General features: G+C 41.3%; 38 protein-coding genes and 2 pseudogenes (1 of these 40 cut by a window edge). 18 read left to right on the plus strand and 22 right to left on the minus strand.

Features of this window, described 5'->3' with window-relative positions; all coding sequences use genetic code 11:
* The 3 genes in view from FHG67_RS16685 to trpS are tightly spaced (at most 6 nt apart) and all read left to right on the plus strand, a layout consistent with a single transcriptional unit that may run on beyond the window.
* A protein-coding gene (locus FHG67_RS16685; protein WP_004496933.1) for a LolA family protein crosses the window boundary here: on the plus strand, positions 1 to 324 show its 3' portion. 270 nt of this gene lie to the left of the window's left edge; only the last 324 of its 594 coding nucleotides appear in the window; the start codon falls outside the window, past its left edge; its stop codon occupies positions 322 to 324.
* Between the two features lie 6 nt (positions 325 to 330).
* Positions 331 to 2,151: a hypothetical protein gene (locus tag FHG67_RS16690; protein WP_004496825.1), complete on the plus strand. Its 1,821-nt coding sequence runs from the start codon at positions 331 to 333 to the stop codon at positions 2,149 to 2,151.
* Entirely contained in the window at positions 2,148 to 3,116 is a 969-nt protein-coding gene (gene trpS, locus FHG67_RS16695; protein WP_002618845.1) for a tryptophan--tRNA ligase, read from the plus strand. Before FHG67_RS16690 ends, trpS begins: the two co-directional genes overlap by 4 nt.
* Here trpS and FHG67_RS22750 read toward each other — a convergent pair.
* The 3 genes and pseudogenes from FHG67_RS22750 to FHG67_RS16715 all read right to left on the minus strand — a co-directional run.
* A pseudogene (locus tag FHG67_RS22750) lies at positions 3,117 to 3,460 on the minus strand (PIN domain-containing protein); the annotation flags it as partial.
* Positions 3,450 to 3,711 (minus strand): annotated as a pseudogene (locus tag FHG67_RS22460) (hypothetical protein). The pseudogenes FHG67_RS22750 and FHG67_RS22460, both read right to left, overlap by 11 nt.
* 245 nt (positions 3,712 to 3,956) lie before the next feature.
* Positions 3,957 to 4,511 (minus strand): hypothetical protein, encoded by a 555-nt coding sequence (locus FHG67_RS16715; RefSeq protein ID WP_004500085.1) that lies wholly within the window; start codon positions 4,509 to 4,511, stop codon positions 3,957 to 3,959.
* Positions 4,512 to 5,017: 506 nt separating this feature from the next.
* Here FHG67_RS16715 and FHG67_RS16720 point away from each other — a divergent pair.
* A complete protein-coding gene (locus FHG67_RS16720; protein ID WP_002618873.1) occupies positions 5,018 to 6,169 on the plus strand; it encodes a hypothetical protein in 1,152 nt (383 codons plus the stop codon).
* 330 nt (positions 6,170 to 6,499) lie between these two features.
* On the opposite strand, the gene FHG67_RS16725 is transcribed toward FHG67_RS16720, so the two are convergent.
* Positions 6,500 to 7,996 carry an ABC-F family ATP-binding cassette domain-containing protein gene (locus FHG67_RS16725; RefSeq protein WP_004503386.1) on the minus strand — a complete coding sequence of 499 codons (1,497 nt, stop codon included), beginning with the start codon at positions 7,994 to 7,996 and terminating at the stop codon, positions 6,500 to 6,502.
* Positions 7,997 to 8,221: 225 nt separating this feature from the next.
* Here FHG67_RS16725 and FHG67_RS16730 point away from each other — a divergent pair, with 225 nt between their 5' ends.
* Positions 8,222 to 8,509 (plus strand): hypothetical protein, encoded by a 288-nt coding sequence (locus FHG67_RS16730; protein WP_004500108.1) that lies wholly within the window; start codon positions 8,222 to 8,224, stop codon positions 8,507 to 8,509.
* 111 nt (positions 8,510 to 8,620) lie between these two features.
* Positions 8,621 to 9,724, plus strand: a complete 1,104-nt coding sequence (gene trhO, locus FHG67_RS16735) for an oxygen-dependent tRNA uridine(34) hydroxylase TrhO (RefSeq protein WP_004500044.1) — start codon at positions 8,621 to 8,623, stop codon at positions 9,722 to 9,724.
* 5 nt (positions 9,725 to 9,729) lie between these two features.
* Here trhO and FHG67_RS16740 read toward each other — a convergent pair whose 3' ends face one another.
* From FHG67_RS16740 to FHG67_RS16795, 10 genes are all read right to left on the minus strand, one after another.
* Positions 9,730 to 10,632: a bile acid:sodium symporter family protein gene (locus FHG67_RS16740; protein ID WP_004496923.1), complete on the minus strand. Its 903-nt coding sequence runs from the start codon at positions 10,630 to 10,632 to the stop codon at positions 9,730 to 9,732.
* Between the two features lie 4 nt (positions 10,633 to 10,636).
* Positions 10,637 to 11,785, minus strand: coding sequence for a TauD/TfdA family dioxygenase (locus FHG67_RS16745; RefSeq protein ID WP_020781864.1), 1,149 nt, complete (start codon positions 11,783 to 11,785; stop codon positions 10,637 to 10,639).
* 763 nt (positions 11,786 to 12,548) lie between these two features.
* A complete protein-coding gene (locus tag FHG67_RS16755; protein ID WP_002618844.1) occupies positions 12,549 to 12,872 on the minus strand; it encodes a metal-sulfur cluster assembly factor in 324 nt (107 codons plus the stop codon).
* A 208-nt stretch (positions 12,873 to 13,080) separates the two neighbouring features.
* Complete coding sequence (locus FHG67_RS16760) at positions 13,081 to 14,076, minus strand: Rpn family recombination-promoting nuclease/putative transposase (protein ID WP_312845851.1); 996 nt, start codon at positions 14,074 to 14,076, stop codon at positions 13,081 to 13,083.
* A 26-nt stretch (positions 14,077 to 14,102) separates the two neighbouring features.
* Positions 14,103 to 14,537, minus strand: a complete 435-nt coding sequence (gene sufU / locus FHG67_RS16765) for a Fe-S cluster assembly sulfur transfer protein SufU (protein ID WP_002618792.1) — start codon at positions 14,535 to 14,537, stop codon at positions 14,103 to 14,105.
* Positions 14,521 to 15,762: a cysteine desulfurase gene (locus FHG67_RS16770; protein ID WP_004496932.1), complete on the minus strand. Its 1,242-nt coding sequence runs from the start codon at positions 15,760 to 15,762 to the stop codon at positions 14,521 to 14,523. Before FHG67_RS16770 ends, sufU begins: the two co-directional genes overlap by 17 nt.
* A 5-nt stretch (positions 15,763 to 15,767) precedes the next feature.
* A complete protein-coding gene (locus FHG67_RS16775) occupies positions 15,768 to 16,079 on the minus strand; it encodes a non-heme iron oxygenase ferredoxin subunit (RefSeq protein WP_002618854.1) in 312 nt (103 codons plus the stop codon).
* Positions 16,076 to 17,272, minus strand: a complete 1,197-nt coding sequence (gene sufD, locus FHG67_RS16780; RefSeq protein ID WP_004501122.1) for a Fe-S cluster assembly protein SufD — start codon at positions 17,270 to 17,272, stop codon at positions 16,076 to 16,078. The genes FHG67_RS16775 and sufD overlap by 4 nt, the downstream gene beginning before the upstream one ends.
* Positions 17,273 to 17,279: 7 nt before the next feature.
* Positions 17,280 to 18,047, minus strand: coding sequence for a Fe-S cluster assembly ATPase SufC (gene sufC / locus FHG67_RS16785; RefSeq protein WP_004496855.1), 768 nt, complete (start codon positions 18,045 to 18,047; stop codon positions 17,280 to 17,282).
* A 542-nt stretch (positions 18,048 to 18,589) separates the two neighbouring features.
* A complete protein-coding gene (locus FHG67_RS16795; protein WP_016758557.1) occupies positions 18,590 to 19,972 on the minus strand; it encodes a DUF389 domain-containing protein in 1,383 nt (460 codons plus the stop codon).
* A gap of 2,516 nt (positions 19,973 to 22,488) precedes the next feature.
* Here FHG67_RS16795 and cas3 point away from each other — a divergent pair.
* The 8 genes from cas3 (at position 22,489) to cas2e (ending at position 32,041) form a co-directional block, all read left to right on the plus strand.
* Positions 22,489 to 25,284, plus strand: coding sequence for a CRISPR-associated helicase Cas3' (gene cas3 / locus FHG67_RS16805; protein WP_142499856.1), 2,796 nt, complete (start codon positions 22,489 to 22,491; stop codon positions 25,282 to 25,284).
* A gap of 11 nt (positions 25,285 to 25,295) precedes the next feature.
* Complete coding sequence (gene casA / locus FHG67_RS16810) at positions 25,296 to 26,897, plus strand: type I-E CRISPR-associated protein Cse1/CasA (RefSeq protein WP_142499857.1); 1,602 nt, start codon at positions 25,296 to 25,298, stop codon at positions 26,895 to 26,897.
* Between the two features lie 5 nt (positions 26,898 to 26,902).
* Entirely contained in the window at positions 26,903 to 27,439 is a 537-nt protein-coding gene (casB, locus tag FHG67_RS16815) for a type I-E CRISPR-associated protein Cse2/CasB (protein ID WP_076621711.1), read from the plus strand.
* On the plus strand, positions 27,436 to 28,509 hold the full coding sequence (gene cas7e, locus FHG67_RS16820) for a type I-E CRISPR-associated protein Cas7/Cse4/CasC (protein WP_142499858.1): 1,074 nt from the start codon (positions 27,436 to 27,438) through the stop codon (positions 28,507 to 28,509). The genes casB and cas7e overlap by 4 nt, the downstream gene beginning before the upstream one ends.
* On the plus strand, positions 28,510 to 29,253 hold the full coding sequence (gene cas5e, locus FHG67_RS16825; protein ID WP_061235006.1) for a type I-E CRISPR-associated protein Cas5/CasD: 744 nt from the start codon (positions 28,510 to 28,512) through the stop codon (positions 29,251 to 29,253).
* 158 nt (positions 29,254 to 29,411) lie between these two features.
* Complete coding sequence (gene cas6e, locus FHG67_RS16830; RefSeq protein WP_002631661.1) at positions 29,412 to 30,212, plus strand: type I-E CRISPR-associated protein Cas6/Cse3/CasE; 801 nt, start codon at positions 29,412 to 29,414, stop codon at positions 30,210 to 30,212.
* Positions 30,213 to 30,807: 595 nt separating this feature from the next.
* Positions 30,808 to 31,692, plus strand: a complete 885-nt coding sequence (gene cas1e / locus FHG67_RS16835) for a type I-E CRISPR-associated endonuclease Cas1e (RefSeq protein WP_004496872.1) — start codon at positions 30,808 to 30,810, stop codon at positions 31,690 to 31,692.
* A complete protein-coding gene (gene cas2e, locus FHG67_RS16840) occupies positions 31,673 to 32,041 on the plus strand; it encodes a type I-E CRISPR-associated endoribonuclease Cas2e (RefSeq protein WP_004501074.1) in 369 nt (122 codons plus the stop codon). The genes cas1e and cas2e overlap by 20 nt, the downstream gene beginning before the upstream one ends.
* 355 nt (positions 32,042 to 32,396) lie before the next feature.
* On the opposite strand, the gene FHG67_RS16845 is transcribed toward cas2e, so the two are convergent.
* Complete coding sequence (locus FHG67_RS16845; protein WP_004497017.1) at positions 32,397 to 33,548, minus strand: acyltransferase family protein; 1,152 nt, start codon at positions 33,546 to 33,548, stop codon at positions 32,397 to 32,399.
* Between the two features lie 448 nt (positions 33,549 to 33,996).
* Positions 33,997 to 34,317 (minus strand): DMT family transporter, encoded by a 321-nt coding sequence (locus FHG67_RS16855; protein ID WP_002631702.1) that lies wholly within the window; start codon positions 34,315 to 34,317, stop codon positions 33,997 to 33,999.
* A gap of 619 nt (positions 34,318 to 34,936) precedes the next feature.
* Between FHG67_RS16855 and FHG67_RS16865 the strand changes: the two genes are divergently transcribed.
* Positions 34,937 to 35,593 carry a glutathione S-transferase family protein gene (locus FHG67_RS16865; RefSeq protein WP_002631676.1) on the plus strand — a complete coding sequence of 219 codons (657 nt, stop codon included), beginning with the start codon at positions 34,937 to 34,939 and terminating at the stop codon, positions 35,591 to 35,593.
* 1 nt (position 35,594) lies between these two features.
* Here the strand turns inward: FHG67_RS16865 and FHG67_RS16870 are convergent, their stop codons facing one another.
* The 6 genes from FHG67_RS16870 to FHG67_RS21860 form a co-directional block, all read right to left on the minus strand.
* Complete coding sequence (locus FHG67_RS16870; RefSeq protein WP_004501126.1) at positions 35,595 to 37,727, minus strand: sensor histidine kinase; 2,133 nt, start codon at positions 37,725 to 37,727, stop codon at positions 35,595 to 35,597.
* Positions 37,728 to 37,907: 180 nt separating this feature from the next.
* Positions 37,908 to 38,642, minus strand: coding sequence for a histidine phosphatase family protein (locus FHG67_RS16875; RefSeq protein ID WP_002631656.1), 735 nt, complete (start codon positions 38,640 to 38,642; stop codon positions 37,908 to 37,910).
* 6 nt (positions 38,643 to 38,648) lie between these two features.
* Complete coding sequence (locus FHG67_RS16880; RefSeq protein WP_004501054.1) at positions 38,649 to 39,044, minus strand: DUF6285 domain-containing protein; 396 nt, start codon at positions 39,042 to 39,044, stop codon at positions 38,649 to 38,651.
* A complete protein-coding gene (locus tag FHG67_RS16885) occupies positions 39,034 to 40,074 on the minus strand; it encodes a phosphotransferase family protein (RefSeq protein WP_002631687.1) in 1,041 nt (346 codons plus the stop codon). The genes FHG67_RS16880 and FHG67_RS16885 overlap by 11 nt, the downstream gene beginning before the upstream one ends.
* 20 nt (positions 40,075 to 40,094) lie before the next feature.
* On the minus strand, positions 40,095 to 41,270 hold the full coding sequence (locus FHG67_RS16890; protein ID WP_004497024.1) for an acyl-CoA dehydrogenase family protein: 1,176 nt from the start codon (positions 41,268 to 41,270) through the stop codon (positions 40,095 to 40,097).
* Between the two features lie 78 nt (positions 41,271 to 41,348).
* Positions 41,349 to 41,495 (minus strand): hypothetical protein, encoded by a 147-nt coding sequence (locus FHG67_RS21860; RefSeq protein WP_004496931.1) that lies wholly within the window; start codon positions 41,493 to 41,495, stop codon positions 41,349 to 41,351.
* A 324-nt stretch (positions 41,496 to 41,819) separates the two neighbouring features.
* Here FHG67_RS21860 and FHG67_RS16900 point away from each other — a divergent pair, with 324 nt between their 5' ends.
* From FHG67_RS16900 to FHG67_RS16910, 3 genes are read left to right on the plus strand one after another with little or no spacing between them, the layout of a single operon-like run.
* Complete coding sequence (locus FHG67_RS16900) at positions 41,820 to 42,434, plus strand: Crp/Fnr family transcriptional regulator (protein ID WP_002724079.1); 615 nt, start codon at positions 41,820 to 41,822, stop codon at positions 42,432 to 42,434.
* Positions 42,431 to 43,603, plus strand: a complete 1,173-nt coding sequence (locus FHG67_RS16905) for an acyltransferase family protein (protein ID WP_004501049.1) — start codon at positions 42,431 to 42,433, stop codon at positions 43,601 to 43,603. Before FHG67_RS16900 ends, FHG67_RS16905 begins: the two co-directional genes overlap by 4 nt.
* Positions 43,604 to 43,618: 15 nt before the next feature.
* A complete protein-coding gene (locus tag FHG67_RS16910) occupies positions 43,619 to 44,962 on the plus strand; it encodes a YncE family protein (RefSeq protein WP_004500112.1) in 1,344 nt (447 codons plus the stop codon).
* Positions 44,963 to 45,000: the final 38 nt, after the last annotated feature.

Raw genomic sequence — 45,000 nt, forward strand, 5'->3', positions numbered from 1 at the left:
GCAAGAGGCATCGTCGGAAAACAAGATCTTCGCGGAACTTCCGGAGGAGTTTTCGGTTTACTCAGCGGTTACGAAGAAGTCGCTCAAGTCGGAGGGTCGATTCGACTCAAATCTCCTACAAAATCGTATGAAGAAATCGTAGTGACTATGAACCCCGACAATACTCCCAAATCACTCCGAATGAAACGCAGAGGATCCGCAGAATACACTTCGATCAGTTTTTCCGGCGTGCAAACGAACGTAGGGCTTTCCGCTTCTCTGTTCAATTTCAGCGCCCCTTCCAGCGCACAAATTGTCGAGAATCCACTGAACGAAAAGGAATAAACTCTCTTGTCTGTAAACTCAAGGACTGACGCCCATAAGACATTCGCGGATCTCTATAGAAAACAGAGAAGCCCCGAACATCAGGAGCAGATCGACGAAGTCATTCAAAAGTCGAATGATATTTTTATTCGAATCGATTTGATGAAGAAGGTCGATGAAGAATTCGAGAAAAAAAGACAGGAAGAAAACAAAAAGTCGGAAGAGGATAAACCTAAAAAAAGTTCCGAAAAATCCCCAACCTCCACAAAAACCATCCCTAAAACCTCTCGAAGAACGGAATCCAATTCTTCCGGAGGGGTCGGATTCTTGGCGAACCTTTTCGGTGGAAATCCCGCGATCAACAAATTCGCAAGAGAATCCGGAACGATAGACGTAGGTTTCTTAGGAAGAAAATTGCAGGTTTCCGGCGGTGTTCACAACTTATTCAAATTCCTAAAGGAAGACCAAATCATCGCTACGATCCAAGCGCTTCGATTCTGCGAACAACAGGGCTGGAGGTATTGGAAGCCTCTCATATACAACGTGGTATTAAATTTTAATAAACTTCTCAACAGCATCATTTCCTTAGATAGCTTATTTATAGATCAGATCTCTCCGGAAATTTTTTTAAACCGCGCGACTAAATTAGAACTTTATTATGCAAGGCATTTAAGTAGGGAAGACTGCAAAGATATCATCATGACGGAAGTTCCCGAACTGGTGCGTAAGGACGAAAAGTTGGTTCCGAAAATGCCCCAGATTATGGCGGGACTTTCCTACGGACTGAACCTCGAAGGCGGAAGACCTAAAATGTCCGACGCAATTCGGGCATTCCATATCGTCGCGACAAAACGAATGATCACCTGGAACGAAATCGTTCAACAACTCAACATTCCACCGATCAACGAAACTAAATTTCAGGGTTCTCCCGACATCATCAAAGAAGTGGAAACAACTCTGTTGCGCCTTGCGGACGATATCCAAACCAGACTAAACCGCAAGCATGAACTACAAAGCTTAAGAGAAAGATATTTCCGAATCGACGACAAAGGAAGAATGAACTTCGATTTTTTAAATCTGATCGTGGACGACTATTTTGAAAATCACGTTCCCGAAAATATGCAGTCCGCGTCTATGAAATCTTCCTTTAAGGGAACTCCTCATAAATTGATGTATTTATTGCTTAGGGATTTCCAAGCTTCCTACGCTCCGATTTTGGAGGGGACCGTTAAGATAGGTTCGAAAAACCAAAGTAAAGACGTGATTATTATGCATCCCGGTCTTTTTAAAAGCGATATCGAACAAATCAATAATTTGCTTCGTCTTTTGGACGCGTTTAATAAAAAATATCCGAGCTTTCAATACAGCTTTGCGACTTACAACGAACATACGACTTCAACGGTGGGAGTGGAAGACCAGATTACTCAGAACCTTTTGAAGTTACTCGGAGACGCTGCCGCGTTTATGGGAAAATTTGCGGAGAAAATCAACATCATCGTCGAAAATCACTTACTCGCAAAACAATACGAAACTTCCGGCAAACTGAACGAAAGAGTTTTGGTTTCCAAAGAAAAAGTAATCGAAGAAATCAAAATTCTTCACAGGTTTATCCCTTACTGTGATTCAACCATCGTTTCGGGAAATCGATTGAACGGAAAAACGTTAGAATTTGCCTTTTTGGAAATGACAAAACTTTTTTATAACTACGCGGTGATTTATAAGGATAAATTCACGATTACCAAATTGACCTTACATAAAAAACTAGACGCAGAACTCGGATCTTTGACGACAGAATACGAGAGACTTTCCGGTAAACCTTACGAAACAAAGCGAACGGAGGAAACATGAGGATTCTCACAGGAGTCCAACCCTCCGGTAAACTTCATTTAGGAAATTTTTTCTCCGTCATTCGAAAGCTCAAAGAATATCAGAATTCGGCGGACTTATTTTGTTTCATTGCAGACCTGCATTCTTTAACTACGTTCTCTTCGAAAGAAAAACAAAAAGAAAATACATTCAACGCGGTCTGCGATTTTTTAGCGCTGGGAATCGATCCAGATCGATGTACGTTTTGGCTGCAATCTGGAGTTCCAGAGGTCACCGAACTAACTTGGTATTTAAGTCATTCGATCACAGTCAATCAGTTGAACTTGGCACATTCTTACAAAGACAAGGTTGCAAAAGGTTTTAGTCCCGGCGGAGGACTTTTTTTCTATCCGGTTTTGATGGCGGCGGATATTCTCGGTTTCGACAGCGATCGGGTCCCTGTCGGTAAAGACCAAAAACAGCATTTGGAATTTGCAAGAGATATCGCTTCGAATTTCAATCGGGAAATCGGTCCCGTTTTTAAAATCCCCGAACCGGAAATCGACGAAACAACGGCTTTGGTTCCCGGTACGGACGGACAGAAAATGTCTAAGTCTTACGGAAACACGATTAACTTTTTCGATTCCGAAAAGGAACTTAAGAAATCCATAATGTCTATCACAACCGACTCCGCGGGAATCGACGAGGTCAAAGATCCTTTCAAAAGTAATATTTATGCGATTCATTCTTTGTTTTTAGACGAAAAAGGAAAAGAAGCCCTCAAACAGAAGTTCTTAATTCCCGGAACCGGATACGGAGATCTTAAAAAACAACTTTTACAGGATACCTTGGATTACTTTGCTCCTTTTCGCAAAGAACGGGAAAAAATCGGGGAAGATAAATCTTTCGTGGAAACGGCTCTCAAAAAAGGACAAGAAAAAGCTCGAAATACGATCGCAAACGTCCTTGATCGAGCCCGCAAAGAATTGGGAATTTATCGGTTTTAAGATCCAGAATATTCCGTTTTTGAATTTGTTACTCTTTAAAACTGATAGAACGTTCTCAATTTCTTTTCCCCTAACCATAATACTTCAAAGAGAGAAATAAATTTTTCTAACCTCTGAAGCTACTGCAACCTTCAACCAACTCAAAGTAAGAATAACCTGATATGAAAATCGGCTCACTACTCATCTCTACATAATAGAGTCTCTAAAATTCCGCGTCTAAACGTGGGATTTGTGTTCAAATTAACGGTACCTTACTTTTATAGGGATCAGTAATAGAATGTAACCAGGTAATTGCTTTCTCATAATTACGCAAATAATCGATCAATATCCGAATCAATCAGCATCTCGACTCGTTAACTTCTTTCTTAACTCTCTCGAATACGAAAGTCCGTCCGTTATTCCACGATCCGACCAAATTTCAGCCAAATTCAATTTCTCTAATTCTTTACCCGTGTGCTTTCGCGCTTTAAATGGTTCTGTTTCCTTTTCTTCGATGAAGGCGCAAGCACCTTTCCGTCCTGCACCTGAAACTTCCGTCTAATAACTTTTTAATTGCACCTCTTACAGTTAACGTATCCTTTATTTCTACCTTCATTTTCATGCTACCCAACCATTTTTCTCACTCTCATAGCTGCTAATTTTTTTCTTCATACTTTAATACGAAAACCCTTTTTCTTTCGAAAACTGTATTCAAAAAATTTCAGGTCATTTTTAGGAGTGGGAAATCGAGGAAATTGGTGCATAAATTCGAGTTTCTAAATAAAAAGTAAGTTCAAGATCATAAATCCATTTCTTTCAGAACAAACTGTCAGGTAAATACTGTTACTGTACACCATTCATTTACATTAAAACTTCGCCACTAAGAGAAAACTTATATCGCCGATCATCCCAACTTCTTGCGTATATAATATCATTTTCTATTTTAAAAATATCGCCTCCTTTAGCAGTAGTAAATATATCGGTACCTGAATGTTGCCAAATAATATTACCTTTGGTGTTGATTCTAGTAATTTCAAGTTCTCCGTGAATTATAAACCCATCCGAAATCTTATAAATCCCAAAACAACATGCTGAGTCAACTTGAGAGATCCATAACAATTCAAGCGATGGAATACCTAAACAAAAAATAGAATCACCTACACATAAAAGCAATGTAATATCATCAATTACATAACAATGCTCATGTAAACCCGAAGCGCCTCCGTTATTTAATAAAATTGCCTGGGCATCCGATGTAAAAATTCCGAATTGTGTGGAAGCATAGTAATTTTCATTATTTGCTTTGTAAATATAATCATATAAATGCAAATTATCTGCGGAGCCAACTTGAAAGCTACGATCGTCTATTATTTTTATTTTTCCATACTTAGTTTGCAATTCAAGTATCTCAATCATAATTAACCTGGCTGTATTGTTACAGTATTCATCTAACAGTCACTTCGGCAATAAATGCTTCCATAACCGGGGACTCTTCGAAAACTTTTTCTCCAAACGTTTCAATGTGAAATCGAATCGCTGACCTTGCAAGGATTTAAAAGAGTATTTTTATAAAATAAATTCAAAAATCATGACTCTTGCTCATCTCTACAATAAGGCTCACACGTTCTGTCTTTAAACCGGATTTATGTTAAATAGAATACCGTTAATTGAACACAAATCCCGCATATAGATGTAGAATTTTAGTTAGGCACTCTATTATGCAGAGAGGAGTAAACAAACATACTTGATGGATTCTTTATAAAAGAATCCGTCGTTTTTATATATACGAAGTATCGCCGTTTATGCGAATTTAACATTCGGTCTGTAAATACGGAAGCGTATCGTTTGAACTTATTAAAAGTTTACAAGAAAGCCAATTTAATGATTGTCATTTATATAACATTTCCGACTCTTGCCACTCTATGAATCATCTTTGCAAATTGCATTTCACCCGTCTTTTAACTTCTGTCGCGATTTTTTGTATGATTGTTTTGAACTGTAAGAAAGAGAAGGACGACTCTTCAATTCTTTTGGCTGTGGCAGCCATACTAGCCGGCTCTTCTACCCACAACTCCAACATTTCTTATGGCGGTACAAAAAGCCCGGGCGATGTTATGACAGGGGATATGGTAAAAGCCAATTATGGGAATTTCTCATTTACAAACCTCACCACCAACGAAAAAATCTCCGGACAAGTAGCCACATACTCAGCAAGTCCTTTCATCGCTCTTTTATCCGCACCGTCCTACACCCAAGGCGGGTTTGCCATTCCCATCGAAGGAGTGGGACTCCTAGCCACGCCAATTTCAGGTTACTCAAACGCAGGTGGTGCGCCCGTAACGGCGATGCGTGCAGAAGTGTACACAGAAAAAAGTTCGAATTGCTCCGACGTAACTGGAACCTTTAACATGGTTCAAGCAATGTTCGGAGATGCGGGCGGTTCGTTTCAAGGCGGATACGGTACCTTAACGATCACCGGAACAAACCAGAAATTCGCTGCGGGAACATTCACAACTTTGGGTGGCGTAGGTGCCGCAGTAAACCTCAATCTCAATAACGGCATCTGTGTCGATGGTAAAGTCACATGGGCTACAGGTGAAACTGCATTCGTTTCTTCAACAGGCGTGCTTATTTTGGATATGGGTACGGACAAGGGAGGTTTTTTCGGCTTAGCCAAAGACGTTACGCTAAACGGCGCAGGAATTCTAAACGGCAAAACACTTCTCGGTTTTGATAATCTACGTGGAGGCAATGCGGCAATCGTTGATTCTTTCGTAAGTGGCAAGTTCACGTGTTTGAACGGAGTTTGCACAGGAGTGAATATAGATGCGCGAACCTTGATCGCCCAAAGTAACGGAAACTCTTCCACTAACGTCCCCGTATTCACAAATGGTATTTCGGCTTCTACGACGTTTGGAAATGGAGGAGGAGGAATGCCAATATCCGCAAACGACAATTTAGTGCTGATTGCACGCGCCGTAAATGGAAAAATCACGGTAGCTATGATCGCCTGCTCGACGGGCGGATGTACAGCCGCTTCTTCCAGACACTTCGGACTGTACACTGAAAAATAAGAGTTAACCCAACCCGCCGCTTATTTCTTTTACGGCGGGTATCTTTCCATTCGAAATAGTCCGCCCACTTAGACAAATTACGACAATAAAAAGCAAGATAGGAAACAAATCCATGAAATTTGTTCCCTATTTTTTGATATATAAGTTACAAATTTTAGAATGGTAACGATCTTAAAATATTCCCCTAAAAAACAAAATCTCTCCCGTTCAAATGAGTAAAATTATCCGAAAAATTTTTTACCAAAGCACAAGAGAAACTCTGGATACCCAAACCCGAACATTTCATCCTTCGGAAATCAAATTTGGAAAAATATAAAATATTCAAATTTATTAATAATCTTCGTCCGACCAACCCACTTCGTTTAGAAAGTCATCATAGGAACCGTCGAAAATTCGAATCGTATCGTTATCGAATACAATCAACTTTGTCGCAACGGCACGCAAATGAAGTTCGTCGTGAGTAACCATGATGACTGAACCCTCAAATTCATCAATCGCTTCGATAAGAGAATCGCAAGACTGCATATCCAAGTGATTTGTCGGCTCGTCGAGATACAAAAGATGACAAGGGGTCACAAGAATTTTCCCGAGAAGTACTCTACTTTTTTCACCGCCGGAAAGGACTTTGATTTTTTTAAGAGCTTGATCTTCGGAAAACATCAGACCGCCCGCAATCGTTCTCGCCTGCCATTCCGTACAAGACTGATCGGAAATCATGATCTCTTCGACCACGGTCGAATTTTCATTGAGATTGAGCTTGTTTGTCTGACCGAAATAACCTTCTTTTAAAACCGGATGTTTTTTGATCGTTCCTCGGGAAGGTTCGAGCTCCCCCGCGAGAATTTTAAGAAGAGTGGATTTCCCTTTTCCGTTCTTACCGATAATACAAATTCTTTCTTTATTTCCCACACCGATGGAAAAGTTTTCGATGAGATACGGTCCCTTTCCATCGTATGAAAAACAAAGGTTCTCCGCGGACAACATCTGACTGGCAGCAAAAGGAGCGCTATTAAAATACAACTCCAAATCCTGAATTTTTTCCAAAGCTTTCATTTCGCCTTGTTTTTCTAATTTTTTGACTCTGGATTGAGTTCGACTAGCAAAACTCGCTTTCGCTTTAAACTTTGCGATAAATATCTCCTCTTGTTTACGTTTTTTCGCCTCGTTCAAGCGAGTCTTCTCGTAGATCTCTTCGGATTGATTGATCTGATTGTAAAGTTTATCCGTATCGCCTTGGACCTTGATCGCTTTAGTTCTATGGATCGCAATCGTATGCGTGACTACGGCGTCCATAAATCCTCTATCATGAGTTACTAATATGATTTCACCTTCCCATTCTCGCAAAAATTCCTCGAGCCAACGAATCGTGACAATATCGAGATAGTTGTTCGGCTCGTCGAGCATCAACATATCGGGAGCGGAAACGAGAAGTTTCGCGAGATTCATCCGGATCTGATAGCCTCCGGAAAATTCGTTCGGATTTCTTTCCATGTCCCGTTCGGAAAAACCTAAACCGGAAAGAATTTTTTCAACCCGCCAAGTTTCGTATTCTTCCCCTTCGGGAAGACCAAGAGCACATTCTTCCAAAACCGTAAGTTTGGTAAAATGAAGATGTTGTTGGAGATAGCCGATTTTATAACCCTTAGGAATCGAAATTATACCTGAATCAGGTTCGACGTTTCCAAGAATCATCTGAAAGAGTGTGGATTTTCCGTGACCATTTCGACCAACCAGACCGATCTTTTCTCCTCGATTGATGCTCAAATTTAAATCGTCAAAAAGGACTTTGGTTGTAAAGGCCTTGTTTAGGCCGGATATTTTAATCATAATTGATGCACTCTAAGTTTCTAAAACCAGATTTTCAAAAAAGGTTTATATTTCACTTAAAAATTAATAGGATCGCCGCCTGACGCTCAAGATCGTCTTTATTTTGAATTTAGAAAAAATGTAAATATGACTCTAAAAAAATCAGGTTCCCCTTTCAAATGTTAAGAATATAATGCTTTTTTAAATCACCTTTCAACCCCACGACCCGATAAACACCAACCTGTTATGTCGAACTCTTTCTTTGTATTTGCGTTGGCAGATCGAATCGGATTAGAAATCTTAAGCGGTTACGTTACGGCGTGTCTTGCATCGGACCAGCCCGCTAACGTTAGTAATTCTTGGAATGATCGTAAGTATAACGCGAGCCGTTGTGATTTGGAATACGGGAGTATTCCCTTGGAATCATTGCGATCGTATCACCTATATATTCAATATTTCGCAAATATATTTGCGGCAGACGAGAGCTCCGAACACGTATTTCTCAAAATCGAGCCTATGTTACCAAACGAATAACAATGTTTAAGACATCGAGTCAAAAAAGAGATTCCAACATCCGCGCTCCGAGGGACGAATCCTGTAAGAAAGGCTTGTCAAGAAAAGTCTCCATTTCAAAGTTAAGAATGTATGGCAAATCGGGACGATTTTCAAAAAAATGCCCAAACTAAAAAACGTCCTCTCCACAATATCTACGGAAAAGAGATTCTGAAAAAACGTCTCGAGGCCGAAAACTTTCCGAGAACAACTCTCTCCTTTTACCGCTATGTCATTTTAGAAAATGTACAAGAACTCAGGAATCAACTTTATGTGGAATGGGAAGCTCTCGGAGTTCTGGGAAGAATCTACGTAGCAAGAGAAGGAATCAACGCCCAACTTTCAATTCCTTCTCACAATCTGAATTCTTTTAAGGAGAATTTGAATTCCAGAATTCAATTCAAAGATATGCCTTTTAAAATCGCCGTGAAGGATGATCACAGGTCCTTTTTAAAACTCGATTTAAAAGTGCGGAATAAAATTGTCGCGGATGGATTGAATGACGACGCATTCGATGTGACTAATGTTGGAAAACATCTTTCCGCAGAAGAGTTCAATCATCATATGGAGGATAAAAATTCCATCGTAATCGACGTAAGAAATCATTACGAGAGTGAAATCGGTCATTTTGAAAACGCCATTCTTCCGCAATCCGACACCTTCCGGGAAGAGCTTCAAATCTTATTGGAACTACTAAACGGAAAAGAAGATCAGAAAATTCTAATGTATTGCACGGGGGGAATCCGTTGTGAAAAAGCAAGCGCTTGGCTCAAACATCACGGATTCAAGGACGTCAATCAACTTCACGGCGGAATCATCTCTTACGCGCATGAAATTTCTCAAAAAGGATTGGAATCCAAATTCAGAGGAAAAAATTTCGTATTCGACGGACGTCTTCAAGAAACGATCGGAAACGAAATAATTTCCACTTGTCATCAGTGCGGAAAGAAAAGCGATCGCCACGTAAACTGCGCAAATCCCGGATGCCATGTCCTTTTTATCCAGTGCGAAGGCTGTTTGGAAAAATTCGAAGGATGCTGCACGGAAGAATGCAAAACCGTTTTACATCTCCCGAAAGAAAAACAAAAGGAAATCCGAAAAGGAAAATCGAACGAAAATCGTTTCTTTACGAAGTCAAAAATCCGTCCGAAAATTTCGGAACTCTATCAGAATCGAAAGCCTTTCGAAACCGTCTAAACTTTTTAAAGAGGAATTTCCCTTCTAGACCAAAACCAAGCGAGGCTTACGCCAGCAAGCCCGTGCCAAATTCCCCAAACCGCCGCAATGATCGCCATACTTCCCTGACCTCCGAAAAACGCGAAGATCAAAACAAGTCCCAATCCCGAATTTTGAATTCCGGTCTCTATGGAAATACAACGGGCATCCCTTTCGTCCAAACGAATCAGTTTCGCAAAGTAATACCCCAATAAGAAACCGGTAGTATTCATTAGAAAAACGTAAAGAAATACCCTGTGAATCACCTTCAAAAATATCTGATAATTGGCAAGGAGCGCGATCAATAAAAACGCGATAAAGATAAAACCAGAAAGAACTTTGAGAGGTTTCGCCAGTTTTGTCGCGCTTTTCGGTAAATATCTCTTCGTCAAAATACCTAGAAAAATTGGAATCACCAGAATGATTAAGATCGCTTTAAAGACATCCCAAGGATTGAGTGTTATTTCTTTCAGAGCCGCTTGAACAGGAGGATATAAATTTCCCCAGAAAAAAAAGTTGAACGGAGTTGCAAAAATCGCGAGGACCGAAGAAAAGGCGGTAAGCGAAATCGAAAGAGCCGTATTCCCTTTTGCAAGAAGAGTGATAAAATTCGAAATATTTCCGCCGGGACAAGCTGCAACGAGAAGCATCCCAAGCGCGACTCCCGAAGGTGGATTTAAAATCCAAAGAAGAAGATAAGTCGCAAACGGGAAAAGAATAAATTGCGACAAGATACCGGTAATGGACGCTCTGGGTTTATCGAAGAGTAATTTAAAATCCTCTAATTTAAGTTCCAAGGCGATCCCATACATAATCAACCCTAAAAGCAAATTTAAAAAAACTAAACCGCTTTCGTTGAAATTAATTCGAACTGCATCTAATTCTGACATCATCTTAATCCGCCCAAGCCACAAAAATCTCCCTCGGACCGGTAAACGGATGCCGTCCGTGAGAAACCGAATAATTATCGATTATGAGCACATCTCCCTCTCGCCAAGAAAAAAGAGAGATATTGTTCCAAAACGCGTCTTGGATTCGTTTCAGTTCCGGTCCTGAAATTTCTTGACCGTCGCCGTAAGTGCAGTGCGTGTCTAAGTACTCTTTTTTAGTCGTGATTTTCTTGATAAAAGTAAGAATTTCAAGTGTGATTCCTACTAAAAAGCTACGAATCGTTTTTTGGCGAGCGAAGATTCTCCAATATTCCTTACGAGCCGCGTCGATGTGAAACACTTGAGAGTGATTATGCCAAGCTAACGATTTGAATTCCGGATGTTTACGAATCGCTAATGTAGTGTTGATCAATCTTAAACTATCCTTGCCGAACCATTCCACCTTAAAGTTTTGTTTTTTAGAAATCTCTTCCACCTTTTCTCTATCTTTCGTTTGAAACATCTCGTCCCAACGTTTTGTTCTCCAAAATTGAAAACGGGATCGATTCGAAGGACCGTCATAAACTCTGGAATAACGAACTTTTTTTTTCTCGAATTTTTCACGAATAAAGTCCGGAACTTCATTCAAAACCTTTCTGAGGTCGGTGATGGGAGTTTCTCCGAACGTTTCCGGAGCTTTTTTACAATAAAAGAAAAGTTTTTTAGGAGGAGAATCCAGAAAGCTCATCTCCGCGTGTTGCATGATCGGATATGCGGGCGGAAGTTCCGTTGCGGTAAACGCATACTGAGTCACCTGATTTCTTGGAGACGTTCCGAGATAATTGTTCTTTAGATTGGAATCCACATTAATAATCACATCTTCAAAATCCTGAGGAGAAGACACATCAAATCCTCTAAAAAGAACGGCTCCGTATTCTTTGAGATCATCGGTTAACGCACGTTTGTTACTTTTGATCCATTGGATCAGATTTTGTTTACCTTTTTGTTCCTCAGAATCCGGCTGATAAACTACGGGAAGAGGATTTTTAAAATCGATGAATCCCTTTGATAAGGCAAAAGCAACTTTCGGTTTTGCCTTTTTTACGGAAACGGCTTTTGTCTTTGCTTTAGAATGTGTTTTGCTTTTTACCTTAGAAAAAGTTTTAGCTGCCATAAGAAATCCCCAAAAAGATTTCCAGACGCGCTTTTCAAGGATCGATCTGGAAAAAGCCTTTTGGGATAGATGGAAAATGTTCTTATTTTTGATGCAAGAAATATTTGATATAGCGAACAAAAAATTCAATAAATTGAAAAAATAATTAATTTTAACGCGAGTTCGATATAACAAATGCGAAAGCGATTCTATGTTTCGGACCTGAATGCCGATCCATAGAGAGGCATTCGCTGAGTTAAGCCGATCCATAGAGAGGCATTCGCTGAGTTAAGCCGATCCATAGAGAGGCATTCACTGAGTTAACGGCGATCCATAGAGAGGCATTCGCTGAGTTAACGGCGCCTCTTACTCATCTCTACATAATAGAGTGTCTAAAATTTTGCGTCTAAACATTGGATTTGCGCTCAAATTAACGGTACTCTATTTTATAGGGATCAGTAGGAAACCGTTTCGCTGAGTTTAGGGAGGCGTTACACTTTAGTTTCTTATTCGCCTAGATTTTCAACCGCCAAACTCACGTTAATTTTACCAAAATTCGTTAGGCTTCCGCTTTGTTATCTTTTAGCATGAGTTCGCATAGATAAACGTTCCAATTTTTTTACAAATCAAATGGGGACTTCTTACTTCAAGGTCCAAAACAACATTATAGCTGGGTATATTCTATCGCTCGAAAGCTGTGGAGTATTGGCTTTGAAACAGATTTAAACAAAAATTCATGTTTCTTTCTGAACTCAAAAACTACCAAACAAATCTCGAAATCGAATCAGTCAAAAATCCCCAGATCCATTTTGGCTTCTTCCGTGGCCATTTCTCTCGGGTCCCACTTAGGGACCCAAACAACTTCCACTTCAGCATCGGAGATTCCTTCCACTCGAAGAGCATGATCCTTGATCTGTTGTTTCATTTGAGGACCGGCAGGGCATGCCATCGAAGTATAAGTCATATCGATCTTCGCTTTGGAACCTTCTACCTTAATCCTATAAATGAGTCCAAGCTCGGCGACGGAAATTCCGATTTCGGGATCTTCCACTTTTCTCACTTCTTCGTAGATCTGTTCTTCCAACGTGTTCGTAGGAGCTTCTAACATTTCCGTGTTTCTCCTTTGATCTTTTCTTGATTATAAAACTCTTACGGGCTTACGCAAGAACCTTTACGGTTCACTATTTCCGTAAAAGAAACTTCCGTTTAGGGCATGTTGTAAAGTCCTAAAATTAGGTTCACAGAAATCAAACTGTTTGATGAACGAAATGAGGAGTAAAAAGGGCTAAATACTGATGAAACCAACCGAACATAGACTAAATCAATCCGTGGTTTTTTAAATCTTGTTCGGAAAGGCCAGTGATACGAAGAACTACATTTAGCTGAATATCCTCAGAAAGCATATTTCGAGCCGTTTCAATCTTGCCTTCAATCTTGCCCTGCTGTACCCCTTTCTCGATACCTTGTTGTATTCCTTCTGAAATCAATCTCTCTGCCGTAGTCACTGTTAATTCCTCGTATTGTTCCAATTTAGATCTTTGAAGGACTCCCTTCAATTCCGATGGCTTCAAATCTCGAACCCAGTAAATATACAATAACAGTTTCCGTAAGATTGCAACTCTTTTCGATTCTTCCTCTATTCCAAGTAATAGGGAAAATAACCCCGGTAAATGAGAAATGAATTCCAAATCTCCTTCACGGATTTTTTGAACCACTCCCAGAGTCACTTGAAAAGTGATACTTTCCAATTTCTCCTTCAATTCTATTCCTTTCAAATCGAACAAGTCGATCCTAAAATCGGGGATGAAGTCCTTGAGAATTTCCGCTTCTTGGCTTGTTAATACGAACTGATCTAAAAATCGATCTCCCAATTTCCATTCCTTTTCCCCGTGATAGAACACAAACGGAATGACTACGGAAAGAGACTCCTCGTTTCTTTGTTGGTTGCGATAGATTTCTGTGAGATATCCAAGTAGTTGAATATATATGGCGTTCTCTAAATAACTTTTGTGCTCGAAAAGTAAATAGACGTTCAACTTGTTTCCGGACTTGAGCGGAATTTGAAACAGTAAATCCGTTTGTTCTTGTTTTAGTTCTTCGGATATAAAACTCGATTCGGACAATTCCAAGTTTTCCAAGTCGAGTAATTTGACCACTTCCGGCGGTAACGTGTTTTTGAAAAAAATAGCCGCTTCTTTTTTGTCCTGAAAGGTTTCTCGGACAATCGATCGTGAGGATTGTGTACTTCGGTCATCCGTTATTTTTGGGCCATCGTTTTCTCGGTCAATTCCATTTGGAATCCTGCATAGTATTGTAAAGTCCTAATCCATTCATCCCGCTACTTTTCGATTTGAGAGAGCGCTCTTTCCAGAGTATTCCAGGGAAGAACCGCACATTTGATTCTCGCGGGAATTTTTTTCACGGACTCCATCGATTCCAGGTCTTCCAATTCTTCCTCAAACTTAGGATCTTTGTCTTCCAAAAACATATTCTTAAAACGGGAAAGAATATTTTCCGCTTCGGAAATCGTCTTTCCCCGAATCGATTCGGCCATCATGGAACCGGAGGCTTGAGAAATCGAACATCCCTTTCCAGTCACACGAACGTCCGCGATTTTATCTCCGTCAAGATTGATCGTAAGTTCGAGTTCGTCCCCGCAGAGAGGATTGATCCCATGCTCCGATAGATCCGCAGGTTCGAGTTTGCCTCGAAATCTCGGATTTTGATAGTGATCGAGTATAACTTCTTTATAAAGACTATCGCTTAAGGACACGGGAGAATATCTCCTTTACCTTAATTAGACCCTCAATCAATCGATCAATGTCGCCTTTTGTATTGTAAAGATAGAGACTCGCACGACAAGTTCCCGGTATGTTCTTAAACGCCATAAACGGCTGCGCGCAGTGATGTCCGACTCGGATCGCGATTCCCTCTTCGTCCAAAATAGTTCCGACGTCGTGCGGGTGCACTCCCGGAAAGTTGAAGGAAATCACTCCTCCTCTTTTGGATAAATCTCTCGTTCCGTAAAGCTCCAACCCGCCGAAATCGTCCAATCGATCGAGCGCGTAAGTCAACAACTCTACTTCGTGATTTCTCACTTCCTGCATTCCGATCGTTTCGAGGTATTCGATCGCAGACTCGAAACCGATCACTCCCGCGATGTTAGGAGTTCCCGCTTCGAGTTTGGAAGGAAGCTCCGCATACGTGGATCTTTCCTTATAAACGTGAGCGATCATATCCCCTCCGCCCATCCAAGGAGGCATCTCTTCTAAAATTTCTTCTTTTGCGTAAAGAACTCCGACTCCGGTCGGACCGAGCATCTTATGCGCGGAGAATACGTAGAAATCATAATCCATTTCCTTCATATTGACCGGGAGATGACAAACCCCCTGAGCACCGTCCACAAGAACCTTGGCCCCTACTTCTTTCGCCCTTTTCTGAATCGGAGCGAGATCGTGAATCGTTCCGGTCACGTTCGACATCTGAGCAACGGCGACTAACTTTGTCTTAGTCGTAATAATCTCGTTCAAATTACTCAGATCCAAAGTACTGTCTTCGTTCAAAGGAATGAATTTCAATACCGCTTTTTTTTCCTGAGCGAGCATTTGCCAAGGTACAATGTTGGAATGGTGTTCGAGTTCGTTGATTACGATCTCGTCCCCTTCTTTGACTTGAACCCTTCCCCAAGTCTGAGCGACTAAGTTGATCGACTCGGTTGCGTTTCTCGTAAAGATGCAAACCTTGGCGCATTGGGCTCCGATAAATCGGGAAATACGAATTCTACCGAGCTCGTATTTTTCCGTGGCTTTTTGAGAAAGATAATAAATCCCGCGATGTATGTTTGCGTTTTCTTCTCTATAATATTTTTCGATTCTATCGATGACCGTAAAGGGTTTTTGAGAGCTAGCCGCGCTGTCCAAAAAAACGAGCGGTTTCCCGTTCATCATTGTTCCCAAAATCGGGAAATCGGTCCTGATTCTTTCGGCTGAGAAATTCATTTATTTCAATCCTCCAAATCCACTTCGACGGAGTCACCTACGATTCTCACGGGATAAACGGGAAGATCCTCCACCGCGGGCATACAAAGGGCCTTTCCGGTTTTGACGGAAAACCGCGCCTCATGCCTCGGGCAGGTGATTACGTCTCCACACAATTTCCCTTCGGATATAGCCTCTCCGTCGTGTGTACAGACGTCTTCAAATGCGTAAAGGTTACCGTCCAAACTCGTGATCCCGATCCTATTATATCTGGTTTCAACCACTTTGACTTTCCCGTTTTCGACTTCGGACAGATTTGCGAGTTTACGAAAGCTCATACCGGACCCTCCACCTTACGGGCGATGAGTTCGAACAGTTCTTCTCGGATGGAATCCGATTCGATTTCACCGATCACTTGGCCCAAAAACCCGTCCACGATCATACGTCTGGCTTCGTCTTCGTCGATTCCCCGAGAGGCTAGATAAAACAACTGTTCTTCGTCGATCTCTCCCACCGTGGCCCCATGTTCACACTTTACGTTTTCCGCATATACTTCGAGCTTCGGAATCGACTCGGCTCTTGCAAAGCGGCCCAAAAGAAGGTTGTTGTTGACCTGAATCGCATTCACATCCCTGCAGGAATTTGGAATGTGAAGATTTCCGGTAAAAATATGATGAGCCCTATCCTTAAAGGCGCCTCTGTAAAGAATCGAGCTTTCCGTATGACTTTCCTTGTGAACGATCTTCACTTCGGAATCCTGGAATTCTCTCGCCGCCATCGGGGCCAAACCGATCACTCTCGCTCTCGCACCCTTTCCGGAAAGTTCGACGCCTATAAGATTTTTGCCCTTATATCCGCCGGGCGTCACCTTTGCGATCCTAACGTCCGAGTCCTCTTTTTGATCGGAGAACAAATTCTGAAAATGGAATACGGAAGAACCGAAGGATTCGATTCCGACATAGGAAACTCTAGATCCGGCTCCCGCGTAAATCACGGTAAGACCTTGGAGGAGTTTGAAGTCTTTCTCTTCCGGACATTCGTACCGTTCGGCGATAAACGCCTTGCTGTGATTTCCGATTTTTACAACAAGGATAGGGAGAATTTTATTTTCCTTTTCAAGTCGAAACTTGATTTCGACTTCTTCCTTGAGAATGAGGTCGTTTTCCACTTCGAGGTAAATTCCGTGGGTAAAATTGGAAAGGCTGTAAAGCGTAAACCATTCTTCATTCCGTTTTTGGAATATACTTTCAAGGTTGTTTAAAAAAAATTCGAGTTCTTTTCCGGAAAGAGAATCCGTTCTTCGAAGTTTGACGCCATCGGGAACCTTCCAAGAAACCGCGTTTATGTCGGGAGTTTCGGTAAATTCTTCCGGATGAAAATTAGAAAGCGGAATTTTTCTCCAGGATTCGTTTTCCGATCCCGGAATTTTCAGAGTTCGGAATTTCTCAAAGACCTTAGCGCGAAAATCTTTCAAAGCCTGAGGTTCTCCGCTACGGGAAAGCAGATTTTCAAACTGAGTTGCTAAAGACATTTTCGGTTCAGTCTTCGGATTCTGCAAGGACCCAGTCATATCCCTTCTCTTCCAATTCCAGTGCAAGTTCTCTCGTTCCGGTTTTCAGGATTTTTCCCTTTGCAAACACGTGAACGAAATCGGGTGCTATGTAGTTTAGCATTCTTTGATAGTGCGTGATGAGTAAAATGGATTTTTCCGGAGCTTTGTTCCTGTTGATTCCCTCGCTTACGATTCGAAGCGCGTCTATGTCCAGTCCCGAATCAGTTTCGTCCAATACGGAAAGTTTCGGTTTGAGCAAACTCATTTGGAGAATTTCGTTCCTCTTTTTCTCCCCTCCGGAAAACCCGTCGTTCACATAACGCGCGATAAACGATTCCGGAATATCGAGCGCAGCCATGGCTTCTTTGAGTTCTTTTCTAAATTCCCTGACCGGTAGTTCCTTTCCTCTTACGGACTTTACAATGGTTTTTAGGAAGTTTCCGATCGTAACTCCGGGTATACTCGTAGGATATTGAAAGCAGAGGAAGATTCCGAGGCGCGCACGTTCGTTTGTCGGAAGATCCAAAATAGATTTTCCTTCGAATAAAATATCACCCGACAACACTCGGTATTTCGGATGACCCATGATGACGTTGGAAAGCGTACTTTTTCCGGAACCGTTCGGTCCCATAATAGCATGAATCTCTCCGGATCGAATCGTGAGATTGACGCCCTTTACGATCTCTTTGATTTCTCCAGAATCGCCGGTCTGAATTCCTGCCCTGAGGTTCTGGATTTTTAAAATCTCGGTCACAAAAGCACCCTTATCAGAAGAAAGTTATGGGATGTAAAAGGATCGGAGCGATTACGGTCGATTTGAATTTGTCGATCCATAACTCTCTGTGAGAAAATCGCTTTGGGCTCTTTTCCCCGACCCTTATTCTACCAGTGTTTTTTTTTGTAGAAAGAGATCAAATAGGAAAGAAATCCGAACAACCCAAACTCAATGAACACTTCCTAGTTCTTAAAGACGCCTCATTCCAAAGAACTGTCTGTATTGAATTGAAACAAGGGAGTATTCCCCAAACGAGCCACTCAAAAACCGATTTCATATTCATCCGAAAAAGAATCGAACCATCCTAAAAGTTGAAATATTTAATTTCATTACTAAGATGCCCGTAATGCCAGAGTTCGCAGATCAGCGATCGTTTCCTATAATCTATCGAAATCGCGTTATTCCAAATACGATCTTAAGGCAGATGTTCAGATCGAAAATTCGAACGGATCGCAAAGTCGGAAACGACAAATGCTCGAAATCTCTCTGTTCAAGACGTCGGTTCTTTTCCCAATTCAAATTCAGAGATCCAAGACCTTTAAACTTTCCACTCCTATTCTTAATTTCAAAAAAAGTTCCAGTCGTTTTTTTTCCACGTCACTGATCGGACGTTTCCATTTTACAAGTATCGTAGCTTCCTTCGAGGAGGTAAAATCCTGAACATTCTGAACCAGAAAGTCTCCGAAAGAAAACGATTCCACGTAAGGAAACAATACGTTGATTTCTTTCGCCACGGATTGAACCAAATGATCCTTATCTTTCAAAGTGCGAAGTTCGTTTTCCAAAAGTTGAATCTTTTCTTCCTGGTTTTTCGAACCGACTCCGGTTTCGAGAGAAAGATTTCCAGGCCTCTTGTGCTCCTCCGCACCCCCAGACTGGATGATCTTCAACTCGGTTCCTTCCAAACCGTATTTAGGAAGAAGAGATTTCAACTGAGTAAGAACATCTTCGGACAAAGTTTCACCGATTATAGTGACTTCGATTTTTTTTTCGCCGCTCTTTCTTACGACGTTTGCGGAGAGGATCTTACTCCTTTCAAACGAGAAATGATTCTCAAGATAACTCTTTGCGTTCCGTTTAAACGAAGAATCGACCACGATATCGTAGGCGAAATAAAGACTAGGAAGAATCAAACAGATGGACACCAAATACACATAACGGTAAATCTTTTTATCGACCGCCGGGTCCGTATAAACAGTGCGAGTGAATTTCAAATAACGCACGAAAATTAGGGTGCTGATTCCGATAAAAACACTGTTGATCAGATACAGATAAAAAGCGCCAAAGAAAAATTTTAAATTCCAATTCGCAAGTCCGTAACCCGCGGTACAAAGCGGAGGCATCAGAGCGGTGGCGATTGCCACTCCGGGAATCGCGTTCGAAATCTTGTCTTTTCGAGAACCCGCCACAATACCGGTTGCACCTCCGATAAATGCGATTAACACGTCGTATATGGTGGGAGACGTTCTCGCCAAAAGTTCGGATTGAGCGTCGGAAAGCGGGGAAATCAAAAAGTATATTGCGGAAGTAAAGAGGCTTAAAAATGTCATTACCGCAAGATTGCGTAGGGATTTTTTCAAAAGTTCGAAGTCGTAAATTCCGAGCGCCAACCCCGCACCCATGATTGGTCCCATCAAAGGAGAAATAAGCATGGCTCCAATGATCACCGCAGTAGAATTGATATTCAGACCGATCGACGCTATGAAGATCGCGAAAATCAAAATCCATAAAGCGGACCCCGAAAAATTGACTCCCCGTTTGATCGATTCGATAGTCCCATTCTCATCGGTGTCATTTCTGATATGAAACAAGGAATTGACGAACTCAAACAATGGGCTCAATAAATCCCAAAAATTGGGCTCTTGATCGTTGGTTTTCTGTTCACGAGATGTTTTTTTTTGCATGGTATTTTTCTCCTATTAAAAACAGACTCTAAGTAAATCGGATCGCCTTCGATGTTAGGGCTTATTTCTATTCAGCTCAAGATTTTTCCGAATGTAATTTATTAGCCGAAACTCAAAACTTTTTGTCAGTAATATTCGGGCCCTAACAGTTTAGCTTTTTTAGAGTTCCTAGTCCACTAAAAAGGTTTGAATATTGACTTTTATTAATTTAAAAAAATAGCACTCAAGCTCATATCAAAGATCGAATATTCGTTCCGGTCTGGAATTTTATCGGATGCGAATTTTCGACTTTCCATTTTGATAGAATGAAGAACTTGTCAAGATTTGTTTTAAAACTTCCAGATTCTTCCGTCTTTGAATTTGTACTCCTTATAAAACTTCTAGTTCGGCATAAGAAAAGCGGGAGTTTTCGAAGGATTTTTTTTACAGTAAAACCGAGTTCCCACAATTTCTGAATTCAGAAGTTTCTATTCGAAAACGAAAAGTCCCTATTTTTGAACAATCCTATCGCTTCTCCTCTTGAAAGGTAAATGATAGGAAGATGCTATTCTGCTGATTCCTACATAATAGAGTGTTCAAAATTCTGCGTCTAAAAGCGAGATTTACATTCAAATGAACGGTATTCTATTTTATAGGATGAGTAAAACTTTAGAATGTGAGAATTCCCGCGAGAATCGAACAATAAAATCTGTTCGAAGCCCATAAATCCACATAAGGAGACGTAATCCGGAGGAACTACAGTGTTTTAATTGCGAATTTATGGAATGATCGTAACTGATTTCTCTTAAAATTTTGAGACAGGTTGTTATCATGCGGGGAAATAAAACTCCAAGACAAAGTAATGAGCCTTTGAGGCAGTCTTCAATCAGCAAAAAATCATAACCAACCCACAATTAAGAAGGCTTTTGGGATCATAAGGATCAAAAACTGATATTTTTCAAGTGTTCCGACAAGAATGATACTTTTTACTTGCAAAAAGTATCATTTTCTGATAGAGAAAAACCTCCCGAGTCTTTCCACCTCCAGGCTCAATGATTTGCTCCCTACGGGTCCCTCCACCCAAAAATCAGGAAACTCAGGCGCAGAGCTTTCCTAAACTCAAATCTCGCTCCCGAAGGGTCACGAGATAGGTCGCTCTGCGGGGCGTAAGTTTTACAGAGATTTGTCGGAATTCCGACAGATTTATCTTCGGGTCCAAGTATTTGTGGGGTTGGTTATGACAAAAAATACCCTATACCGAATTCGTGTTGCTCTTTAGAAACGTGAGGACAAAGCCAAATCAATTGCGATTTTACAAAAGTATCAAAACGCATCATCATTCTAGAATTCAACCCCGAAAACATAGCGAATGCATTCAAATGCTTTTATAAATTATATTTGAATATATCAATGTTCTATTTTTGAAAAATATTTTCCATTCCAAACCTTCTCAAGACTCAAAGCCCGGACCAAAGCCTCGAGATGTGGGAACTCCAGCGTTTTATTACAAACTTATGGAATATCACAACCAATTCCTTTTAAGGTTTGGGGACAAACTTTAAATAATCCTCCATTACCAAATTCATATTTGTATTTTTAAGATCGAAAACAAATCTTAAATAGTTTTCCCTGTCAACTTTTCAAATAAGTCGAACAAAAAATATTTCTATTTATAAACTGAATTCATAATTTCCAAAATCTCTGTAAATTGTTTCCGATACATTAAAACAAAATAAATTCATATATCTATTTATTATTATATACTAAATAAATCCAAACGGATGAGTGATGCAAAAATAAATTCAATTTCAAGAAAAATACAAAAAAATTCCACGCTCATTTTTCGGGAAACGATTCCGGCTAAATTGCAAATGAGCTTCGAGAAAAGTAAAAATTATATTCTAAAAACAAACGGTAGGAATGTTACGAATGAATCAAAATAAGAACTGTGTTAAACCCCACAAATGTGGGGAAAATAATCTCAAAACTGAATTTTTTGTACAACTTTACACGGTTCAACCTCCTTTTACAGGAGGAATGTTACTGTTTACTTTTTTAAAGAGAACTTTTTTGGCATTAAAAAAACTATTTTTAAGGCGAGATTGTCTCTATTTTGCACAACTTTACATTTATTGATTGATATTTTACATCTTTACCTATTTTTTGAAAAATAAGGAGTCATTATGATCAAAAAAATAATAAAAAGACATATGTACGAGACCACAGAATTCCAAAGAACACAAATAATAGAAGATTCGGATCCGCAATATTACATGGAATATAACCAAAGCAGCTTATTGCGTGTGACCCGCCATTCCTATGAGGAGGAAAATTATCATTCGAACTGGTTTCCCAAAAATGATACCGAATCTCTACCAAAATTACGGCTGTTGAAATCAAATTCTTAGATGAGATATCTTGAATTCGAAATCTTTCAAAAATGTGAACAATCCCCTACGGCGGCATAATTACCGCCGTAGGATTGGGTCCGCGAGCGCAAAAGAAAAATCAATCTGTCATTCAAAACCTAGAAATCGATGAAATCCGAAGAAAAATCATATTACAAATATTGGGGGAAAGCGAATAAAGAAGGCAACTACCATCTTCTGGTCTATCATTGTTTCGACGTTGCGGCAGTCGGAGAAGTTTATTTATCTCAAAATGAAACCCTATGCGTCCATTTTTCTCAGAAATTGGGAATCGATCCCCTAACTTTTAAAAATCTTTTCGTTTTTTTTCTGATATTACACGATCTGGGAAAATTCTCGGATTGTTTTCAATCTCTTATTCCGGATATCAAAAGCGCATTCGGTAATTCTAATTCTCCAATCGGACCCTATTCCATACGACACGATAGTTTGGGTTATATTTTTTGGGGAAAATGGATCCTGAAAGACGAAAGATTCGGAAACTACAACGGACTTTTAACAGAACAGAATTGGCTGGGTTGGAACAGATTACAATCTTCCAAGGACAAAAGTTATTTTACAGAATTTACGGACGTTTTGATCCGTTGTGTGACGGGGCATCACGGACGTCCTCCCTCTAAAAACGGATATTCGGGACAAACAGCGGTCAGTTTGGATTCTCACTTTACTGAAACCGACCGGTTGGCCGCTTTGGATTTTTCCAAAGAGGTAAATCGTATCTTATCTCCAAACCTGTATTTCAAAGGGAATTTTAAAACATTATACGATTCTACGCTCCAAATTTCCTTTTGGCTTGCCGGACTTTCCGTTTTGTGCGATTGGATCGGTTCCAACGCCGAAATTTTCAAATACCACACAACGCCAATCGATTTAGAAGAATATTATACAACAATTTCATTAAATAACGCGTCGAAGGCGGTCAAAAAATCCGGGATTTTACCTTCCAAAATCGCTCTTAACGGAAATCACTTCGGTATTTTTGAATATTTGCAGGAGCCGACCCCTTTGCAGAAATTTTGCTCGGAAGTCGTTTTACCGGATTCTCCTTCCCTTTTTATTTTAGAGGACGTTACCGGTTCCGGGAAAACCGAAGCGGCTCTGATCTTAACTCATCGTCTTATGCAAAAAAACACTTACTCCGGTTTTTACGTGGGCCTTCCTACCATGGCTACCGCAAACGGCATGTACCGAAGAATGAGTAGCGTCTACCGGAATTTATATACGAAAGAATCCCTGCCCTCTTTGGTCCTCGCACACGGCGCTCGAAATTTATCCGATTCGTTTCAAAGTTCCGTGATTTCGGATAACGCAATTCTTTCGGATCGGAATTATTCCTTCCAATCCGAAAAGAACCAGGAGGAAAGCGCCAGCGCCATTTGCAACATTTGGCTTTCGGACAATCAGAAAAAAAGTCTACTCGCGGACGCAGGAGTCGGCACGATCGATCAAGCTCTTCTTTCCGTGCTCTCTGCTAAGTTTCAATCTCTTCGGATGTTCGGTCTTTCTCGAAAGGTTCTCATATTGGACGAAGTTCATTCTTACGATCCCTACATGGTCGAACTCATCTGTTGTCTTTTAAAGGCTCAGGCTAAAATAGGGGCTTCGGTGATTCTTCTCTCCGCCACCTTACCGAAAATCCTTCGTAAAACATTCTCCGAATCCTTTGCCTTAGGATTGGATACGGAACTTCAAGATATAAAAAGCGAGGAATACCCGCTTGTTTCTTTAATCTCCGATCGACCCGTTGTGGAAGAAACTCCGATTTCCACTCGAAAAGAAGTCAGTAGAAAATTGAACGTGAAGTTCTTTTTCAATCAGGAACAAGTATTGCAAAAAATATTAGAAATTTCTAATCAAGGACGTTGTGTCTGTTGGATTAGAAATACGGTTTCGGACGCCTCGCAGGCATTCTCTTTTCTTCATTCCAAGTTAGGCGATCGGGTTACACTTTTCCACTCTAGGTTTGCAATGGGCGATCGACTGAACATTGAATCCCAAATTTTGGAAAACTTCGGTATTCAAAGCGATCAGATATCGAGAAAAGGAAAAGTAGTCGTTGCAACCCAAGTTGTGGAGCAGTCCTTGGATTTGGATTTCGACTGTATCATCACGGATCTCGCTCCGATCGACTTAATTCTACAAAGAGCCGGTAGACTTTACAGACATAGTAGGGACATATCCGGAAACATCAAACAGGGATTAGACGAAAGAGGCGTGCCGATCCTATGGATCTTTTCTCCCGAGCCGATCGACGATCCGAAATCGGATTGGTTCAGTCGTTTCAGTCGAGGCGGGAGCATGGTTTACTCGGATCACGGTAAACTTTGGCTCACTGCAAGGCTTCTCCAAGAACGAAAAGGTTGGAGAATGCCGGAAGATGCAAGAAATCTAATAGAGTCCGTGTATGGGACCAATGTAATGGTTCCGCAATCCTTTCAAGAAAATCAATCCAAAGTGGAAAACGACAAGAAAAAACGGGAAAGCGCCGCCGCTTTGAGTACGATTCGTTTGGAACTAGGATACGATTCCACCTTAAACGAAACTTCTTGGGACGATTCCAAGTTTTCCACAAGATACGGTATAGACAATTCTACAAAAGTGGTTCTGGCCAAGTTCGTTTCCGATCGTTTGGTTCCTTGGATTTCCGACACAAATCGAGATTGGCAAAATAGCGAACTCCCCGTTCCGAATTATCTTGTGGAAAAAGAATTTATATTCGAAAATTCGAATCTTTCCGAAGTTATCTCTCACTGTAAAAAAAATCTACCGGATAAAGGCAAACATTGCGTTTTACTTCCCTTGTTTTACGCAAACAATTCTTGGAGAGGCAAAGCCCTTAACAAAAAGAACGAAGTCGTATCCCTTACTTACGACGAAAGATTCGGTTTTAGAAAAGAGAAATAAAGAGGAACCTTATGAATTTAATCAAGGACGTTTGGATTCCGGCCCAAAGGTTTTCCGGAAAATTTGAAGAGATCTCCCCATTTGAGATCACTTCCCAAATCGAGAACGATTCGGATCCGGTCGTGTCTTTAAACGCTCCCAGACCGGACTTTAACGGCGCGTTGCTTCAATTTTTGATCGGACTTTTACAGGCCGTTTTTCCCCCCGAAAACGAAACCGAATGGGAAGACCTTTTCGTAAATCCTCCCTCCCCCGAGGTTCTAAAAGAAGCGATGGAAAAAGTGGAATCCGCCTTTGAGCTGTTTGGTGACGGCCCTAGATTTATGCAGGATAAAAACCTCAACGAAGAGGATACGATCTTTGATATTTCCGCGCTGTTTATCGAATCTCCCGGCGAGAATACGATCAAACTGAAAAAGGATTTTTTCATCAAAAGAGATTCCATTTCCCAGATCTGCGAAAAATGCGCTGGGATCGGTCTTTTTTCCTTTCAGACCAATTCTCCTTCCGGAGGTCAAGGACACTTAACGTCTATTCGCGGAGGCGGGCCTCTGACTACATTCGTAACTTCCAAATTAAAAGATCCTAAAAAAAATTCCCTCTGGTCGAAACTCTGGCTCAACGTTCTTCCGAAATCGTATTTTCAAGTTAACGGCCAAAAAAAGATTCCCTTCCAATCCGTTTTTCCTTGGACCAACCCGAAAATAGAAGATCTACAAACCAAAGGAAAAACGACCACTCCCCAAGACTTGCATCCGTTAAGCGTCTATTGGTCCTATCCGAGAAGAATCCTTCTGCGTAAGGAAGAGGAAAACGGCGTTTGCGATGTCTGCAATCGTTCTTCCTCCGTTTTGGTCCGTTCGTATCATACAAAAACCTACGGCCTGAGTTATTCGGAGGGAGGCTGGATTCATCCTTTCAGTCCTTACTATAAATCCAAGGAAAGTTGGCTTCCGTATCATCCTCAACCGGGAGGTATTCTCTATCACTATTGGCAGACGATCGCTCTGGGTAAGGGCCAAGAGGATCAAGCCGCCTTGGTCGTTCGTCGTTCTTTGAATCGGAAAATTCCGGGGGAACAGACTTCGATTCTAACCTTCGGCTACGATATGGACAACATGAAAGCCAGATGCTGGTACGAATCCGAGATTCCGTTTTTTAATATTCCTTCCGATAAAATCGAAAAATTCGAGGAACAGGTTTCGCAAATCCTAAACACAAGTACAGAGATTAAAAAAAATCTTCGTCAAGCGGTTTGTGACTTTTGGCTCAACAAAAAGAAAGATATCAAAGGGGATTTGGCGCCTTTAGGCGTTTCTTTTTTGAAAGATACAGAAAGTTCTTTCTACGATCTGATCCGAAACGTTAAAGAAAATCTGATCTCGGGGGCAACGGACTTTGTGACCCTGAAAAAAACCTGGCTGAAACTTTTAAACGAATCCGCTTGCAAACTTTTCGATCAGTATGTGGACTACTATAAACTCGGAGTCGAAGACCCTAAAAGAATCATAGAGGCAAGCAACAATTTGAAAACCTCCAATCTCGGTTCGAAAACTCGAAATATACTCGGACTGACCACACCGGAAAAACCCTCTAAAAGGAGAAAAAAATAAAGACAATGAGATTTTACGAAAACAAAGAAAAATTTAAGGAAATTATAATAAACTGGTGGACCGATCTGAGATCCCAGACGGGGGACAGAGCCGCCCTGAGAAGATGTTCCAACGGATTGGACACTTTGTCGATCTCTTATACCCATAAACTGATCTCCAAACTCTTCCAGGAAGGGTTTCAATTTTTTCCGGATAAAATCGGTCCGATCGCAGGTATTCTTTCTCATATCGAAGAAGACAATCCTTCCGTCTCATTTGCACGCAGCATGGCGCGAAAAGAGGGAGAAAGGCCGGTCATAAACGAGATCCGCTTCAGAAAAATATTACAATATTCGGATATACTTTCGGAAGAACTATTCTACCAAAATATGATCCGGATCGTCAAGAACCTGAAGAAAAAAGCGAATCTTTCAGACCTTTCCCTTTCCATTTACTCTTGGAATCAAAAAACCAAAAAAGACTGGGCCTACGATTATTACGGAACCCCAACAAGCGAAAACGACCTCGACAATTTAGAAAATCCTCAAGGAGAAAACCAGTGAACCGTTTCATCCAAATCCATTTCCTTACCTCTTATCCTCCCTCCAACTTGAATCGGGACGATTTGGGAAGACCCAAAACCGCGTTTCTGGGAGGGACAAACAGACTTAGAATTTCCTCCCAAAGTTTAAAAAGGGCCTGGAGAACTTCGGACCTTTTTCGGGAAACATTATCCGGTCATATCGGAATCAGAACCAAAGAAAAGGGGAAAGAAATTTATCAGAAATTATTGGATGGAAAAATCCCCGAAAAAAACGCAAGAACTTGGAGTAAGTCGATTGCGGGCATATTCGGAAAACTTAAAAATCCTTCTGAAAAAGAATTGGAAAAAAATCCTCTTTTGGATCTGGAAATAGAACAACTTGCCCATTTTAACAAAGAAGAGAACGAGGCGATTTCCTCCTTAATCCAAAAATTGATCGATACCAAAAAAGAACCTTTCAACGAGGATCTGAATCTTTTAAAAAAAGAAAATTCCTCTTCGGATATTGCTATGTTCGGTAGAATGCTCGCTTCCAAACCCGCGTTTAACGTTGAAGCGGCCGTTCAAGTCGCTCACGCGATTACGGTTCATAAGGTTGCGATCGAAGACGATTTTTTTACGGCGGTAGACGACTTAAACAGCGGAATCGAGGATGTGGGAGCCGGTCATTTAGGTGACGTGGAATTCGGTTCCGGTCTTTTTTATCTTTATATCTGCATCAACCGGGATCAGCTTCTTAACAATCTGAACGGCAACAAAGATCTGGCCAAACGAACCGTAAGAGCATTAGTCGAAACATCATCTACGATTTCTCCCACGGGAAAACAAAACAGTTTCGCTTCCAGAGCGAGAGCTTTGTATTGTATGATAGAAAAGGGAAACGAACAACCCAGATCCCTACATACAGCGTTTCTGAACTCCGTGGAGGACAAAGGAATTTTGAACGCGGCGATTTCGAAATTGGAATCCGTCAGACAAAACTTCGAAAAAGTATACGGGTCCTGCGCGTCCGGCGGTTTTAAAATTTTCAACGTGGATTCCGGAAGCGGCTCCTTAAAAGAAATATTAGATTTTACTCAAGAGGATTAGATGAAAGATTACCTGGTATTCCGCCTCTACGGTCCTCTTGTTTCCTGGGGAAACATCGCTGTGGGCGAATATCGTCCCAGCGATTCTTTTCCGACCAAATCCGCCTTGATCGGTTTGCTCTCCGCTTCTTTCGGATTCGATCGCTCGGAGGACGAAAAAATTTCGGAACTCGTTGAAGGCGTTTTTTTTGCGACCAAAGTGTTTACTCCCGGAAGTCTATTACGGGATTATCATACGATCCAAAGTCCCGGCAACGTCAAACGAACTTTACTCACCAGAAAGGACGAACTTTTGGATTCTGAATACGTTGAGACCATTCTTTCGAGCAGAGATTATCGAGTGGACGCAGTTTACGACGTCGCTCTCTCGGAAAAAAAACGAACCTCCTATTCTTTGAAGAAAATTAGAAACGCCCTTTTGAATCCGATTTATACTCCCTATTTAGGCAGAAAATCCTGTTCGATCGCCCTTCCTATGTGCCCCGAGATTTTGAGTTCGGATTCGTTTCCGAACGCATTCGAGGAATATAATAAAATTCTTATTAAGAAATACGAATCTTCAAATTACAAGGACCCTTTGCCGGATTTGTTTTCGAAATCATCCTCGATTTTGTATCTTTGGGAAGATTCGACGGAGCTCTCGGAAAAAGATCATACCCATTCTCGGAGAGACGAAGTATTAAACCGAAACAGATGGCAGTTTCAAGATAGAAAGGAGTTTTTCAAGAGTGTGTCCAAAGCCTGATTCCAAACATGATTGTCCTTATATACGGGATTTCTTTCATGTTTCGGTTTATCGAAAGCGATTATTATATTGCAATCGAAGAAACTCGGGCGGATGCCTCAACACACGTTTTTCGAGATACATTTAAACCGACGTCAGATATCGTATGGAGAACCGATATGTTTTTATCACAACTTAAATTAGATACTCATAATATTCACAATAAAATTGTTTTTAATTGGATTCAAAATCCTTATAATATCCACCAAAGATTGTGGATGGCTTTTTCCGAGAATTCGCCGAATAACAAACTTCAAAATTCTCCATTCCTTTTCCAATTGGAGTATAATTCCGATCCCGGTAAAATTTCTCGGAGAATCCTCGTGTTTTCCGAAAAGCTGCCGAACTGGGAACGAGCCTTTCAGGAATTTAAAGTTTTAACGGAAATCCCGGTTGGAAATCAAATCAAACAAATTTCTCCGACTTTTATTCAGGCCGGTGCGGTTCTGCGCTTTTCCCTTACCGCAAACCCCACGAAAAAACTTAAGGACTATCGTAGTTTGTTCAAGGAAGAACTCAAAGATTTCCCCGACAAATTCGAGCCTTCCGATCGTGTTTCCTTTTTGGAAGGAAAATCAAAATTGGAAAGTCTGAAAAAAACTCTTACTAAGGACCAAGTTAACAAGTTAAAGTCGAAAAGAGTCGGAATTTATCACGAGAAGGAATTATTGGATTGGTTGAGTAGAAAGGGAAACGACAACGGCTTTTCTCTCGTAAACGCTGCCGTAGAATATCAATCCGATTTTTCCGCAAATAAGATCAAAGGCTCTTCGTTTCCATCCATTCCTAAAATTCATACCGTTACCTTTTCCGGTATTCTTAAAATCACGGATCCGACTCAATTCAAATTTGCTTATACGAAAGGTATCGGCTCCGGTAAAGCTTTCGGTTGCGGTATGTTGTTGTTAGCCAAAACATAAATATCGTGAGTTCGCCGTAAGAAATTCACGATTTATTTTTTTTGTAGGAAGTTGAAATTTGAACTTTGTAAATCTATTCTTAAAATATGGGAATCTGAACAAATCGCGATTTTTACTCATCTCCACATAATAGAGTGTCTAAAATTCTGCGTCTAAACGTGGAATTTGTGCTCAAATTAATGGTATTCTATTTTATAGGGATCAGTAGAAACAAATTCTAAAAGTAGGGACTCCTACTTTTAGAAAATCCTTTCTCATTTTCTTACGCCTAACTCACGTTAATTTATTAAAAATACTTTATCCCACAAATTGAATTCCAAGATCAACTAACGAGAAAAAACCGGCAAGAATCGCCGACAAAGCCCACTCGAAACTCATAGCCATAGAAGAGACATAACGTTCTAAGATCGCTACATTTTATTACGAGCTTACCGAACAGCTTCAGCCGATCTTTCTTAATTTTCCGGAAGACAAACCATTACCGACACAATATTCATTTATTATATTCTTAATTTATAATAGACTAATTTATTTTTTAGAATTCCATCCGGCCGCGCTTATCCCTTCAATTGAGAAGTCCGACAATCAATTCGTTATGACAAACAGAAACCTTCAAGAACTTCCAAAATTCGAAGACAATTGGTCGCATTTATATTTTGAAAAGGGTAGAATCGACCAATTTCAAAAATCCATCGGTTTTCATTATCTGGATAAAGTCGTTCCGATTCCGATCGAAACGATCGGCCTTCTTTTATTGGGTCCGGGAACCTCGATTACTCACGAAGCCATCAAAAGGATTTCGGACAGCAGATGTCTTCTTGCTTGGACGGGCGAAGGTGGAGTCCGTTTTTATTCGGCCGGCTATACGGGTACTTATTCCGCAAGAAATTTACTTCGCCAAGTGGAAGCTTACGGCAATCCGAAGGAAAGAGATTTAGTGATCCGTAGAATGTATCAATTCCGTTTTTCGGATGAGATTCCTGCAGACGCCACCATCGAACAAATTCGCGGCTTAGAGGGGGCGAGGGTTCGAAAAATTTACAGGGAATGGTCCCAAAAATCCGGAGTTCCTTGGAAGAGCAGATCTTACGACCAAAATAGCTGGGACTGGAGCGATCCGATCAACCGCGCTCTTTCTTCCGCAAACGCCTGTCTTTACGGAGTGGTTCACGCGGCGATCCTTCAATCCGGTTTTTCCCCCGCTATCGGTTTTGTTCATACGGGCAAACAGTTGTCCTTCGTTTACGACATTGCGGACCTTTACAAAGCGGAAATTACGATTCCTTTGGCTTTCGAAATTACAGCTGAAGATGCGACTAACGTAGAAAGAAGGATCCGTTTCGCATGCAGAGATAAATTCAAACTTAGTAAATTACTTAAAAGGATTATTCCGGATATCAAGGAGCTGATTTATGGTGGTTTTGATTTTGGAGAGAGTGAAGACTTCTCAGAGGGGAGAGATGTCGCGGTTAGCCATTGAACTGAAGCCCGGGGTCTTTGTCGCCTCCATTAACGCGAGAGTTCGAGATCGGATCTGGAAAAAAATTTCCGAAGAATGGAAGTCGGATGCGATCATGTTGTATTCGAGCAACACGGAACAAGGTTACGCTATCCGTTCTCACGGCGATCCTTCTCGCGAGATTATAGACTTCGACGGTTTGCTTCTAATGTCCAAACCCGATTCTAAACGCGATCAGAAAGTAGTCACGAGTATTTCCGACTTTTCGATGGCCACCGAAGATTCTCCTTTTTCAGATCTCAAAGGCTTTTTCAACGAAAAGGCTAATTCCCTTCTTTTAGAAACAGGTGAATCAAAAGAACAGACATAATTCTTAAGATTCCTATACAAACTTTTTGCCTATTCCCCACATGCGTGGGGTTGAACCGCGGCGAGTTCTTTCGCAACATCCGGAGACAAACGATTCCCCACATGCGTGGGGTTGAAAGCTGGACTTTCCAATCCGAGACCGGTGTTGTATTTTTATTTTCTATGGTGAATCTTTTTCACACGTTAAATTACGAACTTTAACGATTGTGCAAGTAACTTAACCTCGCAAAATCCACTAAAAGATAAGCTGGAAAAATCATAACGAAGCGTATCGCAGAAGAATAAACTCATAAGACATACAAGGAATCTGAATCCAATTCTAAAAATCATTTCCTTTCAAGCTTTCTTGAATCGTTTTAAACTTTGATATAAATCTTCCTTTTATCTAAAAAACTTAAAATTCCCCACCAAACCGACAAATGAAGAACCGCATATAACAAAGATGCGAGATACGGATCTGTAATAAAAACAAGTTTAGAAAAAAACCAGGCTTTGACGCCGACCTGTTTTCCATTCTCCGTCATAATTGTCCAAAGGTTAAGCGTTCTCGCAAGTATTCCGGAACCTACAAAAACTAAAATCGCGTTCTTACCGAATACGAGTAACGGTTGAAAAAAGATTTTCAAGTTCAATCCGTTCCGCTCTTTCGAAGAAACCAACCAATTTAAATATTCAAAAAATCCTATGCAAAAAAAAGCGAGTCCCGCCGTATATGCCGCGTAACTTCCGGTCCAAAGACTTTTATTCATCGGTAAACTTTGATCCCATAACAAGCCGACAAATGTGAATAAAAATCCCAACCCAAATGTACTGAGAACCCTACTCCTTCCCCCACCTTCTCTCAAAAAAAGGATAAAACCACAAAGTACCCCGAACAAAGAAGTGGCAATCGATGCGACTCCACTTAACAATCCTTCCGGGTCCCAGGTTTTGGAAAATTTCCAAAGATGTTTTTCTCCGATAATCACTCGATCGATCCAGGCTCCGATGTCCTTCCCCTGCTCCAAAGATACCATCGCTTCCCCAGGAGGAGCGATATGAGTTAAGATCCAAGTATGAACGAGTAAAACCGGAATTAAGAAAATCAACACTTTCTTTCCCGGAAATATAAGATACAAACTCGCAACGACCCAATACACGAATCCGATTCTCTGCAGTACTCCTGGAATTCTAAGCTCCGCAAAAGACCATTCTCCGAAAAAATTCAATAACAGTCCGAGCAATATCAGATTAACGCTTCTTTTACAAATCCCGACCCAGATCCTACTACGATCAATTCCATTTTTAGAATATAATGAAATTGGAATTGAACCTCCCACCGCAAATAAAAAAAAGGGAAACACCAAATCCGTCGGTGTACAACCGTTCCATTTCGCATGTTTCAAGGGAGAATAGATGTAAGACCAAGAACCGGGATTGTTTACGAGTATCATCCCGATTACGGTCATTCCTCGGAACAGATCCAAAGATAAAATCCGATCCTTATTTTGAGTCGATTTCTTTTCCAAATGACGACCTTTGAACGTTTCGTTTTTTCATTCGTGAAAACTCCGTTTCCCTACCGCACGTAATTCAATCTTTGATTTCTTGAGACCATTTTTCGTCGAATTCAATTTTTGAATTCCAAAAAATTTATATATCTGATCTCGAATATACTTCGATTCGAACTCCGTTTCGAATTTTTTTCCGAAGCTACAACATCGGTTTTGATTCAGAGATACTCTTTTTGCAAACATCTACGGGGCAGTTTTAGTCTTTTCACGAACTTAAAAGCCCGCTTCAAAACCTTAGAATGTAAAAACTACTACAGAAATTGAACCGCGAAAAAAATCTGCTCGAAGCCCATAAAGGCGCAATCTGCGGGAACTGCTGCATTTCGTTGCGAACGATCGTATACAACTGAGCTATTTTAAGATTTTGGAATAGTCTTTGAATAAAGACGGCTTTTAAATTCCTCTATTCCGAAACTAAAAATTTAAGGCCTAAGACCGAAAGAATCAGCGTAGACAAAAAGAATCCTCTCCAAAAATCGATAGGTTCTCCATGAATTATAATACCAATCAGTATGGTTCCCGCCGCGCCCAAACCGGTCCAAATTGCGTAAGCAGTTCCCATCGGAATCGTCTGAACCGCCTTGTTCAAAAAGGCCAAACTAAAAACCGAAGAAACTACAAAACCCCCGATCCATGTCGGTTTAGTAAAATTATCGGATAGCTTGAGGCAAGTCGTAAATCCGATCTCGAATGTGGAAGCGATGATAAGATAAATCCAAGCCATAACCCACACTCCTTTACTCTAAATAGATATCAACTCATTATCTACAAATCCCGATCGTTGTTTTTATACGATCTCGAAAGAAATATGATAAACTCAGACTTTTATCCAATCGTTCCACTTTTCGATAAGCGAAAACGAGTTTTACGATTCAAGATCGAACCGTTTCTATGTCCTCATTAGACAAACACCGAGTAGTTGCACAAAAAACCGTTTTCGAATTTAGAAATACATTAAAGTTTTATAATGATTAATTGGAACCACAAAAAAACGATCCGAAACATACTCGCAACTTCGGGAATCGTCCAAAAAGAAAATTGCAAGCACGAATTCGGTTTTATCGGGTGCGCCGTATTATGATTTTTCTTGGATGGAATACTATAGATTGAAACTTTCCGAAAAGAAAAATATTCTTTCCTGGCTCCGGTTGTATTTGCCACTCTCTATTTCCTCTTACATGCGTAGTTGTAACGTTTAATCGTTGTCATTTCACCCGCCTTTCTCTGACAACTTTTTTTAGGACGCTACACCGAGGAATTTTAGCTTTTTTATTTACATTTTAAAAAGGAAAAAAGTCTAATCTCCGAAATTAAGTAATTTAAAAAACTTTAGGAGAAAACCTTTGATCGAGTTATATTCTGCTTCCACACCCAACGGAAGAAAAGTTTCCATCATGCTGGAAGAATTAGGAATTCCTTATACGATTCATCCGATTGATCTAGACAAACTGGAACAAAAACAAGAGTGGTTTCTGAAAATTAATCCGAACGGTAGAATTCCTGCGATTATCGACAAAGACAATGAAAACTTTGCCGTGTTCGAATCGGGAGCAATTCTGATCTATCTCGCGGAGAAAAACGGTAAATTTTTACCGAAAGATCCGAAGGAAAAAAGTATCGTACTACAATGGCTTATGTTTCAGATGGGCGGAGTCGGTCCAATGCAAGGACAAGCCGGAGTATTTTTAAAATACGCTCCCGAAAAGATTCCTTTCGCGATTTCCAGGTACCAAAACGAAACAAAACGTCTGTATTCGGTTTTAGATAGAAGGCTCGGCGAAAGTAAATTTTTAGCCGGAAAAGAACTATCGATCGCCGATATCGCAACCTGGCCTTGGGTCAACATACACGACTGGGTGGAAATTTCTCTGGATGAATTTCCGAATTTAAAACGTTGGAACGAAGAACTCGCAAAACGCCCGGCTTTCATCAAAGGGAAGGACATTCCGAACAAAAAAGATCATAAAAACAACGCGGAAGAAGCCAAAAAGAAAGTTTAGATTACATTAACAAAGTAGAATTTTCTAATTTTTCCGGAGACGGTTCGGCAGCGGGAAGAATCACGAAAAACGTGGTCCCCTGTTCCGAAGTTTCAAAGAAGATTTTTCCGTTATGATCTTCTATGATTCTCCTGCATATATCCAGTCCCAGACCTGTTCCCGCGCCGGAAGGCTTCGTAGTGAAAAACGGTTCGAAGATGCGGTCCCGTATCGTATCTTCGATTCCGTTTCCGCTATCCTTGATTGCAACTTCCCAACCGGCCGGTACTCTCTTACAGGAAATTGCCATTTTCCCCTTATAATTCATCGCATAAAGCGCATTCCCTATCAGATTAATCCATACCTGAGTCAGCGATTCCGCATTTCCCCAAACACAGGAAGTTTCAGGCATATCACGAACGATCTCCACTTGAGTCTTATATTTCGAATAATAAAGTGTAAACACGGTTTCCAATTGTTTACGCACGTCCACAGACCCCATCGTCGTTTCAGCGGGATCTTTATACGCATATTCCTTTAAGGCTTGTATCACAAGAGAGGCCTTTTCCGCCGCCTTCTCAATCGTAAAACTCGCCCGGGCAAGACCGGAAAGTGAAAAGGCATTCTGTGCAATCATGATCAGTTTTTCTTTTTGAGGCAGATCCTTAAAATTCTCCGAAACATATTCGGGACTAATTCCCAAATCGGTGAGCATGTCCGCGAGACGCACAACCTCGGAAAAACCGAAGTCGTTTAACAAAACTGCGATTTTTTTCCTTTTGACTCTTTCTTCTCTAGTATCGTAAAATTCCCTCAGAGTAATTCCTTTGGAAAAAAGTTTTTCCCAAATCGATTTTTCCTCTTCCGTAAATCTCGAATAATTTCTCAGAAGACCTTCCCAAGAATTGGACAATATGGACCGAATCCCTTCGTTCGAAGAAACGATGGCGCCTAACGGAGTGTTGAGTTCGTGCGCAATTCCGGCAACCAACTGTCCGAGGACGGCCATCTTCTCGGAGCGAATCAGTTGTTTTTGTGTGTTTTTTAAATTTTCGATCGCCCGAATCACTTGTTCATTTTTGGAAGTGAGGTATTGATTTACGGTCCTTAATTCTTCCGTTCTTTTGGCGACGATCCCTTCGAGTCCTTCGTTGATCAAACGGATTTCCTGTTCCGCATTCGTCATTTCCTTTACGAGAAAGGTTTGTCTCGCGCTCGCAATCACAACCACGATCGTGGTTCCGGTCCACGCTATAATTCGAACTCCTTCGGGCAATCCGCTGAGAGTTCCCGCAAGTACGATCGTAATCGAACTCGCAACTACTTCAAATAACGGTAATAAACGAAGTGCCGCTTCAAACCTTCTTCCCCAAATCGGATTGTCGTTGAATTTTGGTTCCCAGGTCAAGGCCCCGTACCCCAAAATCAAAGCGGAAACGGAAAAACCCGCATTGAGCACGGTTCCATCCGGAGGAATCTGCACGATAAAAAACGCGTTCCACAACAACCAACAAAGTCCCGTTCCTCCCATACCGAGTATGAAAAAAAACCAGGATTTATCCGGCTGTAATCTTAAAAGAGGAATGAGTAAAACTCCTAGAGCCGCCGCCGTTAAAAAAGAAACCGGATGATTGATCAAAGGAAGAAGCTGAGGAATTCCAACTCCCTCCCTTTGAGGAAGATATAACGCAAGAGAAAAAGTAAGAATCGCAGTGATGAGCCCCAGTGCGTCCAACACAGCCGTTCGGATTCTACTTCGATCACATTCAATAACTATAATAGAGTATCCAATGACAAAACAGGGAGCCACCCAGGGGAAAAGATAATCGCTCGGAGTAGGAATTATGTAATAATCAAGATAAACTTGAATCGCCCAGGAAAGTTGCCCGAGCGCGTTTGCCGTGAGACCGAGCGCGAACCAAAGTCTAAAACGATGAATCCCGCTTTCGGCGGAAAAATACCCAAACCAGGCGAGAGCGGCCGCACATAAATAGGAAACGGTCCAGTGAATATTGTCTATAAGCCTGTCTAGATTTCTTTCTTCGTAATAATAATTTCCGAAAAAAGACGCGATTACCAAAATCGCACTGATCCAAAATACCAAAAACCCCAAATTAGAAATCGGAAATCGAGAATGATTTTTTAAATTTGTCATCAGCCGTGCACAGACGAACCAGTCTAGACGTTAGCCATCCATTTCGTCGACCTTTTTCTCTCTCTTAAAATTCTCAAAGCGGGGATTCCACTTAACACCTTTCCAAAATCTCTAAAGGAGTCGATCCGACTCGGATCGTCAAAATTCAGACCTATGGATCGAACGCATTGTACGATTCGCTTAGAGTAGAGTTCGATTTAAATTGTCGGGGAGATGAGGAACTCCATTGATCGATACCGGCAAATACTTTCCTCTCACCCATCGAAACGTATTTAAAGAAGTATTCCAAATCCAAGGCATCCAAGCAAAACAGTCCTCATCCTGACGCAGAAAACGATTTAACACCAACGATATCGGAGTCCCCGAGGTAAAAATGAAAGTCCTTTCCTGATTTCCAGAAGAAAACAAAACATTAGAAGAATGGAATATTCTATTCTCAAAACTTTCGTACGTTTCGATTCCTTCCGGAGTTTCTTTTCCCTCTCTCCAGAATATCAGGATTTCCTCCGTCAATCTCAGGAATAAGGCCACGGACCTGATCCCGCCTCTGACTCGAATCTTGCCGTATTGAGAAAGTGTCTTTGCAAACTCCGGTCTTTTGGAAGCGAGCAATTTGGAATAAGCGTTCCAGAGCTCCATCGAAAATTCGTCCCAGCCCGCATCTCGACGAACGAAAAAACCGTCTTTGTATTTCTCACGCTCGCCGCTAACCGAAATCACGCCTTGCATAAAAGATTCCGCGGTTTCTATGTGTCTTCTAAGAGTTCCGGTTACGATCCGGTCGGGAAGTTCCCCGTTTTGCGCCATAAATTTTCCAAGCGCGAAAGATTGATTTTTTCCGTGTTGTGTTAAGAGATCGTAGTTTTTACCCCGAGAATTTGCCTGACCGTGACGAACTAGATGAACGAAAGACATGAGCAGCTAACGTTCCGAGGTAAATCTCGGATTTATAACCTCGACTTTTTCTTTTACGGTTTCCTTCACGTGATTCCAATATTGCAAATTTTCCGAGGAAAGTTTTTCCTTACGGATCTTATCCCGTAGTTCTATATTCCAGGCATGAGCCAGGGCTTTTTTTTCGTTCAGCGTGGAAGGATTTGCTAAATTCTTATTAAGTATCCCAACAAGACGACTTAACTCTTTATCTAGCAGCTCTTCTCCCGAACGGATCTCCCGGGAAACAACCCCTAACATATTCCAACTCACTAATGTTTTATACGAAAGAAACTCCTTATCCTTAAATTGCGGCAGTATTTCCTTCATTAGAAAATCCTGAATCGCTTCGAGCAAGTCCGCGGACGTCGGCTTATCCTGCATTTTCTATGATCCTCATCGCTTCGTATTCCATCTCGCAGGCTCGTCTTCCGATCGCCGCGAGCTCTATTCCCTTATCCTTTCCGGAAAGATGTCGTTCGGCCTGACCGATACATCCGATGGCCCACCTGAGATTTCCCATCACTTCCCAATACGTAACCATTTCCGGATCAAGTTTGACACCCGAGACCTTTTCATACTCCTCGTAGAATTCCCCACGATCCGCAAACCCTCCCGCTTCCTTATTCAACTTACCGAATCTCCAATCCCTCATACAAAGCCACGTGAGATCCTCATGACGATCTCCCCAATGAGCGAACTCCCAGTCTACGATTCCTTGCAACCCTTCCGGAGTTACCATAAAATTTCCGGTTCTGAAATCCCCATGTATTAATACGACATCATCCGAAGGTTTCGCTTTCTTCTCCAACCAATTGAGAATCATCTCCATTGCAGGATAGGCTTCTTCCATTCTTTCCAACTCCGATCGCAAAGAGCGAATCGATCCGTTCGCGACTGTCTTATCGTTCGAATCCTGTCCCATCCAAAGTGTTTTTCTCAACGCTTCGTTTTTACAATCGGAAGGTTTTATAGAATGAAGTCTGGCAAGATTTTTAGCGAGATCGATAGCGAGCTGTTTTCTTACTTTATTAAGCGAAGGATCTTTGACGACATATCTTCCGATTGCTTTTCCGGAAATTTTCTGCATAAAGTAAAAAGGGCTTCCGGTGATCCCGCGGTCCGTCTCCAACCAGAAAGGTTTCGGCGTATTGACTCCCGCATTATAGGCAAGATCACAGACTCCGAACTCGTCCTCCCGACTCAAAGACTCAAGAAGCGCCGCTCCCTTATCGGTTCTAAATACCGTATCGTAAGAACCCTTTTCCGGTCCGTCCAACACCTGAACTAGCGCGGCGAAGTTTTCCTGGCAGGCTCCTCCGCTGAGAGACGTCATGGAATGTATCTCAGTTTTTCCCTTTAATCTTTCGGAAAGATATCCTTCCAGAACATTCTTTAATTCCGTATCGTTCATAACATTCTCTAATTCTAATATTAAAAATCGCTTTTGCCGCTGATCAGATTTCTTCCGATCACCATCTTATGGACCTCGGTCGGTCCGTCCGCGATTCTGGCCGCCCTCGCGTCTCTGTAGAACAATTCGAGTTTCATGTCTCTTCCATATCCGTGCGAACCGCAAATCTGAATCGCGCGATCGACCGTTTTACAAAGAGTTTCGGAGACTTGCCACTTGGCCATCGATATGATCTGTCTCGCATCCTCTCCCGCTCTCAAAGTATGCGCGGCTTTCAAAGTAAGCATATATCCAGATTCGATTTCAAGCGCGGACTCTGCGAACATCCATTGAATTCCCTGATGGTCCGCAAGTTTTTGTCCGAACACTTCCCGTTTGAGCGCGTATTCTCTTGCAATCTCCATGGATCTTCTCGCAAGTCCGATCCATCTCATACAATGCGTAAGTCTTGCGGGACCGAGACGCTCTTGAGACCATTTGAACCCTTCGCCCACTCTTCCCAATATCGCAGACTCGGGAACCCGAACGTTTTCGAATTTTAATTCGCAATGCCCTCCGGGACCATGAGAACCCATCACTCCGATTTCCCTCACCATCGTATAGCCGGGCGTATCCGTCGGCACGAGAAACATCGTAGTTCTTCGAAAAGAATCAGCGACCTTAGACATCACGATCAAAAAGCTCGCTCCGTTTGCACCCGTACAATACCATTTGTGTCCATTGATTACGTATTCGTTTCCGTCTTTTACCGCATTGGTAGTAAGAGTTTGAGGATCCGCCCCCGCTCCCGGGGGAGGTTCTGTCATCGCAAAAGCGGAACGAATTTTCCCTTGAATCAGAGGATGATAGTATTTTTCTTTTTGTTCTTTATTTGCCGCAATATGAAGGAGGTGCATATTCCCTTCGTCAGGCGCATCGCAGTTACAAAGATAAGGAGCAATCGGAGAGCGCCCGAGTTCAGAAAAGATGATCGCGGTTCCAACCATATCGAGCCCGAGACCGCCTTCGGATTTAGGAAGATGCGGGGTCCAAAGTCCTAGTTCTTTCACTCTTTTTCTGAGTTCCTCGGTGATTTTCTCGGGCATTCTACCGCGGTCGTAGTCGTAATGAACTTCCGCCGGAATCGCATCATTCTCGACGAAGTCTCGGATTCTTTTCTTAATTTCTTCGACTTCCTTAGGTATCGTAAAATCCATATTCTTTTCCTTCCCCGAAAGTATCGAACTTTACGGGATAACTTTTTTTCTTCGCGTATTTTTCGATTATCTCAGGGATCAGTTTGTATTTCCCAATCCGATCACCTCCCCTCCGTTCTTACACTTTACGAAAGTAATCGCTTTCTGTATCGATAGGAGAATATAAAAAACAATCCCAAACAAACTCAGACCGCAAGAACCCGCCCGATTCGACCTCCGTTCCATTTTTTAAGACCTCGAAAAATTATTTTAGATAAGATATGAGTCAACAGCAATTTCCGAAGCTGTTTGAGTATAGAAATCCGGAAAACTCCGCGCTCTTTTTCGTTCCCTCTCGAAAAAAAGTAAAAACTCCTTTTCCTTTGTAAGCTTAGAGTTCTATAAATCACCTTAGAATTTGGCCTTCGGATTTTAGTTGATTCCGATTTCCAAAGCTTTGAATCTGGTGTAGACTTTCTAAGTAATCTTCGATTTCTAAAAGCAGCCAAAATCTTTGGAAGATTATAATTAAGGTCAGGTCCGTTAAGAATTATGGAAATAACAGAATCTATGACCCACAAGTTGGGCGTCGAATTCAAAGAGTCCGATATTATCTTTGAGGAAAATCAGGAAGCAGAAGTGATGTACCTGATCGCCAAAGGAAAAGTAGGGATTCACAAAAAAGTGAAAGAAGCCTATAAACTCCTCGTAGAATTAAAAGAGGGGGATATGTTCGGCGAAATGGCACTAATTGATAAGACGCCTCGAAGTGCGAGGGCCGTTGCAAGGACGGACGTTTTGCTCATAGCAATCAATAAGGATGCATTTTTCAATCTGATACGAACAAATCCCGGATTTTCCATGAAGATCGTTAAAATTCTCACCTCAAGACTGAGAGAAACCAATAAGACGATCGCCACTCTTTTGAAAGCGGATAAAAAGAATTTAGTGACATCCGCCTTGATTAATTTCTCGCAAGCGAACGGACAACAGGATGGAAGTAATTATCGAATTCCTCTGAATCATTTCATCAAGTGGGCAATCCTCAGAGTCGGATTGGAACACCAAGACTTAGTGAGTTCGATCAGATTATTAGTAAAAGATAAAATGGTAGAACAAATCAAAGAAGATCCTTCGACCCTGATTATTAGAGACTCTCTTTTCAAATATACGGTGGATACTTGAGCCTTAAACCAATCTTATCAAAAACCAGAAAAAGACTTTCTTATTTAGACAATCTCCGTTCCTTTGCTCTTTTAATCGGTCTCGTATTTCATGTCGCGATCGTTTACGCCGCCGAGATCAAATACCCCCTTCAAAACGAACAAAAATCGGAGTTTTTCGACGTATTTGGAGAATGGGTGCACGTTTTTAGAATGCCTCTTTTTTTCTTTCTTTCCGGGTATTTCACAGAAGCGATTTTTCGCGCCAAAACTCTGAAAGAATTTTTAAAGATGAGGATTTTCAGGATTTTCATTCCGACTGTGGTGGGGATCTTACTCTTCGCGCCAATGCAATCCTATGTCTCTCTCTTACAAACGGGAGAAAAAATTTCCTATTTCGATTTCTACTTTAGAATATTCTTAAACGGAAGAATTCGCCCTTCTCATCTCTGGTTTCTCTACTTTCTAATCTTATTCACGATTCTGCATCTTTTTACCCGAAAGATCACTCTTTTGTTGACAGCGTTTTTAAAAAAGGAACCGGATCAACAAGGTTTCGCTCAAGAATGGAAGACAATCACCGTTTTTACTTTCATCAGCTTTGCCGGAACCTGTATGATCAATTTTTATTTTATGAAAGACGAATCCTGGTTTGCGATCGAACCAGTAAACTTTATCTACAACTATACGTTCTTTCTTTGCGGAAGCCTTCTGATTTCAAACGAAGTTCTCCTTTTGGAACCTAGATCGAATCGTTCTTGGGTTTGGGGCCCGCTTGCTTTCCTCACTTTCTGGGGCTTTTACGAGATCAGTAGAATCGATCCGTTCTGGTCTTACTTCGGTTATACGGGAGATTGGAGAAGAATCCTTCATATTCTTTCCAAATGCGCCGCCGGTTGGCTGATGATCCGCCTTTTGATCGGACTCTTTCAGAAATTTTTCGATTTCAAAAACAACAAAACCGAATATATGAGGACCGCGAGTCTTCCGATCTATCTAGTGCACCATCCGGTTTCGCTTTTAACGGGATACTTCGTGGTTCATACCTCCTTAGGACTTGCCGAGAAATTTCTACTGCACCTCCTTCTTGTGTTCGGAATCACATTTGCAATTTATCATTTTCTAATACGTCCTTTCCACTGGGTCAACTTGATTCTCGGAAACCAAACATACGCGAAAAAAAATTCATAACTTCAGGAGAACTCTTTGAACTCGAATTCCGAAAAAAAATTCTTCAAACCGAACGGAATGCTTTTGATCTTTCTGTTTCTAATTTGTTGCAAGAGCGAAAACCTGATTTCTTTTCCTTCCAACCCGGAAAAAAACAGAATTGCAACCGTTAAATTCAGCATCCATCCTTACAAAGGGACCGTAATCCAATCAGGAGAAGAAACCGTTCCATTCAGAATTCTGGAAACCGACAAGAATATCGCCCTCGTAGAAATGAAACTACCCGTTTATAAGGACGGCAAGGAAGTCGAGTTAAAATTTTCCTCTCCGGGGTTCCAAAGCTCCTTTTTCCGCGTAAAAAGCGCGGAAGAGTTAAACGAGAAGTTAATCGCACTCGACAAAGAAGGCATAACGCATCGTTTTGTTGCAAGATTTAAAACCGGAATACAACCCAAAAGCGTTCGTTTTATCGATAACACAAGACTTGCAATTCCCCTTTTGGAAGACGAAGGGATGGACGTTTTGGATATAAGAACCGGCGAAACGATCCGACTCTCTCCTCCCGAAAAATACAAAAAGAAATTGGGCTTTGTAGAAACGATCGCGATTCCGGAGCACAACGAACTTTGGGTTAGCCAGATGCAGGCAAATGCAGTTCACGTCTTCGATCTCAAAACTCTCGTTTATAAAACGAGCATTGACCTTACAGGAAAGTGGTCTAAGATTCTTCTTTATGATCCGATTCGAGATTTAGTTTATTGTTCGAATTGGGTCAGCGAAGATATTTCCGTCATCGATAGAAAAACAAAAGTGGAAATTCGAAAGACCGACAAGATCGGTTTACCTCGAGGTCTTCTTCTCTCCAAAGACGGTAAAGAATTATACATCGCTCAATTTTCCGCGAGCAATCAGGAATCCGGCGGCGGTAGGCTCGGAATCTATTCCATGGAAAAAGAAAAGTTGACCGATACGATCGGTCCTCCCGGCAACAAACGCCATATCGTTCCGGGCAACGCGGAAAATAAAATATACGTCTCGGATATGTGTTGTAGTAAGATCGAAGTTTATGATTTAAAAGAAAAAAAAGTTCAGAAGGCGATCCCAGTATTCGATAAACCGAATACGATCGCCCTTTCTCCAGACGGTAAATACCTATACGTTTCTTGCAGAGGTCCAAACAATCCCACCGAAGGTTATCTCAAAAAAGGATTGGTTCTGGGAAGAGTGTACGTAATCGATACGACAACCGACACCGTAAAGGAATTCTGGGAAGCAGGAAATCAACCTACAGGTCTCGATATTTCGCCTGACAACCGCTACTTAGTAATCTCAGATTTTTTAGATCATCAGATTCGAGTCTATCGCAGAGACGGTTTTTAATTCCGGGCCGGAAAGCGTTTTTTAACAAAAAACTGTTG

Origin of the sequence: Leptospira weilii, from assembly GCF_006874765.1 — a bacterium.
In the GTDB taxonomy this organism is placed as follows: Bacteria; Spirochaetota; Leptospiria; order Leptospirales; family Leptospiraceae; genus Leptospira; species Leptospira weilii.

Coding starts and splice junctions, on each gene's coding strand:
- trpS (WP_002618845.1), top strand. CDS start 2,148: ATGAGGATTCTCACAGGAGTCCAACCCTCCGGTAAACTTCATTTAGGA.
- FHG67_RS16715 (WP_004500085.1), bottom strand. CDS start 4,511: ATGATTGAGATACTTGAATTGCAAACTAAGTATGGAAAAATAAAAATA.
- FHG67_RS16720 (WP_002618873.1), top strand. CDS start 5,018: ATGAATCATCTTTGCAAATTGCATTTCACCCGTCTTTTAACTTCTGTC.
- FHG67_RS16725 (WP_004503386.1), bottom strand. CDS start 7,996: ATGATTAAAATATCCGGCCTAAACAAGGCCTTTACAACCAAAGTCCTT.
- FHG67_RS16730 (WP_004500108.1), top strand. CDS start 8,222: ATGTCGAACTCTTTCTTTGTATTTGCGTTGGCAGATCGAATCGGATTA.
- trhO (WP_004500044.1), top strand. CDS start 8,621: ATGGCAAATCGGGACGATTTTCAAAAAAATGCCCAAACTAAAAAACGT.
- FHG67_RS16740 (WP_004496923.1), bottom strand. CDS start 10,632: ATGTCAGAATTAGATGCAGTTCGAATTAATTTCAACGAAAGCGGTTTA.
- FHG67_RS16745 (WP_020781864.1), bottom strand. CDS start 11,785: ATGGCAGCTAAAACTTTTTCTAAGGTAAAAAGCAAAACACATTCTAAA.
- FHG67_RS16755 (WP_002618844.1), bottom strand. CDS start 12,872: ATGTTAGAAGCTCCTACGAACACGTTGGAAGAACAGATCTACGAAGAA.
- FHG67_RS16770 (WP_004496932.1), bottom strand. CDS start 15,762: ATGAATTTCTCAGCCGAAAGAATCAGGACCGATTTCCCGATTTTGGGA.
- FHG67_RS16775 (WP_002618854.1), bottom strand. CDS start 16,079: ATGAGCTTTCGTAAACTCGCAAATCTGTCCGAAGTCGAAAACGGGAAA.
- sufD (WP_004501122.1), bottom strand. CDS start 17,272: ATGTCTTTAGCAACTCAGTTTGAAAATCTGCTTTCCCGTAGCGGAGAA.
- FHG67_RS16795 (WP_016758557.1), bottom strand. CDS start 19,972: ATGCAAAAAAAAACATCTCGTGAACAGAAAACCAACGATCAAGAGCCC.
- cas3 (WP_142499856.1), top strand. CDS start 22,489: ATGAAATCCGAAGAAAAATCATATTACAAATATTGGGGGAAAGCGAAT.
- casA (WP_142499857.1), top strand. CDS start 25,296: ATGAATTTAATCAAGGACGTTTGGATTCCGGCCCAAAGGTTTTCCGGA.
- casB (WP_076621711.1), top strand. CDS start 26,903: ATGAGATTTTACGAAAACAAAGAAAAATTTAAGGAAATTATAATAAAC.
- cas5e (WP_061235006.1), top strand. CDS start 28,510: ATGAAAGATTACCTGGTATTCCGCCTCTACGGTCCTCTTGTTTCCTGG.
- cas6e (WP_002631661.1), top strand. CDS start 29,412: ATGTTTTTATCACAACTTAAATTAGATACTCATAATATTCACAATAAA.
- cas1e (WP_004496872.1), top strand. CDS start 30,808: ATGACAAACAGAAACCTTCAAGAACTTCCAAAATTCGAAGACAATTGG.
- cas2e (WP_004501074.1), top strand. CDS start 31,673: ATGTCGCGGTTAGCCATTGAACTGAAGCCCGGGGTCTTTGTCGCCTCC.
- FHG67_RS16855 (WP_002631702.1), bottom strand. CDS start 34,317: ATGGCTTGGATTTATCTTATCATCGCTTCCACATTCGAGATCGGATTT.
- FHG67_RS16870 (WP_004501126.1), bottom strand. CDS start 37,727: ATGACAAATTTAAAAAATCATTCTCGATTTCCGATTTCTAATTTGGGG.
- FHG67_RS16875 (WP_002631656.1), bottom strand. CDS start 38,642: ATGTCTTTCGTTCATCTAGTTCGTCACGGTCAGGCAAATTCTCGGGGT.
- FHG67_RS16880 (WP_004501054.1), bottom strand. CDS start 39,044: ATGCAGGATAAGCCGACGTCCGCGGACTTGCTCGAAGCGATTCAGGAT.
- FHG67_RS16885 (WP_002631687.1), bottom strand. CDS start 40,074: ATGAACGATACGGAATTAAAGAATGTTCTGGAAGGATATCTTTCCGAA.
- FHG67_RS16890 (WP_004497024.1), bottom strand. CDS start 41,270: ATGGATTTTACGATACCTAAGGAAGTCGAAGAAATTAAGAAAAGAATC.
- FHG67_RS21860 (WP_004496931.1), bottom strand. CDS start 41,495: ATGGAACGGAGGTCGAATCGGGCGGGTTCTTGCGGTCTGAGTTTGTTT.
- FHG67_RS16900 (WP_002724079.1), top strand. CDS start 41,820: ATGACCCACAAGTTGGGCGTCGAATTCAAAGAGTCCGATATTATCTTT.